The sequence below is a fragment of the Streptomyces sp. NPDC002623 genome (genome assembly GCF_053592635.1).
Genome location: NZ_JBSFWB010000028.1, coordinates 1 through 56,509, shown reverse-complemented (window position 1 = coordinate 56,509; position 56,509 = coordinate 1). Strand labels below are relative to the sequence as shown.

Sequence of the window (56,509 nt, the reverse complement as noted above, 5' to 3'; positions counted from 1 at the left end):
GTGCGCACCGCGGAGGAACTGTCCGAGACGGAATTGATCCGACTGATCACCGGTCGGGGCGACGCCTCGGCACGGGCGGCGCGACGGGAGAGCGCGCGCCCGGCCCGATCGGTCAGGTTGGCTGCCGAGGATCTCTGCGGCCCGGGTTTCGGACCGGTCTCGCTCACCCTTCACGAAGGAGAGGTCCTCGGCCTGTGCGGACTGGCCGACGCGGGCCAGTTCGCGGTCGGCCGGGCCCTCGTCGGGGACATGCCCCTCGGCGGAGGCGCCCTCATGCTCGACGGGCGCCCCTACCGACCGGGCGGCGTGCGCGCCGCACTGGCGGCCGGCATCGGATTCGTCCCCGCCGACCGCGCGGCGGACGGCCTCGCCGCGTCCCTCACCGCGGCGGAGAACATGCTGATGAGCCCACCCGGACGGTGGTGGCAGCCGTTGCGAAGCAGAGCTGACGAGTCGACCTGCAGACGGCTGCTCGAAACGTTCCAGGTGTCGCCGCCCCTCGCCGACCGTGAGGTCTCCACCTTCAGCGGCGGCAACCAACAGAAGATCCTGTTGGCCAAATGGCTGGGCTTCGACCGCCGCCTGATCATCCTGAACGAACCGTCAGCGGGTGTCGACGTCGGTGCCAAGGCCGACATACACGACGAGATCCGAGCGGAGTGCGAGACCGAGGGCACCGCAGCCCTGGTCATCACCACCGACTTCCAGGAGATCGTCGATCTCTGCGACCGCGCCCTGATCATGCGGCGAGGACAGGTCGTCGGTGAACTCGATGCCTCCCGACTCCATGCGGACCTGCTGACCGAGATGGCCTACGGAGGAACGGTATGACCGCCCCGATCCGAGCGAGTGCGCCGAGCGCCGCCGCGCGACGTCATCAGCCGAGCGCCCGGGGCACAGGCGCCCTGTCGCATCGCCTCGGCAGGTACGGCCTGCCCATGCTGCTCGTGCTGACGCTGGTTGTCTTCAGCCTGGCCCGGCCGGAGGAGTTCGCGACCTGGGACAACGTGAGATCCACCCTCGACCAGCAGACGCCCGTGATCATCGGCGGTCTCGCGGTGATGATCCCCCTGCTGACCGACTCCATCGACCTCTCGGTCGCCGCGAACATCTCGATGGCGAACATCCTGATGGCCGGCCTCACCACCAACGACGGGCTGGCGACTCCGCTCGCGGTCGTGGCCGCGATCCTGGCCAGCACCGTTGTCGGCCTGCTCAACGGCCTGATCGTCGAGCGACTGCAGGTGACCTCGTTCGTCGCCACGCTCGGCATGGCGACCCTGCTGAGCGGAGTGGGCCTGGCCTACAGCGACAGCGCGGACATCCTGACCGTCCCGGACGCCGTCACGTCGATGGTCCGGACGGAGACGCTCGGGCTGCCGCTCTCGGTCTACTACGGCGTCGTGTGCATGATCGTCACGGCGCTGGTGCTCCGGTACCTGCCCGTCGGCCGGAAGCTGCGGGCAGTCGGCGCCAACCCACGGGCCGCGGCGCTCACCGGCATTCGGCCGGGCCTGTACCGGGTGGCCGCCTTCACCTTCGGCGGCGCGCTGGCCGGAGTCGCAGGCGTCGTCCTCACCGGCCAGCTCGGCTCCGCGACGGCCTCCGGGGCGGCGAACAGCCTGCTCCTGCCGATCTTCGCCGCGGTCTTCCTGGGCTCCACGGCCTTCACTCCCGGCAGGCAGAACGTGCCCGGTCTGTTCGTGGCCGTGCTGTTCCTGGCCTTCGTCTCTTCGGGCCTGGTGCTGCTGGGCGCACCGCTGTGGGCGTCCCCGCTGGTCAACGGTGCCGCCCTGATTCTCGCGGTGGCACTGTCCGCATGGGCGCTGCGCATCCGCGCCCGCCGGTTCCGTATCCACCAGCTCAAGCAGTTGGACCGCGAGGAGAGCGAGACGTCCTGAGGAACGGTGCGCGGCAGAAGAGAAGGAACGCCCTGGCCGGATCCGGCCAGGGCGTTCCTTCGTTCACCGGCGCTTGTCTCGACGCGTCCTTCGCCGTCACGCTGACGGATGCGTGGGGACGAACGGGGTGCAGCACTGAAGTAGAGGGATGGAATCCTCGCCTGTTATGGACCCTCATGCGTGGCCCGGACAACGTAGCCGGCCCCGCGTACGGTGTGGATCACCGGAGTCCGACCTCTGTCGATCTTCGACCGCAGGCTGCTGATGTAGACCTCGACCAGATTTCCCTCGCCGTCGAACGAGCTGTTCCAGACGCTGTCGAGGAGCTGAGCTTTGCTGAACACCTGCCGGGGATGGCTCATCAGGAACCACAGGAGGTCGAACTCCTTGGCCGTGAGCTTGACCGATGCTCCGCCGCGCCGAGCCTCACGGCTCGTCTCCGACAGGACCAGATCGCCCAGCGTTCGAACGGACTGGTCCGTGGAGGATCTCTCGGTGCCGACGCCGGAGCGACGCAGCAGCCCGCGTAGCCGCAACATCACCTCCTCCAGCGAGAAGGGCTTGGTCACGTAGTCGTCCGCCCCTGCCGACAGGCCGTCCAGGCGGTAGTCGAGTGACTCCCGGGCGGTGAGCAATCTTCCACGTGTTCCAGGTCTGCGACCGTGCCGTCATCTTGCGCCGCGGTGAAGTCGTGGCGGACCTGACCGTTGCCGACACCACGATCGAGGAGGTCGAACGGCTGATCACGGGGACGACTGCCCCGGTCTAGAACAAGCCCTGCCCGAACCGGTCTCCTCCATGACGAAGGGCGTCCCCGGCTCGTGCGCAGCCACGGGCCCGGACGCCCTTCTGGAGGTTCTGCCCCCATCCGCCCCGTCCTGCTTGATGGAGTTGAGGTGGATCAGGCCTTTAGAAGAAGCCAAGCTTGTTCGGTGAGTAGGTCACCAGCAGATTCTTCGTCTGCTGGTGGTACACGCGTCACACCTCCCTGACCAGCTGAAATAGTCGTGGGCGAGGCGGGCTGCGGGGCGCTGGCCCGTGTATGGTCCGGATCTTGACGGAGGGCGGGATCTGACAGATACCTGCTTGTGGGACGGGAACAGCCTGGACGGGGCTATGCCACGCTGTGGTTGGGCGCGCAGGCCGCTGGAGATACCTGGCAACCACTGCATCGGGCGTGGGGACGAGTCGGTTGAGAGAGCTTGGCGACACGGACAGGGCGGACTCTTCTGTATCGACGCCCAGCGCACGTCTCGGCGTCGTACAGGGCTCGGTGCCGGTGTAGTCGAAACGGCTGAAGGCGGCGGCCCCTGCGGTAATTGGAGGGGTGAGCAGTTGCCGCACCGCCGGTTCGACCTGGCACAGGTCGAGTACGACTTTCAAGCCAGTGTGATGCCGAGTCGCTCCGCGAGCTCGAGGGCGTCGGCGCCGTACGTCTCCCGGATTTGTACCCCGTCGGAGCCGATGTCGAAAACGCCGAAGTCCGTGTAGACGCGGCTGACGCAGCCGACGCCGGTGAGTGGGTAGGTGCACTGTGGTACGAGCTTCGGCTCACCGGATCGCGTGAAGAGCGTCATCATCACGTAGACGTCCTTGGCGCCGATGGCGAGGTCCATGGCGCCGCCGACGGCGGGGATGTCGTCGGGCTTGCCTGTGGTCCAGTTGGCGAGGTCGCCGTCGAAGGCGACCTGGTACGCGCCGAGCACGCAGACGTCGAGGTGGCCGCCGCGCATCATCGCGAAGGAGTCGGCGTGGTGGAAGTACGCCGCCCCCGGCAGCTCGGTCACCGGGACCTTGCCGGCGTTGGTCAGGTCGGGGTCGACCCAGGCGCCCTCGGCCTTTGGGCCCATGTTGAGCATGCCGTTCTCGGTGTGCAGCACCACCCCGGAGCCAGCCGGCAGATGGTCGGCGATCTTGGTGGGCTGCCCGATGCCGAGGTTGACGAAGGAACCGGCCGGGATGTCACGTGCGATGACGGCGGCCAGCTCGTCCATCGACAGTGGGTGGTCGGCGTTCTTCGGCGTCCCGGCGTACGCCTGGCCGTTCGGCGTGATGGTCATCGTGCCCCCTGCACGGTGTAGTGACGGGCCGTCACCTGGACGACCCGGTCGACATAGATGGACGGGGTGACGATGGCCTCGGGGTCGAGCATCCCGGCCTCCACGACATCGTCGACCTGGACAATGGCCGTTGCCGCGGCCGTGGCCATGACCGGTCCGAAGTTGCGGGCGGTCTTGCGATAGACGAGGTTGCCCAGCGTGTCCGCGGTGTGCGCGCCGATCAGCGCGTAGTCGCCTTTGATGGGGTACTCCAACAGGTACCTACGCCCGTCGATCTCCCGCTCCTCCTTGCCCTCGGCCAGCGGTGTGCCGACCGCGGTCGAGCAGTAGAACGCGCCGATCCCGGCACCGGCCGCGCGCATCCGCTCGGCGAGGTTGCCCTGCGGCACCACTTCCAGCTCGATCTTCCCCTCGCGGTAGAGGCCGTCGAAGACCCAGGAGTCGACCTGGCGCGGAAAGGAGCAGAGCACCTTGCGCACCCGCCCTGCGGCCAGCAGCGCGGCTAGTCCGACGTCACCGTTGCCGGCGTTGTTGGACACGATCGTGAGGTCCTTGGCGCCCTGCCGGATGAGCGCGTCGATCAGGTCGAACGGCATGCCGGCCAGGCCGAAGCCGCCGACGAGGATCGTGGAGCCGTCCTCGATCCCTGCGACGGCTTCGTCGGTGCTTTCGAGGATCTCCGCCCGGCTCACCGGTCCGCCCCCGTCGTGTCGAAGTTCTCGAGTACGACGGCCAGGCCCTGGCCGACCCCGATGCAGATCGCGGCGACGCCGTAGCGCTGCCTCGTCTCGCGCAGCACCTTGGCCAGCGTGGCGAGGACGCGGCCGCCCGAGGCGCCCAGCGGGTGCCCGATCGCGATGGCGCCGCCCTTCTGGTTGGCGATGGCGGGGTCGATCTTCCACGCGTCTACGCAGGCGAGCGACTGCACGGCGAAGGCCTCGTTGAGCTCGACCGCGCCCACCTGGTCCCAGCCGATCCCGGCCCGGGCCAGCGCACGGTTCGCGGCCTCGACCGGGGCGTAGCCGAAGGCCTGCGGCTCCAGCGCCATCACCCCGCGGCCGGCGATACGGGCGATCGGGTCGGCCCCGATGACGGCCGCCGCCTTCGCGCTGCCCAACAGCACCCCGGAGGCACCGTCGTTGAGCGGGCTGGCGTTGCCCGCCGTGATGGTGCCGCCCTGCTCCGGGGTCCGGAAGACCGGCTTGAGACCGGCCAGCGCCTCCGGCGTGGATCCCGCCCGGATGCCCTCGTCACGCGTCAGGTCGACGCCCTCGACCGGCACCACCAGGTCGTCGTAGAAGCCCGACTCCCAAGCCTGGTGTGCGAGTTGGTGGGAGCGAGCGGCGAACTCGTCCTGTCGCTCCCGGGAGATCCCGAAGCGCTCCTGCAGCTGCTCGTTGGCCTCGCCCAGGCTGACCGTCCACTCCTTCGGCATGCGCGGGTTGACCAGCCGCCAGCCGAGCGTGGTCGACACCGCGGTGACATCACCGGCCGGGAACGGCTTCGCCGACTTCGGCAGCACCCACGGCGCCCGCGTCATCGACTCCACACCGCCGGTCAGCACCACCTCGGCATCGCCGGACTCGATCGTCCGACTGGCCGTCATCGCCGCGTCGAGACTCGACCCGCACAACCGGTTGACCGTGGTGCCGGGCACACTCACCGGGAGCCCGGCGAGCAGCGCCGCCATGCGACCCACGTTGCGGTTCTCCTCGCCGGCGCCGTTGGCGTTGCCCCACACCACGTCGTCGATCGCGGCGGGGTCGAGACCCGGCACCCGGGCGAGTGTCGAGGTGATCGCGGCGGCGGCGAGGTCGTCGGGGCGCACCCCGGCCAGCGCGCCGTTGAAACGGCCGAACGGCGTGCGCGTCGCGGCGTAGATGAAAGCGCTCATGCACCGACGCTAGCCCCGGTACGCGATATTCTGAAGTACACATATGCGTGCCGATTGATATGAGTGAGATATGGATCTGCGTCATCTCCGGTACTTCGTGGCGGTGGCCGAGGAGCGCCATTTCGGTCGCGCCGCCGAGCGGCTCCACATGGCCCAGCCCCCGCTCTCCCAGCAGATCCGCCAGCTGGAGACCGAGCTGGGCGTCGAACTGCTCCACCGCACCACGCGCCGGGTCGACCTCACCGAGGCCGGACGGGCCTACCTGGAGCGGGCGCGCGCGATCCTCGCCGACGTCGACGAGGCAGCCCACCACGCACGCCGCGTCGCCACGGGCTCGGTGGGCCACCTCGCGATCGGCTGCGTGGGCTCGGCGACGTACAGCCTCCTGCCCGCGCTCTCACGTCGGCTCTCGGAAGAGCTGCCCGGCGTCGACTTCTCCTTCCGCGGTGAGATGCTCGCGCCCGACCAGGTCGAGGCGCTGCGCACCGGGGTGATCGACATCGCGCTGCTGCGCCCTCCGGTGGCCGACCTCTCCCTCACCCTGCGCACCCTGCGCAGGGACCGGCTCGTCGTCGCCGTACCGGCCGACCACCCCCTCGGCCGCCGGAAACGGTTGCGGGTCGCGGACCTCGCCGGCACCGACCTGATCGTGCACTCCGCCGACCGCCGGTCGGTGATGTACGACGTGGTGCTGGGCCTCCTGCGCGACGCCGGCGTCGAACCGCACATTCGCCACGAGGTCGGCGAGACCTCGACGTTGGTCACGCTCGTGGCCGGCGGTCTCGGCGTCGCCGTCGTGCCCGAGCCCGTGACCGCGTTGGCGCTGGACGGCGTCGCCTACCTACCGCTGGCCGGGGCCGACGCGCGGGTGGAACTGGCCGTCGCCCACCGTGCGGACCGCTCCGAACCGCACCTTGTGCGCACCGTAGGGATCATTGAGGCGATGTTCTGACGCACACCGAAGCCGGATCACCCGGCCCTCGCCTTGCGCAACAGCCCTGCCTCGCGGGTGGCGGGTGTGCGGGCGGCCCGGTGCGGGCGTCGGGCCGGACCGTCGGAGCCATCGGCGTGCGGAGCGCCTCCTCGGCGGCCGTTCCCTGGTCTCGTCGGGCAGTTCGAGGAAGCGACACCTTCAGACGGGCCGGCGGTTGTTGAGCGAGGCGCACACGCGCTTCGGGCATGGCCAGGGCGCCCGACGACTGCCGCAAGATCCGGTATCGCCGCTTACCGACCGGAGGAACGCCTACGCAACGATCTTCGCGACGGAGTCCCGAGCCTGATGCGCGATGCGGTCGTCAGTGACGTCGTCCGCCCCGCCCACGCCGATGGCGCCGATGACCTCGCCGTCGGCCGTCACGATCGGCACGCCGCCGGCGACCGGCAGAAGGTTGGCGTCAACCAGGTGAGGAGGTGCCACCTGCATCTGGGGGGACGCGGCGAAGGCCGCGAACTTGGCCGTCGGGACACCGCTGACGGCCGAGGTGTAAGCCTTGCGTCGCGCGGTCTCCACACCGAGAAGACCGACGCCGTCGTCGCTGAGGAGCACCTTCGTGACACCGCTTCGGTTGACCACGACGGCGCACACCTTGTGCCCCTCGGCCCTTCCTGCTTCCAGAGCGGCGAGAGCGGCGCCGTGCGCGATCTCGTAGCTGAGCGGCTCTCGCATGGGGCGGTTCCTTCCCTTGGCGGCCGAGTGGTCGACCGGACGTCTTCCGTGGGATCCCCGGGGCCGTGGACAGCCCAGGTCATCGCTGATTCCGGACATGCTGGAAACCCGCGACAACATGTCGCGGCCCGAGGTGAATGTGAAGCGTACCTCGCATTCGCATCAGGATGACCGGGGGCTCACTCCGTCGACGTGCCCAGTAGATACAGGCAGGCGATGTTCGCCAGCTCGTCGGTGAGTTGACGCCACGTCAGCGGTCGCCCGGACTCGAATCGTTCGCCGTGCAGCACGCGGTTCATGCACGCCGCGTACACCAGGCGAAAGGTGACGTCCAGCCGCAAGTCCGGCTCCGGCGCGCTGATCATCGGCACGATCGGTTCCAGGAACCGCCGGAACACCTGGCCGGCGTCGATGCTGGCGTCGGACCCGACTTCGGACACTGCGGGATCGGTGGTGCCCGCGGTGATGAAGACGCGCATCAGACGTGCGTGTGCTTCGAACGTCTCGGTGATCCCGGCGACCGCCGAGGCGATCAGTGTGGTCGGGTCTGTGCGCAGCGGGGCGAAGCGGCGGATGATGTCGGCGCGAAAGTGATCGATCATGTCGTGCTGCAGTGCGGCGATCAGGCGGTCCTTGTCGCCGAACCGTCGATAGACACTCCCCACCGAGACGCCCGCTCGCGCGGCGACGGCCGCGATGGTGAGCGCCTCGGTGCCGCCCTCCGTCAGGAGGGCCGTACCCGCTTCCAGGATCCGCTGCTGGGTCAGTCGGCTGCGCGCCTGCTGTGCCGGCGGCAGATCGAGTGAAGGTTCGGTACTCACCGCCTCAGCGTATACGCCGTCGGTAGCGGCTCCGGGGCCCCGCATCCGGCACTCCTGAGTACTGGGCCCGGACCCTTGACGCGTCGCGAAGGTAATGCGAATGTGAATTAACAATCCTATTCGCGGGCCGCACGTGAAGGTGCCTTCGCAGGAGATCCCCCACAGCCCTGCATGCCCCCGGCTGCGCGCCCGAGCCGCACGGGAGACAAGACGATGACCACCACTTCAGAGGTCGACACCGGTACCGGCTACGGTCGCCCGAAGCCCTCCTACAACGCCCGTCTGCGCGAGGTCGGACCCGGCACGCCCATGGGCGAGGCCCTGCGTCGCTACTGGCACCCGATCGCCAGCTCGGAGACGCTCGTCGCCGGTGCCCTGCCGCAGAAGACCCGCGTACTGGGCGAGGACCTGGTCGTGTTCCGGGACGGACAGGGCGCACCCGGTGTCGTGATCGAGCGCTGCACCCACCGCGGTGCCAGCCTCTACTACGGCCGCGTCGAGGACGACGGCATCCGCTGCTGCTACCACGGCTGGAAGTTCGACGTCGAGGGTCGCTGCATCGAGCAGGCGTGTGAGCCGGCCCTGGGACGCAGGCGCGACGCCGCCCGTCAGCCGTGGTACCCCGTCCAGGAGCGCTACGGCCTGGTCTTCGTCTACATGGGCCCGCCCGAGCTCAAGCCCGAACTCCCGCGCTACGACGCGCTGGAGAACCCCGCCGAGGACGAGAAGTACTTCGCCAGCTGGCCGGTCCCGCACGCCGCGGTCCTCGGCATGCCGGCGGACTTCAACTGGCTCAACATGTACGAGAACGGCGCCGACCCGACGCACGTCACCTGGCTCCACTCCACGCACAGCGGCTACCAGATGCTGGGCACCGGGACGTTCGGCTACCCCGAGAGCTTCTTCGACCCGGCCACCATCGCCGACCGCGTGACGTACGAGCGTACCGACCACGGCGTGAAGTACATCCAGCGATTCGAGGTCGAGGGCGAGGACGGCGAGGTCACCGAGTACGGCTTCGCGGTCGAGCAGCACCTTCCCAACATCTTCGGCCTGCCGGACTACGTGAAGATGACCCCCGACAATCCGGACCAGTTGCTGTGGCTGGTGCCCTCCGACGACACCACCAACCGGCTCTTCTTCTCGATCCGCACCAACGATCCCGAGCGCATGGTCCGCTTCGTGATCGGCATCACGCAGAACGGCAAGCAGAACCACGAACTGACCGACGAGGAGCGCCACCGGTTCCCCGGTGACGCGGAGGCCCAGGGCTCTCAGGGAGCGATCACCCTGGACTCCGAGGAGACCCTGGCCACCTCGGACCGCGGCGTCGTCATGCTGCGCCGCATGCTGCTCACGATGGTCGACGACGTCGAGGCCGGGCGCGATCCGATCAACATCGTCCGCGACCCCTCGGAGGTTCACCGCACCCAGTCCGGGCTCTTCACCCTCGGCAAGCGCCCGGCGGGCGACGACGCCGACGCGCCGGCCACCGCTGGAATCTGAGCGACGATCATGAACAACGAGTGGCTCGACACCGTCGTGGACGCCCGGCGCGACGCGACCAGTCGGATCGTGGTGATCGACCTGGTCAGTCCCGAGGACGCCGAGCTTCCGGAGTTCGCCGCCGGCGCCCATGTCGACGTACTGGTCGACAGCGCCGCCGGGCTGGTCCGCCAGTACTCCCTGTGCGGGCCGCCGCACGACCGCACCCGCTATCGGCTGGCGGTGCTGGCCGAGACGGCGTCGCGCGGCGGCTCGCTGGGGATGCATCGGCTCCGCAAGGGCGACAGGCTGCGGATCTCCCGTCCCCGGAACCGGTTCGGAGTCTCGGACGAGGCGCGACGCCATCTGCTGGTGGCCGGCGGTATCGGCGTCACTCCTCTGCTGGCCATGGCGCACGCGCTGGAAGCGAGCGGCGCGGAGTACGAGTTGCACTACTGCGCGCGGAGCCGGGGTGACTCGGCGTTCCTCGACGAACTGGAGCACAACCCCCGTGTCCGGCTCCACTTCGACGACGGCCCGGACGACCAGAGGTTCGGCATCGCCACCGACATCGGCCGGCCCGATCCCCACACGGCGATCTACGTCTGCGGACCGGGAGGCTTCATGGACTTCGTGATCTCCTCCGCGCTCGCAGCGGGATGGCCTGCCGAAGCGATCCACAAGGAGCGCTTCGCACCCGTCGAGGACGCCGAGGCGCACAAGGCCGGCGGGGCCTTTCGCGTGCGGCTGGCCAGGACCGGCGGCGAGTACGGGATCGAGGAGGGCCAGAGCGTCCTCGACGTCCTGCTCGCCAACGGCGTGGACGCCCCCTACTCGTGCCAGCAGGGAATCTGCGGTGAGTGCATCGTGCGCGTCCTCGCCGGAGAGCCCGACCACCGCGACGACATCCTCACCGATCGGGAACGCGCCGACGGCATGTTCACCACCTGCTCATCGCGAGCACTCTCTCCGATTCTGGAGCTGGACCTATGACAACGACCACGTCCACCGCGGCCACCGCGACCCTCCAGGCGATCGAACAGGCGGAGGCCGCCTGGCTCGTGGCTCTCGTCGAGGGCGAGAAGGCGCTGATCGCCCTCATGCTCGAAGACAGTCACGTCGTCCACGGCCCGGTCGGGAAGATCGATGGCCGGGAGGCCTTCGCCCACTTCGCCTCGACCCGCCGCCGCACTGTCTTCGCCAAGGCCGAGGAGCTGAGCATCACGGTCCACGGCGACACCGCGATCACCACGTGTCTCCAGGAGATGCACATCTTCTTCGACGAGAACCTCCCGCCCTTCCCCGTCCAGGAAGTGATGACCCGGGTCTGGGAGAAGACCGCGGAGGGATGGCGCCTGGCGCACATGCACCAGTCCAAGCGCATGCCGCCGGCCTGACGCCCGGGTAGGCCGGCCGCATCTCCCTCACGCCGCTGTTCGATGAACGGACAAGAGGCTTCAGGGCGGGCGGCCGGCGACAGAGAGTTCGACATGAAGGTTTCCGCGGCGATCGACGACGATCGCCGCTGTTGTGGAGGCGAGGCGACAACAATGTCAGCTACTGAGATCAAGGCACCCACGTCCGGCGCGGTCCGGACCAGCGACCTCCTCATCGCGGGCGAGCACGTCCCGGCCAAGGACGGCCGCTACTTCGAGACGGCCGAGGCCCTGACCGGTGAACCGATCGCGAGGGTCGCGGCAGCCTCCGTCGAGGATGTCAACCTCGCGGTGGACGCGGCAGCGGCGGCACTTCCGGAGTGGTCGGGCCTTCCGCCGGCCGCGCGGCGGTCGGTCCTGGAGCGGGCGGCCGCCCTGCTCGGTGAGCGCACCGACGAGATCGTCGCCACGATGAGCCGCGAGATGGGCGCCACTCTTCCTTGGTGCGGCTTCAACGTGCACGTCGCGAAGGGCATGCTCGTGGAGGCGGCGGCCCAGGCCTACGCGGCCGTGGGCGAGGTCATCCCGTCGGACGTGCCCGGCCTGACCGCCCTCGGTGTGCGGCAGCCGGTCGGCGTCGTCGTCGGCATCGCGCCGTGGAACGCGCCGCTGATCCTCGGTGTGCGTGCCGTCGTGTGGCCGCTGGTGTGGGGCAACACCGTGGTGCTGAAGTCCTCCGAGCAGACGCCGCTCACCCAGGCCGCGATCGTCCAGGTGCTGCACGACGCCGGCGTGCCCGCCGGAGCGGTCAACCTCATCAGCAACGCGCCCCAGGACGGTCCGAGCGTCGTCGAGGCCCTGATCGCCCACCCGGCCGTGACCCGTGTGAACTTCACGGGATCCAGCAAGGTCGGCCGCATCATCGGCGAAATCGGTGGCCGTCACCTCACCCGTGTGGTCCTCGAACTCGGCGGCAAGGCGCCCTTCTTGGTGCTCCCTGACGCGGACCTGGAGGAGGCCGCCGCCGCGGCCAGCTTCGGTGCCTTCATGAACCAGGGCGAGATCTGCATGTCGACCGAGCGCGTCATCGTCGACCGGACCGTCGCCGACGAGCTCTCCTCCCGCCTGGCCGAGCGTGCCGCCAAACTGGTCGTCGGCCCCCCGAGCGACCCCGCCTCACAGATCGGCCCGCTGGTCCACACCGTCGCCCGGGACCACGTGGTCGCGTTGATCGAGGACGCCCGTGACAAGGGCGCCCAAGTCCTGACCGGTGGCACGGCCGACGGCCTGTTCGTGCAGCCCACGGTGCTGCGCGGGGTCACACCGGAGATGCGTATCTACAGCGAGGAGTCCTTCGGACCGGTCGTCTCGATCATCGAGGTCGACTCGACCGACGAGGCCGTCACGGTCGCCAACGACACCGAGTACGGGCTCTCCGCCGCCGTCTTCGGCAAGGACGCGGCAGCTGCCCTCGACGTGGCCCGCCGTATCAAGTCCGGCATCTGCCACATCAACGGCGCCACCGTGCACGACGAGCCCCAGATGCCCTTCGGCGGGGTCGGCGCCAGCGGCTGGGGCCGTTTCGGCTCCCGCGCCGCGCTGGAGGAGTTCACCGAGCTGCGCTGGATCACCATCCAGTCCGGATCCCGCCACTACCCCATCTGACGATGCGACGAGGTCGTAGGGCGCACGTGAAACGGCGTGCGCCGGGCCCCCGGGGCTTGCCCGGCTGGATGTGGTGCCTTGCCGCGGCTTTCAGCCCGGCGGTAGGAGCGGCATGGCTGGCGGAGGTCCGAGAGACAGAGGCCCTCGAGCAGCTCCACCGAGAGGTGGAGGAGTTCCTCCGGTCCTTCTGACGAGGCCCCTGTACCAGGGATCTCCGCCCTTCCAAGGAGTCAACAATGTCGCAGGTCGACAACGACCACCACGAGATCCGGCAGCTCATCGAGAACTGGGCGCTGTGGCGCGATGCCGGGGACTGGGGCCGCTTCGCCACGGTCTGGCATCCGCGCGACGGCTGGATGAGCGCCACCTGGTTCCAGGGAAGTGCCACCGACTTCATCAAGGCCAGTCGTGAGGGCTTCGAGAACGGAGTCAGCATTCTCCACTTCCTGGGCGGTCACACCGCGGACATCGTCGGCGAACGGGCCATCGCCCAGACGAAGATGACGATCAACCAGCGCGAGACCATCGACGGCGTCGAGGTCGATGTCGTCTGCACCGGCCGCTTCTACGACTTCCTCTCCCGGCACGAGGGGCGCTGGACCCTCGTCCGCCGGCAGCCGATCTACGAGAAGGACCGGCTCGACGTCGTCGACCCCGCTGTCTCACTGACGTTGGATCCCGAGCTCCTGGACCGGTTTCCGACCGGCTACCGGCACTTGGCCTACCTGCAGACCAAGGCGGGTTTCATGGTGAAGGACGGACTCCCCGGCCTCACCGGCCCAGCGGTCGAGCACCTCTACTCCGAAGGCACGCAATGGCTGGCCGGGGCCTGAGGCCGCAGAGCCACCGAAGGAGCAAACGATGAGATTCACGCACGAGACCCTGCCCCAGCGGGTGGTGTTCGCGGCCGGGGAGTCGCCCGCCGCTGTGGCGGCGGAGGTCCAGGCACTCGGCGGTTCCAAGGTCATGCTGATCGCGTCGGACCGCGAGAGGGAACTGGCCGATCCGATCGCCAAGGAGATCCCGCTCGTACTGCGTCACGATGAGGTCGTGATGCACGTACCGGTCGAGGTCGCCGGGCGAGCCCTTCGGGCGGCCTCCGATGCGGGCGCGGACATCCTGGTCAGCGTCGGCGGCGGCTCGACCACGGGTCTGGCCAAGGCGGTGGCCATGACCACCGGGCTGCCGATCGTCGCGGTACCCACCACCTACGCCGGCTCCGAGGCGACCAACGTCTGGGGGCTGACCGAGGGGGAGACCAAGACCACCGGTGTGGACGACAAGGTGCTGCCCGCGTCGGTCGTGTACGACGCGGGCCTCCTGACCACACTGCCCGGCGAGATGACGGTCGCCAGCGGCCTGAACGCCATGGCGCACTGCGTGGACTCGATGTGGGGCCCGCGTGCCGACCCGATCGACCGGGCGCTGGCGCAGGAGGGCATCCGCGCACTGGCGACCGGCCTGCCGGCGGTGGCCGAGGACTCGACCGGCGTCGAGGGCATCGAGCAGACGCTGTACGGCGCCTACCTCGCCGCGGTCGCCTTCGCCTCGGCCGGCTCCGGCATGCACCACAAGATCTGCCATGTCCTCGGTGGCATGTTCAACCTCCCGCACGCCCAGACCCACGCCGTCGTGCTGCCCCACGTCCTGGCCTTCAACGCCCCGCACGCGCCCGAGGCGGAGTCGCGTATCGCCCAGGCCTTCGGCACGGTCTTCCACACCAAGGACGCGAGCGCCGGCCTGGCCACCCTGCGCCAGACGCTGGACGCGCCGCGGGCCCTGCGCGACTACGGCATGCCCGAGGACGGCATCGCCAGAGCGCTGGGGCCGATGATGAAGGCGATCCCGGCCAACAACCCCACCCCCGTCACCTACGCGAACCTGACCATGCTGCTGCAGGCTGCGTGGGCCGGCGATCCGGTCAACTGAAAGAGGCCGTCATGGCTACCTACGTCAATCCCGGCGCGGCCCAGGCCGGTGCCGACGTCACGATCTACCGCGAGGTGCCGCCGGAGCAGCGGGCGGTCGAGCAGCGGCTCGTCGACAACGTCGTTGCCTCCTTCGACCTCTGCGAGGACCCGAGGCTGCAGGAACTCATGGTCTCCCTGGTCAAGCACCTGCACTCCTTCATCCGCGAGGTCCGGCTGACCGAGGAGGAATGGGGGGAGGCGATCGGCTACCTCACCCAGGCCGGTCACATCACCGACGACGTCCGGCAGGAGTTCATCCTGCTGTCCGACACCCTCGGCGCGAGCATGCAGACGATCAACGTCAACAACCAGGCCTACAAGGGCGCCACCGAGGCGACCGTCTTCGGGCCGTTCTTCGTCGAGGGCGCCCCGGTGATCGAGCTCGGCGGCGACCTGGCCTTCGGTGCCCCCGGTGAGCCCTGCTGGGTCGAGGGCACCGTCACCGACACCGACGGCAATCCGCTCGCCGGTGCGCGCATCGAGGTCTGGGAGGCCGACGAGGACGGGCTCTACGACGTGCAGTACGACGCCGGCAAGCGGGCCGGACGGGCGCACCTCTTCTCCGCGTCCGATGGCGGCTACCGCTTCTGGGGCCTCACCCCGACGCCGTACCCCATCCCGGACGACGGGCCCGTCGGCAAGATGCTCGACGCGGTCGGCCGTTCACCGCTGCGCGCCGCCCATCTGCACTTCATGGTGTCCCACGAGGGGGTTCGTACGCTGGTGACCCACATCTTCCCCGAGGGCGACCCCATCGGTCGCAAGGACACCGTCTTCGGCGTGAAGGACTCTCTGATCAAGCGGTTCGAGCGGCAGCCGGCCGGCACGCCGACACCCGACGGCCGCGTCATCGACGGCACATGGAGCCGGGTGCGCTTCGACATCGTCCTCGCCCCCGCGGGGGTATGACCGTACCTGCCACTCCGAACGAGCCTCGACACGACCGCCCCCGACGGCAGACGAGTCGGCCGTCGGCGCCGTCTCCCGCAAGTCGGGAGGGGAACCTCAGCCACTACCTCATGTCCTGGCCGAGACGGAGGAGTACCGCGCCGTGGGCGGGCAGGTCGGTGACCAGGCTGCGGCCGTCGTACGGAATGTCGGTGCGGGTCCACCACTCGCGGACGTCGTCATCGGGACGGGCGCTCAGGCAACCGAGCGGGACGGTGACGCGCCGAGGGGTGTCGGCGAGGGAGAACACGGCGGCGTAGCGGGTGCGTCCATCGGTGTCCTGGGCGGTCCACGGGATGAGGTCCTTCTCGCGGAGGACCTCACGGTTGTCGGTGCCGTGCCACAGGAGGGCGAGCGCTTCGTCGTTGGTGAGCAGCTCGATCGTCTCCGGCGGGCTGGTGGGCAGGTCGCCGCCCATCATCAGTGGGGAGCGGGAGATCAGCCACAAGGTGAGCAGGCTGATCTGCTCGGGGCGGGTGAGGGAGCAGAGGCGGTCGTCACCCCTCTCGGCCCGGATGCCGATGCGGCCGAGGGGCAGCATGTCGGCGTCCGCCCAGCCGACCGCGGCGGAGCCGCCCGCCGATGCGACGCCCTGCCAGAGCCCACCGGTCATGCGGGCGAACTCGTCTACGCCTCCGGAGGGCTGCGCTTCTCTGGTGACGCGAACGCCGCGGCCCGCGGAGCGGGACTCTGCCCCGATCGCGGCACCGGCGCCGGATCCCTTCGCGCTCGACCTCCGCTATGGTCCGCGGCTCGAAACGCTGTACCTGCAAGCCGAGCACCACGACGGATACCGCCGCGACCAGGACCCGTTCGCGCCCGGCATCATTGTCGAGGACAACATGTCCGTCCTGGTCGACTACCGCAGCGGTCAACGGCACACAGGGACGTGCAGAACTGTCCGCCGTCGAGCGGGGACACATCCGGCTCGATGATGGCGACGTTGACCTGGATCCGTCCGCCTCGTCGTGCAGAAGCACTGGAACCGGGCAGAGGATGTTGTCATCCCCGACGGGATCGGCGGGCCTGGCGGTGGCGACGCCGTCCTTCTCCAGGACATTTTCTGTCGCGACCTGCGCCTGCACACCGATCCGCTCGGCCGCGCCGCCGGCCGTCTCGACGGAGTGCGCGCAGTGGCCGTCGGTATCGCTGCCAACGAATCCCTGCGCACCGCACAGCCTGTGTCGATCACGGACCTTCAGCTCGGTGTATGACACCCCCAGCCAACAATGAGGAGTGGGCATCGTGAAGTTGCAGGACCGACGTCAACAACCAGGCCTACGAGGGCGCCACCGAGGCGACCGTGTTCGGGCCCTTCTTCGTCGAGGACGGGCTGTACGACGCCGGAAAGCGTGCCGACCGGGCGCATCTGCCCATCTGCACTTCATGGCGTCCCCCGAGGGGGCTCGCACGCTGGTGACCCACATTTTTTCCCGAGGGTGACCCGATCGGCCGCAAGGACACCGTCTTCGGCGTCAAGGACTCCCTGATCAAGGACTTCCAGCGACAGCCGCCCGGGGCTCACGTCGACGGCCGCGACAAGCGTGGCACCGGCCACCCGTGCCGCCATGACCGCGGTGAGGCCGGCACCCTCTGGGCCGAGGACGACGATGGAGTCGCCGGGGCGCAGCCGCAGGGCCTCGATGACCGATCCGGCGCCGGTGATCACCCCGCAGGCCAACGGCCCGCGCTCCGAACCGGAGCGACCGCAGAGGTGGCGAGCGATGCCTGCCCGAGGAACATACCGCCGGTCCGCTCTCCCTGTCGGCTCAGCGGCGACGAACCGTCGACGCGTCGGCCGCCGAACGCGACGAGCGTGGCCTCGCGGCAGTAAGCGGGGCGCCCGGTGCGGCAGTTGGGGCAGACCACCGTACGAGCCGTCGGACAGGGCGACATGGTCGTCGGCCCGGACCCGGCCACGCCGGTGCCCACCCGCTCCACGACGCCGGCGGCCGCGCGCCGGAGCACGATCGGCGTCTGCGCGGGGAGGCTGTGTCCGGCGTGCGCGTTGATGTCGGTGTGGCAGATCCCGGTCGCCATGACGCGCACCAGGGTCTCATCAGCGCGCGGCTCGTCGAGCCCGACCGCCTCGGTCCGCGGGACCAGGTCCCCTGGACGCGAGACGGCCGCTGACGATCACGGCGCAGACCGTGTCTCCGGGGGCCGCGCCTGCGCGAGACGCTACAGGTTGCCGGGTGCGGAGGACTCCAGCACCGCTCCCAACCCCCTCAGCACCTGCGGGTCCGCCACCGGATCGCCGTGTCCGGGGCACAGAAGCAGGACGTCGTGGGCGGCCATCGCCGCGGCGGAGCGGCGGGCCGAGGCTGCGTCGTCGTTGAAATGGCCCAGCGTGGGACCTCCCGACAGGGTGACGATGAGGTCGCCGGTGAACAGGACACGGGACTCCCTGACCAGGAGGCCGATGCTGCCCTCTGTGTGCCCTGCTCCGCTGATCACCGCCGCCCCGCCCCCGATCGCGACGACGTCTCCCGCCTCCACCTCGGAGTCGACGCGACACGGAGGGGCCGGTGGGATGCCGGCGGACAGCCGCTCGAACACTGCGCGCTCCTCGTCGGAGAGCGTCCGACGCGGGGGCCGACGCTCGCCGCGGATGATCGGAGCGTCCGCGCGATGCGCGACCACTTCGACATCGCCCCAGCTCGCCACGTCCGCGGCCGCGCCCGTGTGGTCCTCATGGTGATGCGTGAGCACGAGCCGCCGGAGGGCCGTGGTACGGAATCCCAGCTCAGAGAAGGCGGCGGCGAGCGCGGGCTCGTCCCCGGGAAACCCTGCGTCGATCATCGTGACCTCTGACCCGTCGCGCCAGAGGTAGATCTGCGGGAAGCCGGTCCGGATCATGAAGAGATCGGGAGCAAGCTCGCGGATCTCCGTCGCTCGATCGCCCATGGCCTGTCTCCTCCTAGTCCCAGTGCCTCTTACTCCCGCGGGGGTAAGGGCGATGTCGAAGCGTCCCCGGCTCCATGTGTCCGGCCGAGTGGTGAAGCCCGTGCTGCCCATGCCCTGAGAACGTTCACGGTCGATCCGCGTCGCTGACGCGGAGATGCCGGCGCCATCCGTTCCAACAGGGGCCGGATGGCGCCGGTGCTCAAGTCGGGTGCGGTCACTCGAGTCCGTGGATGACCTTGCCACCGGGCGGCGGACGGAAGGCATCCCAGTGCTCGACGAGCAGCCCGTCGTGTATGCGGAAGACGTCGACCAGCATCCCGTCCTCGCGGATCGCCTGACGGGCGATGAACTCGCCGTCGGCGATGACGTTCACCTCGATCTCCTTCGCCGGGTCGAGCCGCTCCTCCGGGGGCAGCGAGAGGATGTAGGTGAAGAACTTCCGGAGCCCCTCGCGGCCCTGCTCGATGTTCGGGTTGTGCTGGATGTAGTCTTCGGCCACGTACCGGTCGAGGTGCTCCAGTCCCGCCACGGTGCCGTGGGCGATCTCGAAGAACTCGGCGACGATCTGCTTGTTGCGCGCGAGATCGTGGATCTCGTCAGCCATGCTCAATCCCTTCGTTGGATCGGAATCCCGGAAGAAGCCCGTGCGCGGGGCGCCAGGAGTCCCTATTCGAGACCGTGGATGATCGCGCCGCCGGGCGGCGGGCGGAACGCGTCCCAGTGCTCCTTGACAAGGCCGTCCTCGATACGGAACACGTTGATGAGCAACCCGTCTTCGCGGATCTCGTGCCGGACGACGAAGTCGCCCTCCGCGATGAGGTGCACCTTCAGCTCCTTGGCGGGGTCAAGGCGCTCGGAGGGCGGGAGCGAGAGGATGTGGGTGAAGAACGTGCGCAGTCCCTCGAGTCCCTGCCCGATGTTCGGGTTGTGCTGGATGTAGTCCACCGCCGCGAACTCGCCGAGCCGGTCCAGCCCCGCGAGATCGCCGTGGGCGACCGCCAGGAAGTCCTCGACGAGCCGCTTGTTGCGTGCCAGTCGCTCGGGTTCCGATGCCGCCGCCTCACCGGGGCCGACCCCCGCCATCACGAGCCCGCCGGCGGGTCGTAGCCCGGTGCCGAACGCCACGCGTCCCAGTGCTCCTGGAGCATGCCGTCCCTGACCCGCCAGATGTCGATGTGGAGCCCGTTGACGCGGATCTCGTGACGCACCACGAGATCCCCCTGGCCGATCAGGTGGACCTCGATGGTCCCGGAGGGATCGAGATCCTTCTCGCGTTCGCGATGGAATCCGGCGAAGTACTCACGGACGCCCTCGCGCCCCTGTCCGGCGTGCGGATTGTGCTGGACGTAGTCGACCGCGACCAGGTCGTCCAGACGGTCGAGCCGCTTGGCGATCGCCACGTCGGCGACGAACGCCTCGACCACCCGCTTGTTGCGCGCGATGGTTTCGTCGCTGGTCATCTACTTCTTGCCCCACAACTTGAGGAACCCGTTCACGTAGTCGGCCTTGCCGTACCACGAGCCGTTCGACCACCCCTTCTGGGTGAGGTCGAGGCCGGTGACGTTGGCGGACGTGAACAGACGCTGGAATGGGAAGTCCAGCTCGCCCGCACGCGGCTGACCGACCATGAGCCGCAGCAGCGAGTCGGACAGGTACCAGGAGAGTGCCGGAAGGCTGAACGCGGCGACCGCGCCGGTCCACTGGGACTTGCCGAGCTGCTGCATCACGGCCAGGGAGCCGCCCACGGTGCCGATCTTGATGTCCGCGGCGTTACGGCTCGCGGCCTGCGCTCCCGAGACGACATCGGGGACGTAGTTGTTCGTACCGGCCACGATGTACTTGAGGTCGGAGTCCGCCACCAGCGACGTCGACACCTCGGTGGGAATCTTGTCCTGGTTGACCGTGTTCACGTCGATCACCTTCGACGAGCAGCCGCCGCACTCGTCCTTCAGTACCTTGACGACACCGTCGTCGGCCCAGGCCGGCGTGATGTCGTTCGATGTCGTGCGCATCGCGAGCACATGGGCCGAGCCCTTGGAGTCGACGATGAACTGATCGGTCAACCAGGAGTGGAGCTTCACAAAGTCGGGGGTCACGTAGCTGACGAGCTTCGGGTCGCCGGGGCCGGAGGCCGTGGTCACGCCGTTCACCAGCGGGATGCCCGCCTTCGCGACCGCGGCGATCGCGCTCGGGGCGGTGTTCTGGGTGATGCCGACGGTGACGATGCCGATGGCCTTCGCGTTGATCGCCTGCTGGAGGCAGTTGGCGACGCCGTCCGGCGAGCCGCCGGTCGTGCCGCACGCCTCCACGTCGACGCCGAAGCGCGAGAACACGCTCTTGATCTCGTCCGCGACGACCGAGAAGTCCTGCACCTCCAGCGCCGGCACGACGACGTAGACCTTGCCGCCGGTGATCTTCGAGGTGTCGACGGCCGGACCCGGTGCGACGAACGTGTCGATCGGCTGTCCCGCCGACTCGACCGCCTTCGTGACGGCGGCCGGAACGGTGCCCTTCGCGTCTCCCGACGAGACCGAGTCCGTCTTCGCGCTGCCGCAGCCGACGAGAGTGAGTGCCAACACCGTGCAGGCCGCGAGGAGTTCGCGCGACCGATTGCGCCCGTTCAGCATGAGATTGCCTCTCTTCATTGAGATGGAGTGTGTGATCACTTGGCCCTCTCAGGCACGTGCGCGGCGTCGCAGAAGAAGCGACACGGTGATGGCGATGATCAGCGCCGCACCGTAGAAGACGTTCGTCACCCATCCGGACAGCCCGAGCAGCTGCAGCCCGAACATGCCCGTCAGCAGGAAGTAGGCGGCGATGAACATGCCGATCGCGTTGAAACGCCCGGGGACCACCGCGATCGTTCCGAGGAACACGGCGGCGAGGGCCGGCATCATCTGTACCTGGGCCGTCGCGGTGCTGAACCCGCCGACACCGCACGCCAGGATGATGCCGATGATGCCGCTGAGCAGGGAGGCCATCAGGTAGGCCCCGAAACGGATGCGGCGGACGGGGATCCCCGCGAGCCTCGCGACGTTCGGGTTCGAGCCGACGAACAGCATCGACCGGCCGAGTGGGGTCGCGGTCATGACATACGCGGTGACGGCGACGAGTACGACGCCGTACCAGAACACCGCCGGGAGGCCGAGGAAGCTGCCGAGTGCGACCTGCGCGAGCCCCGGGTCGAGGCCGCTCACGTTCGCCTGGTCCGACAACAGCAGCGCGATCCCCAGGGCGACACTTCCCGTGCCGAGGGTGACGACGATCGAGCTGATCCCGACGACGACCACGAGTACCGCGTTGAGGAGGCCGACGAGCACCGCCGCGGCGAGGGCCACGAGGATCGCAGGCCAGACCGGCCAGCCGTGCAGGACGACGAGGGCCGGGAACGTGGTTCCCGCCAGGCCGTAGATGAAGGCGAACGACAGGTCGAACTCGCCGACGGCGATCGTGGCGATGACCGCGAGGCCGAGGAAGACCACCGGTGTCTGCTGGCCCAGGACCGCGCGGGAGGCGTTCGCGAGGTCGACGCTGTTCGGGAGCAGCGCCAGGAACAGCACCACCATGAGGATCCAGAGCAGCACGAGGCTGTAGCGCTGGAGCACGTAGGCGCCCGCCCGGGTGAACTGAACGCCCGTCTTCCGGCGTGCGACGCCCGCGGCGATCGTGGGTTGTGACCGTGTGGTTGCCATCAGACCTCGTCTGCGGGAGTCGTAGCTGAGGAGTGAGCGTGCGCCGCGTCGTCCACGGCGAAGACCGCGGAGAGAACGGCGTCCGCGTCGAACGGTCGCGTCATCTCGCGGACGATCCGGCCGTCCTGGAGGATGAGGACCCGGTCGCAGATCGCCGCGAGGTCCTCGACCTCGGCGGAGCAGACCATGACCGCGGAACCGTCGGCGGCGGCCTGTCGGCTCGCCGTGAGGATCGCGTGACGTGCGCCGACATCGACCGCCTGGGTCGGATCGTCGAGCACGAGCAGGTCGGGCGTCCCGAGGAGCCACTTGCCGAGCAGCACCTTCTGCTGGTTGCCGCCGGACATCGAGGCGACGGGCATCGTGGGGTTCGGCGGCCGGATGTCGAAGCGCTCGATGATGCCCTCGGTCTCGGCGCGCTGCCACTTGAACCCGGTCCACCAGGGCTTGCCCCGGCTGCGCAGGTGGGGGAGGGTCGCGTTCTCCTCGACCGTCAGCTCCAGGGCGACGCCCTTGTCGTGCCGATCGGCGGGGATGAAGGCGATCCCGGCATCCAGGAGGTCGACGACCCTGGCCCGGGCCAGATCGACGACGCGCCCGCCCAGCCTGACCTTGCCGGCGCCTCGCCGGTCGCCGCCGAGCAGCGGCCCGAGGTCCGACAGGCCGGAGTCGACCGTCCCCGTGAAGCCGACGACCTCGCCGCGGCGGATGGCCGCGCTCACGCTCTCGACCCGTCCGCCGGAGACGTCGACGAACTCGACCGTCTCGGGACGGGGCGCGGGCGGCAGGCTCTCCATGATGTCGCCGAGCGCTGCGGCGCGCCCGAGGACGAGGCCGGCCAGTTCGGCCTCGTCGAGCGCTGCCGTCGGAACGCCCGTCTCCACGACGCGGCCGTTGCGCAGGACGGTCGCCCGGTCGGCGATCTCGAGTACCTCCTTGAGGTTGTGGCTGATGAACAGCACGGCCGTGCCCTGGCTCTTGAGCAGGCGGATCATGTCGTAGAACGCCGGCAGTGCCTCATGCGGGATGGCGCGCGAGGACTCGTCGAAGACCACGACGCCCGTGCCGGGGGTCCGGTCCTGGAGTGCGCGGGCGACCGCGACCGCGACCCGCTCGCTGGGCAGCAGGGTCGAGACCTTGGCCGATGGGTCGATGTCGGTACGGAGGTAGGTCAGCGTCTCGCTGACGGCGACGGCGTCCTCGGAGGTCCTGATCCGGCGGGTGAGCGGGTTGACCGCGTGCCGGCCGACCCGCACGTTGTCGCGCACCGAGAGGTCGGGCACGAGACCGAGATCCTGGTGCACGAACGAGAGACCCTGTCCGTGCAGTGCCTTCGCCTTGATCGGCGGGCCGATGTGCTCGCCGTCGAGGAGGATCTCGCCGCCGGGATCCGCCGAGTAGACGCCGGAGATCAGTTTGATGAGCGTCGACTTGCCGGAGCCGTTCTGTCCGACGAGGCCGTGTACCTCTCCCGGGGCGATCATCAGGCTCGCGTTCGCGAGGACCGTGACGCCGGCGAAGGTCTTGGAGAGACTGCGGACCTCCAGCCGCGGAACCGGCGGGGTGGGTCTGTCGCCCTCTCCCTTTGTCTCACTGGGTGAATCGGTCTGAACCATGGATGACTCCTTGCGCACAAGGCGTGCTGTCGGAGCCGACGCCCGCCGTCGGCTCCTGATGTGGGTGCTCCTGTCGCGGCCATCACGGCAGCACCGCTGCCGGACCGCCCCATGGGCCTTCGCGGAGTTCCTCCGCGCGGCTCTTCAACCGAACCTGATTCAGAAAGCTCGGCACGGTGGCCTTCCGGCGAGCAGCGTCAAGTTAGGAAGTGACCGCCGTCACGCTCAATGGACATGTTCATTGGATGAACAAGTCACCCATATCGGCAACTTCGTTGTGCACCCTCCAGGAGGGGCACGCAAGCTGTCTCAACCACCCACGACCGTGCGGTGGATGGGTCCGGTGCTTTGCGAAAGGGGCAGACCGGTGTGGTGGTTGGCCCGGGCGATGATCTCCGCCGTGATGGAAACGGCCGTTTCCTGGGGGGTGCGGGCGCCGAGGGCCAGTCCGATCGGGGAGTTCAGCCGGCCGAGTCGTTCCTCGGGGACACCTGCCTCCCGCAGCAGGTCGATACGGCGTTCGTGCGTGCGCCGGGAGCCCATGGCGCCGATGTAGCCGACGGGGAGCGTCAGCGCCAGGCGCAGCAGCGGGATGTCGAACTTGGCGTCGTGGGTGAGGACGCAGACGGCGGTGCGGGCGTCGACCTCGGTGGCCGCGAGATAGCGGTGGGGCCAGTCGGTGACGACCTCGTCGGCGTGCGGGAAGCGGGCGGCGGTGGCGAAGACCGGGCGGGCATCGCAGACGGTGACCCGGTAGCCGAGGAAGGAGCCGGCCTGGGCGAGGGCGGCGGCGAAGTCGACGGCGCCGAAGATCAGCATGCGGGGCCGGGACGCGTGGACGTGGACGAGGACGCCGAGCCGCCGCGGGCAGGTGCCGTATCCAGGGCTCTCCGGAACTCCGTCGACGCCTCCGACCTCGATCAGGGCGGTGCGGCCCGTCCGCAGTCGCGCACGGGCATGCGCCACGACTGCCCGGTCCTCGCTCTCCTCGCCGAGAGTGCCGTCGTGCCCACCCTCGTCAGGGACGTGGAGGACGCGGCCGACGAGTTCACCGGGGCCGTCGACGACGTGGGCCACGGCCGAGGCGCGCCCCGCGGCCACGGCCCCGAGGGCGGAGACCAGGGCGGGCTCGGCGGCGGGATCCACCCGCTGCACCAGGACGTCGATCTCGCCGCCGCAGGTCAGACCGATGGCGAAGGCGTCGTCGTCGGAGTAGCCGAACCGGGCGCGGGCGGGTGGCCCGCCGTGGGCGAGGAGTTCCTGGCACAGGTCGTAGACCGCCGCTTCGACGCACCCCCCGGAGACACTGCCGACCGCGGTGCCGTCGGAGTCGACGGCAAGGGCGGTGCCGGGCGGCAGTGGTGCGCTGCCGGTGACCTCGACGACGGTGGCGAGGGCGAAGGGACGGCCCTCGCGGCACCAGCGGTGCAGTGTGTGCGCGATGTTGAGCATGGCGGGCCTTCCGTTCCGTGGGTGGGCGTGGCGGGACGGAGGCCCGGCGTCCGAGGGGTCAGAGCAGGGCCTCGGCGCTGATCGGCAGCTCGCGGATCCGGCGGCCGGTGGCGTTGAAGACCGCGTTGGCGATGGCGGGCGCCACCCCGACGATGACGATCTCGCCGAGTCCCTTGACCCCGATGGGGTCGGCCTCGTAGTCCTCGCCCTCGATGAAGATCGCCTCCATCTCGGGCATGTCGGCGTGGGTCGGCACCAGGTAGTCGGCGAGGTTGGCGTTGACGATCCGGCCGTCGCGGTGGTCGGTGACCGTGTGTTCGAGGAGGGCCTGGCCGATGCCGCCGGTCATGGCGCCGATGGCCTGGCTGTCGGCGAGTCGCGGGCTGATGATCCGGGCGGCGTCGTACACGCCGACCATGCGCCGCACCCGTACCAGGCCGAGCCGGGAGTCGACGGCGACCTCGGCGAACGTCGCGGCGTAGGCGTAGAGGGAGAACTTCTCCGGTGCCGAGGGCCCGGTGTACGAACCGAGTGCTTCCAGGTGGCTCCGGCCGTTGCGGGCCAGGAGCCGCTGGTACGTCTCCCCGCGGGCGGGCTCGTCCTTCACGTACAGCCGGCCGCCTTGTACGACGATGCCGGCGGCGCCGGCGCCGTACAGCGGTGATCCCTCGTCCTTGACCGCGAGCGCGATCGCCTGCCCGCGCAGCTTGTCGCAGCCGTCCTGGACGGCGGATCCGACACTGGCCATGGTCAGTGAGCCGGCGTGGATGGGGGCGTTGGGCATGAGGGAGTCGCCGAGCCGGAAGGTCACCCGGCGCATGGTCAGGCCGAGGGCGTCGGCGGCGACCTGGGTCATGGAGGTGGCCGTGCCAGGGCCCATGTCGCTGGTCGCGGACTGCACCAGGGCGGTGCCGTCGGCGTCGAGCCTGACCGAGGCCTGGGCCGCGCTGCGCAGGGTGTCGTAGACACCGGCGGCCATCCCCATGCCGATGAGCCAGTTGCCGTCGCGCGTCGAGCGGGGCTCGGGGTTGCGCCGGTGCCAGCCGAACGCGCGGGCGCCCGTCCGGTAGCAGTCCCGCAGGCGGCGGGTGGAGAACGGCAGCCCGCTGGACTCGTCGCCGGCCGGTTCGTTGCGCAGCCGCAGCTCGATCGGGTCCAGGCCCAGTTCGTGGGCGAGTTCGTCCATCGCGGACTCGACGGGATAGGCGCCGCTGGAGTAGCCGGGGCCGCGCATGTACCACGGCGTGCTCACGTCCAGCGGGACCTGACGGTATGTCTGGCGGACGTTGGGTGTGCTGTAGAGCATCCGGCCCGGGGTGAGGACTTCTTCCATGTACGTCTCGTAGCGGGAGGTCTCGGCCCGGACCTCGTGCGCCGACGCCGTCAGGCGGCCCCGCCGGTCGCTGCCCAGCCGCAGTCCGTACTCGTACGCGGGCCGGTATCCCACGCCGAAGTACAACTGCCTGCGGGTGAGGACGAGTTTCACCGGGCGTCCGACCTCGCGGGCGGCCACCGCCGCGATGACGGAGTGCACCCAGGTGCGGCCGAGGCTGCCGAAGGAGCCGCCGACGAACGGCGAGAGGACGCGGATGTGGTCCGCCGGGATGCCGAGTTCGCCGGCCAGGGTGGCGGCGGCCCCCTGCACCCACTGGGTCTTCTCCCACACGGTCAGCCGGTCACCGTCCCAGCGGGCGACGATGCCGGCCGGTTCGATCGGGTTGTGGTGGTTGCGGGCCGTCCGGTACGTCGTGTCCAGCCGGACGGCGGAGGAGCCCAGGGCCCCGTCGGCGTCACCGCGCGCATAGGTCTGGCCGTCGCCGGCGGGGTCGACGGCGCTCAGGTCGGTCGAGGGGGTCTCGGCGTCGTAGGACACCTCGACCAGGTTCGCGGCGTGCTGTGCCGTCTCCAGCGTGGTCGCCACCACGACCGCGACGGGCTGTCCGAAGAACTGGACCCGGTCGTCCTGGAAGGCGCGCAGCGGCTTGCCCGGCGGGTATCCCCCCGGGACGGGCGGCAGCTTGGGCGCGTTGAGGTGGCTGATCACCTTCAGTACGCCGGCCTGCGCCTCGGCGGCCCGGGTGTCGAGGCCGGTGATACGGCCCCTGCCGACGCCGCTGTCGACGACGACCGCGTGGACGACTCCGTCGGGGTTGTTGTCGGCGGCGTACTTCGCCCTCCCGGTCACCCTCAGCCGGGCGTCGACCCTGCGGACGTCCGCGCCGACCGCTGCCTGTGGCTGACTCATCGGGTGCCTCCCACGGCGCGCAGCTGACGTTCGACGGTGCGTTTGAGCAGTTCGGTCTTGAAGCCGTTGTGGCTGAGCGGCCGGGCGCCGTCGGCCGCGTGCTCGGCGGCCTCCGTCCACAGCCGGTCGGAGGGGCGTTCGCCGATGAGGGCCCGCTCGACTGCGGGCAGCCGCCACGGCACGGTGCCCACACCGCCGGCCGCGACCCGCGCCTCGCGGACGACGCCCCCGCGGATGTGCAGCGCGACCGCCGCCGAGGTGAGCGCGAACTCGTAGGACTGCCGGTCGCGCACCTTCAGATAGCCGGATCTGAGGGGGCGGGGGTGGGCCTGGATCTCCACAGAGGTGATCAACTCGCCGGGGCGGATGGCCTGTTCGCGGTCGGGTGTGCTGCCCGGCCGGAGCAGGAAGTCGGCGAAGGGCACGGTGCGTTCGCCGTCCGGGCCCAGCAGGTGGACGTCGGTCTCCAGGGCGGTGAGGGCGACCGTGAGATCGGAGGGGTGGGTGGCCACGCACTGGTCGGAGGTGCCCAGGATTGCGTGGCCGCGGTTGTAGCCGTGCAGCGCGGCGCAACCGGAGCCGGGCTCGCGCTTGTTGCAGTCGGCGGTGACGTCACGGAAGTACGCGCACCGGGTGCGCTGCATGATGTTGCCGCCGATGGTGGCCATGTTCCGCAGTTGTGCCGACGCGCTGAGCTCCAGCGCCTGTGAGACGACCGGGTAGGTGGTGCGCACCTCGGTGTGGGCGGCTGCCTCGGCCATCCGGACCAGGGCGCCGATGCGCAGGCTCCCGCTCCGGGTGACGGTGACCTCGCGCAGCGGCAGGCCGCTGATGTCGACCAGGGAGCCGGGGCGTTCGACGGTCTCCCGCATCAGGTCGACCAGCGTGGTGCCGCCGGCGATGTAACGCCCGCCGCGCCGGCCGGCGGCGAGGGCCGCGCGGGTGTCCGTGGCCCTGGTGTAGGTGAAGGGATGCATGGGACGTGGACCTCACTTCCGGCCGGCGGCCTGCTCGACGGCGCGCACGATCTTGACGTAGCAGCCACAGCGGCACAGGTTGCCGCTCATCCACTCCCGGATCTCGTCCGCGGAGCCGGTGTGGCCCTCCTGGATGCAGCCGACCCCGGACACGATCTGCCCCGGCGTGCAGAAGCCGCACTGGAAGGCGTCCTGGTCGATGAACGCCTGCTGCAGCGGGTGGAGTCGGTCGCCCTTCTCCAGGCCCTCGATCGTGGTGACCTCGGCGCCCTCCAGCCGCACCGCCAGCGTCAGACAGGAGTTGACCCGGCGTCCGTCGACCAGGACCGTGCAGGCTCCACAGGCACCCGCGTTGCAGCCCTTCTTCGAGCCGGTCAGGTCGAGATGCTCGCGCAGCAGATCCAGCAGCGAGGTGCGATTGTCGACCGTGACGGTGTGCCGGACGCCGTTGACCGACAGGGAGACCCGGCTGCCGGGCGGCGCCTCGGCGGCCACCGCTTCGTCGGCGGCGAGGGCGGTCGGCCCGGCGGCCAGGCCGCCGACCACCACGGCTCCGCCGACGGCGGTGGTGGCGATGAAGGTGCGCCGGGTGGGTCCGGATCCGGACTCGACGGATGAAGTCCCGGCTGGGACGGGACGTTCGGTGGACATGTCCACTCTCCCTCGATGGGTGCGGGGGTGTCAGGGCGTGGGGATGGTCGTGCCGTCGGCTTCGTGTTGGCTGCCCGGACCGCCCTCCTGCCCGGGTCGGGGCGAAGACGGCGGTCAGGGGCACGTGCGGCAGGCAGGAAGGCGGGGCGCCGGGTGGCCGATCAGCGGCCGGTGACCTCGACGTAGGTGGTGCCGCTGACCGGGCGGTGGTCGTAGCTGCCGGTGACGGCGGCGCTGCCCTCGTAGCGAGGCCCGGTGTTCGGCAGTTCCTGGTCCGCGGTGTGGGAGACGACGTTCAGCCGCGCGTCGACGCCGGGGATGCTGACCTTCCAGCGCGTGGGGTAGGTCTTTCCGGTGGTCGGGCTGGTCCAGAGGGTGGATTCGTCGGCCGTGAGGGTCGCCTCGGCGACGGTCTGGGTGCCGTCGGGCTTCAGGATGGTCGCGAAGTTGTTCTCCTTGTCCAGCTTCGTGTTCCAGACGCTGATCCGGTCGCCGTTGGACAGGCTGAGGTTCATCCAGGTCCAGGTGCGGCCGGCGGAGTTGGTGATGGGCAGGGGACCCCACTGGCGGTCCAGCCAGGCCTGCCCGCGGAGCTTCTCGGTGCGGCCCTTGAGCGTCAGCGTCCCGGAGGTGTCGATGGTGGGGAAGGCGTACTCGTAGTTCGGGTACTGCGCGTCGCCGAACATGGGGAAGAACCCCGTCCCCATGTTGTAGAGGACGTTTCCGCGCGGGCGGAGCGTGACGTCGATGGTCCCCTCGGGCACCTTCGCGCGCAGCTTCTGCTCCTTGGTGTCGCCGGTCCAGGTGATGTTGTCGGTGTGGATGTCCACGCCCTGCTTGTCGGACAGTCCCGACCCGGCGGGGAGGATGATCTCCGACTTGGCGGTCCAGCCGGTGTCCTTGTCGATGATCGACACGGTCGACGTGCCGAACCCGTTCTTGACGTCGCGGATGTTCACGTAGTGGGCCAGGAATCCGTATCGGTGGCCCCCGGCGGTCACCTGTGCGGTCACGTACCAGGACTGGTTCTCCCGGTCGGTGGTGGCGGCGAGGTCCGCGGCGGGGTCGACGAGCACCGGGAGGTCGGTCTGGGCAAGCCCCTGACCGGAGGTGGTGCCGTGTGCGGCGGCAGGGTCGGCGGTGGTGGTCGCGGTGGCCGATCCTCCCGAGGCGAGGGTGAACGAGGCGATCAGCACGGCGGCGACGGCTGTCGCGCCGGCGGTGGTCTTGCGCATGATGACTCCTTGTGCGGATGTCGGATGTCCTGCACGGATGCGAAGCGCATTCACGTACGAAACTGTTTCGTACGCACGATGGATGCGGTGCTGTGCGGAGTAGGGCGTCTCGCGGGGGCAGGCTCGTTCGAGGGTGCGGGTGACTGCTCGTCACCGCACCGTGCGAGCGGCACGAAGCAATATCTTACAGCTGTAAGATTACCTCTCGCCCGACCTGTGTCAACCGAGGGCCGGGGGTCGGTCGCCGCGACTGGTCAGGGTGAGGCGCCGACCTGGGAAAGCGCACGGACACGCCGATCCGGGCGGCTACGCTGACCCGGCCGGCGGGCATGCGTTCGGACGGCAGACAGAGGAGGACAGGTGGAAGGCAAGGTGAGCACCACTCGACGCCGGGGGCGCCCCAGCGGGGATTCCCCGGCGGTGCCCGCGGAGCGGGAGGTCCTGCTGCGGGGCCTGGAGGCGTTCGCGGAGCTGGGATACGACCGGGCGTCGGCACGGGAGCTGGCACGCCGGCTGGGGGTCAGCCACATCTTCATCAACGACCGTTACGGCTCCAAGGCGGCCTTCTGGCGTGCGGTGGTGGACGCCTCGCTCGGGGTCCAGCTCGCGCGCATGACACCGGCCGCGCCGGGGAGCGAAGACGAGGCCGTGGTACGGCAGTTCGTGATGGATTTCTACCGGATCCACATCGACGAACCGTGGCTGGCCCTGCTGATAGAGGATGCCTTCGCACGGGACACCGAGCGCCTGGACTACCTCTACGAGCGTCACATCGAGCCGACGCTGGCCCTCGTCATGCCCAGCATCGAGAGGCTGATGGCATCCGGGCGCATGAAACGGGTTCCGATGGACGTCCTGTTCTTCGCCATCACCGCTCCGGTGTCAGGACTGATGCATGAGCCTCTCGCCCGGCGCCTGGGCCGCCCCGAGCACCTGTCGCAGGCAGAACGTCTCGCCAGGGCCGAGGCCCTGGCCGGATTGGTGATCGACGGCCTGTTGGCCCCGGGCGACGCGGAGCGCCGGTAGAGGGGTGCGAAACGCCCTGCTCCGCGGCCGCCGGGCGGAGCAGGGTGATCGTTTGCCGCCGGGCCACCTCGGTGTGCATCAGCATCAGCACGGCCACGGCATTCGTGGCGGCGCGCCGGGTGCGCACCGTGCTTCGGCTTAGGTGCCTGTGGGCACGACGAAGGTCCTCGGGTGAGTCCCCACTGTCCGAGCACCGGCGGCGGCCCGGCGCGATGTACGACGGGCTCGACCGGGGCCGCGTCGACGCCGACCGACTGCGTGCGCTGCCGACCGGTCCACCGCTGCCCCCGGTTCCCGGACAGGTGCCCGGAGTCAGCGGTGGACGTCCCAGAGGAAGCCGACCCCGAGGATCATCCGGGTCAGGCCGAAAGCAACTCCGCAAAGTCGCGCACGGGCCGCGCGCCGTCCCAGCCGACCGATGCCCGCCAGGCCGATGTGAAGATCCCTCGCGTGATCTCGCTGTCCTGGACGAGCTCGATCATCCCGGGGGCGTCCTCACCGCCGTCCAGGAAGTAGACGTCACCGCCCGGGGTCACATCGTGAAAACGCACCGACGCTCCGCGCGCCTCACGGCGTTCGACCTCCTCCCTGACGTTCGGCACGGCCTTGGCGACGTGATGGAAGCCGTAGCCATGGCGTTCGTGGGCGTCCTTGTAGATGGAAGGCTCGTCGTCGAGGGTCTGGATCAGCTCGACCATCATGTGCCCCGAGAAGGCGAGGGCGAGGGTGAACTCCGCCTTCCCCGGCTCACCGCGGTAGGTGGAGCCCTCGCCGCCGAGCCTTCCGTTCACGAACCAGGGCCCGACGCCGAGTTCGTCGGTCCACCAGCGCATCCCGGCAGTGAGGTCGGGGACCACGTACGCGACCTGGATGATGGCGTCCGTCGGCTGACCGAAGGGAAACTGCATGGTGGTCGTCCTCACTCGGGTCGGGTCCTGCGGCTCTGCGGGTGATCGACAGCGGCCTTCGCCGCTACGCCGAGGGGCGGATGAAGCCGGTGAGGCCACCGTCCACGAGAAGGGCCGTCCCCGTGATGTAGCCGGCTTCGGACGAGGCCAGGAAGAGCACGGCGTCGGCGAGTTCCTCCGGCTCTCCCTCGCGGAGCATCGGAGTGCTGAGCCTGAGCCGCTCCCGGAAGGCGTCCGCCCCGCCGGGCGGCAGGCCCGTCGTACGCGCGGAGATGTCGGTGTTCATGCCGGCCGGAATGACGATGTTGACCCGGATTCCCTCAGCGATGACCTCGGCGGCGAGGATGCGGGTCAGGTGCTCGAGCGCCGCCTTGCTGGTGCCGTAGGCGGCGGTCCCCGCGCTGGCCCTGCGACCGGCCGCCGAGCCGCAGAAGACGACGGCCGCGCCGGGGGAGAGCAGGGGCTTGAGACTCTGCATCACGAAGAACGAGCCCTTGACGTTGGTGTCGAACACCGAGTCCCAGGTGGCCTCGTCCATGTCGCCGAGGCGCTTCATGCCCGCCTGCCCGGCATTGACGTAGGCGGCGTCGATACGTTCGACCCGTGCGGCGACCTCGGTGAACGCGGCCTTGATGCCGGCCACGGAGGAGAGGTCCGCGGATACGGCGATCGTGCCGTCACCGATCAGATCGCTCGCCGTCTTCAGCTGGTCGGGGTCCCGCGCGACGATGACCACGCGGGCGCCCTCGCGGGCGAAGGCCCGTGCGGCTGCCAGGCCAAGGCCCCGGCTGCCGCCGGTGACGAGGCAGGTCTTCCCGAGGAATCGCCGCCGCCGGTCCGCGGCGGGCGGCTCGCCGCTCATGAGTCGACCTCGATGCCACCGAACGGAGCCCCGCCGTTCAGGACGCGCTCCTCCGGAGGAATGGGCGCGAGGCTGACGCGTACGTCGATGCACGTCGGCCGGCGGGCCGCGAGGGCTGCCTCGATCGCGGGGCGGAGCTGGTCCAGCTCTGTGACGTCGACGCCGTCCGCACCGAGAGCTCGTGCCACGCCGCTGTAGGAGCCGTTCTCCAGACGGTTGTTGGTGACGCGGTCCTCCCCGAAGATGAACTGCTGGGTGTGCAGAGTGGCGCCCCACGCCTGGTTGTTGAGGACGATCACGACGACGGGGAGCCCGGCCCGGACGAGGGTGTCGAACTCGGCGAGGCTGTAGCCGACGGCGCCGTCTCCGGTGACGAGGATGGTCGCCTTGTCGGGGATCGCGTACTGCGCTCCGATGGCCACGCCGAAGGTGCTCCCCATCGAGCTGAGGTAGCCGTGCCCCAAGTAGTGGGCCAGCGGCGCCAGGGCGATCGTCTCGGACAGCCACAGCTCGGTCAGAGCGCCGTCGACGACCACGGTGGCCTGGTCGGGGACGCTCTCGGCGATCGTCCGGACCGCGAGATACGGGTGGATCGCGCCCTCGTGCTGCTCGGTCTCGGCGGCGAGCGCGGACCGCCGGGTGGCCGAGACGTCCTTCAGGGTCTTCAGCCAGTCGTCCCGCCCGGAGGGCACGGGACCGTTGCCCAGGCGCTCGTTCAGCAGGCCGACCGTGCCCACCGGGTCGGCCTGGACGCCGAGTTCGACATCCTGCAGACGGCCGAGCTCACGCCCGTCGGGGTCGATCTGGAACAACCGGGAGCTCTTCGGAAGCAGCTGGCCCGTACCGAACTGGGTGGTCATCCCGAACCGCAGCCCGAGCATCAGGACCAGGTCGGGCCGCTCGTCCTCGGGGACGGTGGCCAGAGTCTGCACGAGGCCGACGTGCTGCTCTGAGCCGACGATCGCCCCGAGGCCCTCCCAGTCGGAGAAGAGGGGCACCCCGGTACGGGCGGCGAACTCGTGCAACTGCGCCCGTGCCTCTGCGGTGACGAAGGACTTGCCGACCAGCGCGACCGGCCGCCGGGCGGCGCCGAGCGCCTCGACGATACGGTCGACGGCACCGGCGGGGGAGACACCGGTGCCGTCGACCTCCACGCGGTAGTCCTCGACATCGTCGACGTCGACCGACTGGCGGAGGACGTCCCAGGGAATGTCGAGGAGCACCGGGCCCTTGGGCTCCGACTGTGCGGTGCGGATCGCCTGGGCGACCAGGCGGGGGATCAGCTCGGTACGGGTGACGCGGTGCGCGAACTTGGTCACCGGGGTGGCCATGGCGACCTGGTCGAATCCGGCCTGCTGGTCGTTGACCTGGTCCGTCTCCAGAGGGCCGGAGCCCGCGATGTAGAGGACCGGGGTCCGGTCCAGATGCGCGTTGGCGATCGAGGTCAGGACATTGGTGAAGCCGCCGCCGGCCGTGACGACGGCGACCCCGAGATCCCCGGTGACCCGTGCGTAGCCCTCGGCCGCGTGACCGGCGTTCATTTCGTGGCGCACGTCGACGATCCGAAGCTTGGCATCGAGGGCGTCCTGGAGGATGCCGTCGATGTGCGCCCCGGGCAGCCCGAAGGCCACGTTGACGCCGGCTCGCTGCAGCGTGCGCACGACGAGTCCACTACCGGTTGCGGTTGCCATGTGATGGTCCGCCTCTCTGGGCGTATTCAGAGTTTCGACAAAAGCTGCGTGTGGGGCCGCATCTCAGGCCGCCCGCACCGCAGTCTCGTGTGGGGGCTGGGCGAGGACAACGGCTGTGTTCGTTGGACGGTCAACGCCTTGTTCGCCAGGGAAAGATCGACACCGTGTCGACGTGACTGTTCGCGGAAGCGACGTCAGGCTTCCGGCATTCTGACCACGGCCTTGATCACCCGCCCCGAACCGGTCTCAGTCCACGCCCTGGCGAAATCGTCGAAAGGGAACTCCTCGATCATCCGGTCGAAGGGGAACCGACCCGCCCGCCAGTACTCGACCAGCCGCGGGATCAGGGTGTGGGGGTTGGCCGAGCCGCCGATGATCCCTTGCAGCCTGCGGCCGCCGGAGAGGAGGAAGCCGGTGTCCGGGTTCCATTCGCCCGCGGGTGCCACCACGTAGCCAAGGGTGCCTTCGACGTCGAGGCATGTCGTCGCGGTCGCGTAGACGGACGGCACGTCCGCGGTGACGAACGCGAAGTCGAAGCCGGCAGGCTCGATCTGTCGCAGTGCCGCCTCCTCACCGCCGTCACCCCCCAGCACGGTGTCGGTCGCGCCCAGTTCCACCGCGAGTTCGAGCCGGGGGCGGCTGATGTCGACGGCGACGATGCGCCGGGCACCCGCGAGACGGGCGGCCATGACGGCCGCGAGCCCTACGCCTCCGGTGCCGAACACCGCGATCGACTGCCCGGGGCGCAACCTGAACGACTCCAGCACCGAGCCCGCCCCCGTGACGACGCCGCAGCCGAGCGGTCCCATCAGGTGCAGAGGGACGTCTTTCGGGAGGAGGACCGCGCTCCGTGCGGGGGCCACCGCGTATGTCGCAAAGGAGGACTGTCCGAAGAACACGGCCGCGACACGGTCTTCGGCCTGCGTGATCGGCGTGCTGCCGTCGAACCGGGCCCCGCCGAAGGCCGCGCGCATCGCCTCCCGGCAGTAGGTGGGCCGCGCGTCGAGACAGCGGGCACACACACCGCAGGAGTTGCCCGAGAGCACCACATGGTCACCGGGCCGCAGGCGCGTCACCCCCGCGCCGACCGCCTCCACGACACCCGCGCCCTCGTGCCCGAGCACGATCGGGTGAGGTACGGGAACCCCACGACCGCTGTGGCAATTGATGTCTGTGTGGCAGATGCCTGTCGCCACGATACGAACCAGGACTTCGTCCGGCCTCGGGTCCTCGAGGTCGACCTGCTCCACTTCGGGGACGGCCCGTCCCTCGCGTGACACCGCGGCCGTGATCTTCACGTCTGCCTCCGCGTCACGCCGACGCCGATACGGCGGTCTCGGGGTCGTACTCGTAGATCCAGCCGTTCGTCTTGAGCGGGTCGGCCTGCGAGTACTCCAGGTCGCGTGCCCGCTGTTCCGGGCCGTCCGGAAGGTGGTTGATGTGGGACCGTCCGTGCGACACCTCCTGCAGGCGGGCCGTACGGCGTCGGCGGAGTTCTTCGTAGCGTCCCAGCGCCGCGTTCGGGTTGTCCGGGTCCGCCGCGAGGCAGAAGGCCAGAACAGCGCCGTCCTCGATCGCCTGGGCGGCGCCCTGGGCGAAGAACGGGAACATCGGGTGGGCCGCGTCACCCAGCAGGGTCGCGTTCCCTCGGTTCCAGCGGTCGAGGGGCTCGCGGTCGAGCAAGGCCCAACGGCCCGGTGTGTCGGCTGCCGTGATCAGCTCCACCAGACGCGAGTCCCAGCCGGCGAACTCGTCGAGCAGTTCCCTGAGCGTCGCGGTGGCCGTCCAGGACTCGACACTGTTGGTCCCGGCGGGTGCGAAGGCGACAAGATTGATGTAGTCCTCGCCGGAGACCGGGTAGTGCACGAGGTGGTGGTCGGGGCCGATCCAGAGGGTCTGAGCGCGCCGCCTGGCGAAGTCGGGTGCCTGCCCCGCCGGTACGAGAGCCCGGTAGGCGCAGATGCCCGACTCCCTGGCCTGAGTCGGCCCGACGATGGCGTTGCGCACGCGTGAGTGGACCCCGTCGGCGCCGATGAGGATGTCCGGGCGGACCGTCTCACCGTCCTCGAACCGAAGAACCGCCTGGTCACCCTCGAACTCGACCGAGACGCAGCGCTTGCCGAGATGGATCGAGCGCTGGGGTACCGCTGACCTCAAGGCGTCCAGAAGGTCCGCACGGTGGGCGGTGTAGGTGTGCTCGCCGTACAGATGCATGCATCCCTCCTCCAGATTCTCGGCGGAGAGAACGGCGCCGTTCTCCCAGCGTCGGAACTCCCAGCCGATCTCCATGCGCACCGCGCGCTTGACGAACCGGTCCAGCACGCCGAGACGGCGGAGCAGACGGGCGGCGTTGGGCGCGATCACCAGGCCGGCACCCACCTCGGTGAGGGCGGCCGCCTGCTCGTAGACGTCACTGTCGAAGCCCTGGTCGCGCAGGAACGCCGCGGCGGCGAGGCCCCCGATGCCGCCGCCGAGGATCACGATCTTGGGACCGTCTGCTGTGCTCATGCTCTTTCACTCCCGTTGACCTCGAGCGAGGTGGTTACTGACTCCATGCAAGGGTCCGGTGGAATGCGCGTTGATAGAACAGAGCTATCCATCCAACGAACATTGAAGGTAGGGTGAGCGGGGTCACGCTCGACAAAGGAGAGGCTCATGCCTCGCGCGAACGAACCCGGACGCTCAGTCAGCTCCCGGCTGTGGGACCTGCTGTTCGCCTTCGACCCCAACAACACCGAGCTGAGCCTCGCCGACCTGGTCAGACGTACCGGCATGCCGCACGCCACCGCCAGGCGCCTCACGCTCGAACTCGTCGAGGCCGGCGCGCTGGAGCGCACCAGCGACAACCGGTTCGCGATCGGTCTGCCGCTGTGGCGTCTCGGAACCCTCGCACCACGCGCCGAGACGCTCCGCAGCGCCGCGCAGCCGTTCGTGGAGGACCTGTACACGGCTCTTCGCCAGCATGTGCAGCTGGCCGTCCTCCAGGACCACCAGGCCGTGATCATCGAGCGACTGTCGGCGGTGCACGCCGTCGGCCTGACGTCACAGGTCGGCGGCCTTCTCCCCTTGCATTGTTCCGGTGTCGGCAAGGTGCTGCTGAGCCACAGCAGTCCGGCCTTCATCGATGAAGTACTGGCGGGAAGGCTGCAGCGCTTCACCCCCAAGACGATCGTGGAGCCCACCGAACTCCGTCGCGAACTGGCCTCCTGTCGCTCGACCGGAACGGTGGTCGTCAAGGAGGAGCTGACCGAAGGGGCCGAGTCGGTCGCGACGCGCATCGTCGACGGCAGCGGCAAGGTCGTCGCGGCCCTGTCCGTCGTGGTGGCCGCAGGTTCGATCAAACTGCAGGCGGTGGTTCCCTCGCTGGTCGCGAGCGGGCTGGGGCTGTCCAGGAGCCTCGGCTGGCGGCCGGGCATTCCCATTCGCGCCTCGTAGCCCGCGAGGCGGGGGAACCGGCACGTCATGCCGATGGCTGGCGCCGGGAGAGCTGCATATGACCGAGGCGCCATCCCTCGTCGGTCGAGAACCACACCCGTGTCGCCACGGCCTGCACCAGGAAGGGCGGCAGGTCGGGCACGCGCCGGATGCGCATCTTCTGGAAGCACGTCACGATGACCCGGCCTTCTCGCTCTTGGCAGGTCACCTCGCTGGTCTCGGCCTCGAGGGTGGCTCCCATCGACGCGTTGTAGCGGAGGAAACGTTCGCGGTCATGGACATTGCCGACGGGGCCGTGCACGATCACGCAGTCGGGGAGCATGAGCGCACGCTGCTCCTCGTCGCCCTTCGTGATCGCGACGAGCCACGCCGCCTCCGCCCGAGCGACCGCTTCCGGCACGCGGACGTCGTCCGTACTGCTCGGTGCCGATGGTGTGGGGATCATAGGTCCGGCTCCTGTCCGAGTAAGTTTCTTGAGCGTTTTGCTGTGTACGCCGCGGCCCGCCGCGGAGGCTCCTCAGGAGGAGAAGTCGCGGCGGGCGTTCCGGTTGTCCTGGCAGGCCCGCTGCCCCCGTCCCGGCGCCGGCGCGTTCGTCAGTCGGTCAGTCCGCGAGGGTGTGCGGGTCGTCGTCGAGATGGGACTCGCTCACACCACCGCGCGCGCCGACGAGGGTGAGTGCCGCCGCCACGAGAGCAGCCACGCCACCGAGCACGTAGGCGATGGAGTAACTGTTGCTGAGGGCGTCGAAAGCGATGTCCTTGAGTGGGTTGAAGGGCACGACCTGGCCATCAGGCGTGGTGATGCTTGCCGGCACCGAGTTGGCGCCCAGCGGGCCCGAGGCCACGGCGTGCACCGCCGCCTCGAGCTGCGGTCTCTGATCCGCGGGAGCATGGGCCGCAGACGCCTGGAAGGCCTCGTAGGCCTTGCTCAGGGCGGGATCGCCGGCCAGCTTGCGGGCGATCTCGTCGGCGGCCCGGCCCAGCGCGACAGCGCCGGCGATCGCGGGGCCGAGGGCGAACCCGAGGTCCCGGAACGTGCTGGTGACACCGCTAGCCATCCCGGCGAGCTGGTTGGGCAACGTGTTGACCGCGACCGCGGTGACGGAGGCGAAGGCGAGTGCCGAACCGACACCGGCGAGGATCAGCGGCCCGACGATGGCGCCGATGGACCGACTGCTCGTCGGGACGCCGGCGAACCACAGCCCGCTGGCACCGATGAGGGTCAGGGCCGTGCACAGAACCCACCGGGGGTTGTAGCGCTCGAGCAGCTTGGAGGTGAGGGGCAGCAGGACGAAGCCGATGCCGCCGAAGAAGAGGTAGGCGACGGAGCTCTTCAGCGGGCTGAACCCCTGGATGATGGTGAGGCGGATACTGGTGGAGTACATGATCACGAGGAACGCGAACATACCGATCAGGGTGACCACCGAGTTCACGGCGAACGCCCGGTTGCGGAACACGCTCAGGAGAAGCAGCGGCGCGGCCGCACGGCTCTCGGCGAAGACGAACAGCACGAGGAAAACGGCCGCGGCGATGAACGCGACGGCGATCTGGGGGCTCCCCCAGCCGGTCTCCGAGCCCTGGATCACCGCGTACATGAGAGCGAACAGGCCGAGCGCGGCAGTGATCTGCCCCGGCCAGTCGACCGAGCGGCCCTGGGGTGAGGCGGAGTTCTGGGCGAGGGCCAGCGACAGGACCACACTCACCACGGCGATGACCAGGACGCCGACGAAGGCCCACCGCCAGTTCGCGTTCCCGCTCCAGCCGAGGTCGATCTTGGCGGCGAGGCCTGCCAGCAACGGGCCGATGAAGCCACCGACCGAGAGCGCGGTGGCCCAGATCGCCACACCACGCGCGCGGGTGGCGGTGGAGTGCGTACCGGCCGCCACCATGGCCAGGCTCGTCGGGAAGATGGCCGCGGCCCCGACACCACCGAGGACCTGCGCCAGGATCAGCAACGTCACCCGGGTGTCGGACGAGTATCCCGTACCCGGCACCAGGACCGCGAGAGCCGATCCCACGGCGATGAGCGCGCCACCCCCGACCAGCAGGCGCTTACGGCCGAAGAGGTCGCCGAACACGCCGAAGCCCAGTCCCAGGGCCGCGACGGGAAGCATGAAGGCCTCGGTGATCCACGTCAGTTGGGCCGAGGACGGCGCGAGATCCTGCTGGATCAGCCCGTTGATGAGCGAGGGGACGGACAGGGCTATCTGCGCGAGGCACACAGCGAGCACCACCGCGGCGAGAGTGCCTGAGCTCAGGGTGTATCTGCCACCCTCTCCCTCTTTCGCACCGGGTGTTTCGATCTGAACCATGGACGACTCCTTGCGCAAAGCGCTGCTGTCGGAACCGACGTCCGCTGCCGGCCCCGGATGTGGGTGCTTGTGGTCGCGGTCATTCCGGCAGCACTGCTGCCGAACCGCCCCATGGGCCTTCGCGGAGCTCCTCCGCGTGGCTTTTCGACCAAATCTGATTCAGGACGCTCGGCACGGTGACCGACCAGCGAGCAGCGACAAGGTAGGAAGTGACCCCCGTCACGCTCAATGGGCATGTTCATTGGACGGACAAGCCACCTCCCGTCGACGGCGCTGATGCGCACCATCCAGGAGTGAGACCGTTCGAGCGCTGGCCGAGGAGAGATGCGTCATGGCTGGAAGACTGACCGGCAAGATCGCCGTCGTGACCGGAGGCAGTAGGGGGATCGGGCAGGAGGTCGCCCGCAGGCTTGCCTCGGAGGGCGCGGCCATCGCGGTCGCGGACGTCGATCCGGCCGACGAGACGCGGACACTCGTCGAGGAGACCGGACGACGATTCTTCGGCGACAAGGTCGACATCTCCGACGAAGACGCGATCCACGGGTTCGCCGCGCGGGTCCGCGACGAACTCGGTCCCGTCGACATCCTGGTGAACAACGCGGCCGTGGTTCTGCTGGCCGACTTCGACCACGTGACCTACGACGAGTGGCGTCGCACCTTCGCCGTCAATGTGGACGGCCCCTTTCTGGCCTCCAAGGCGTTCCTGCCGCACCTGAAGGAGTCCGGGTCGGGCCGGATCATCAACATCACCTCGTCCAGCTACTGGACCGCGCCGCCGCCCTTCGTCTCCTACATCTCCGCCAAGGGCGCCCTGAACGGATTCACCTCCGTCCTGGCCGCCGGCCTCGGCGCCCACAGCATCACCGTGAACGGCGTAGCCGCGGGTCTCGTCCGGACGGCCGCCGCCGTGGAGAACACGGACGAGTCCTTCTTCGAGCAGGCCGTCCAAGGGCAGAACATCAAGCGTGTGCAGATGCCGTCCGACGTCTCGGGCGCCGTGGCGTTCCTCGCCTCCGACGACGCCGCGTTCATCACGGGCCAGCTCATCGTCACGGACGGGGGGAGCACGCGCCGCTAGGACTCCGGTGACGGGCCGTCGGGACACCCGTTCGTCGAGGAGGAGGTCCTCGGTCCGCGTTGACCGGATTCCCTGGAGACGGGTCGGTTCGCGAGAGCGGACCGTCTGTCCGGTCGCGGGCCCGTCGACGCGTCGAACATGATCAGCCGCCTGTACGGTCCTCCGGAACGTCCGTCCACGACCGGAACACGGCGGCCTGACCGTGGTGTGAACCGTCGGCGTCCACCAGGTTCCACATCGTGACGTCCTCTATCCAGAATCTCCGGCCGGACTTGGCGATCCTCAGGCCTCGGTAACCGGACGCGTACCCGCGTTCCGCCACCGACCGCACGAACCCCGCCCTGTCGTCCTGTCCCTCCGGGGCCGCGGACAGCCGGGACGGGAGCCGCACGAACTCCTGCCAGGTGTATTCGAAGCAGCTCTGGGCGGTCATGTTCGCGTAGCTGAACACCGGATCCGCGCTCTTGTCGTGCGCGAGCAGTCCGAACGGTGCGTCCTCGTAGAGCCGGCGGGCCGTCTCACCGTCGTGCGAGAGCACGGACGGCCACAACGGGGCGCCGGTCAACCGCTGGTAGCTGGACAGGAGAAGCCGCGCGAAGGCGACGTCGTGGTGGGAGACCGCAGTCATCGATTAGGGCCTGTCGTCCGTCCCTGGGAATACACGGAACCAAGGCATTCGCACGCATGTGCTGAATGCCTTGGCCGGACACTACTCCGTCGATGCGATCATCGCCGCGACCAGGGGTTGTGCATCCCGGGGGCGGCGTCAGTCCTGGCGGCCGTCCAGGGGGAGGAATCGCCGAAAGGCGGGGACGGCGACAGCCGCGACGACGATGTGCATGATCATCAGAGCGATGACGGCCCCCCAGCTGGTCCCGACCTTGCTGTCGTCGGCGCCGACGAGAACGTCCGGGACAAGGCTGACGAGGACGACGACGGGTACGAGGGTGCGCAGCAGAGCGGCGGGGCGTGCGGAGCGGGCGCGGACGATCGCCCAGGCCGCGGCGCCGATCAAGACCCCGAAGACGGTGAGGGGCGCGTAGGCGCTGGGGTGGAGCGGCTGGAAGTCGTCCGAGGCTCCGGCGGCGCGTGCGGATACGGCGACGACGGCGTTGAGCACGGTGGCGACGACTGCGGTCCCGACCAGACCCCCGGCGATGGCCAGGCCGTTGGGGCGGGCGGAACGGGTGGCGAGCTGTCCGCTCATGGTGTTCTCCGAATCAGAACAGGGCGATTGGGTGAAGGGGGGAGGAGGTTCAGCCGGCGATGACGACGGAGTGGCGGCTGGTGGAGACGTCCGTGACGGCGGCCAGCATCCAGGCGGCCACATCGGCGCGGCTGACGGTGTCACCCAGGCGCAGGGTGGCCGTGGCCGGGAGGGGCATGGCGCCACCGGTGGTGGGCCCGTTGGTGAGGCGGACGGCGTGGACGATCGTCCAGTCGAGGTCGCTGGCGCGGAGCGCGTCCTCGGCAGCGGTCTTGTCCTTGACCATCGCGCTCATCGCCAGGCCGGCCATGGCCTTGGCCGGTCCGCTGAGCCGGTCGTGCAGGACGGCGAAGGACGAGAGGGTCACGAAGCGGGTGACGCCGGTGGTGGCTGCTCCGGCGATGGCCGCGCGAGTCGCGTCGGTGATGACCGTTCCCCCGTTTGCTCCGAGTGCGCTGATCACCGCGTCCACGCCGGCCATGGCCTGCGCGACATCGCCAGGTTCTGTGGCCTGGCCGGAAACGATGTCGAGTCCGGGCCGGGCGGCGCCCAGCTTCTGGGGGGAGCGGACCAGGGCGCGCACGGTGTGACCGGTGGCCAGGGCCTGGTCGACGACTATGCGGCCCGTGGCGCCGGTGGCGCCGAGAACGAGCAGCTTCACGACGGACTCCTACGATGTTCGCTGCGCGGTACCGATCCGGCAGTGACTTCAATGTTGAAGTGAAATCTACCTCGCTATCACTTCAATCTTCAAGTGATCTCGGACGTCCTTTCACTTCAAGTGTGAAGTGACGGTAGATTGGGGGCGTGACAGAGACCCCGGCCGAAGAAGGCCCCCGATGGCTGGATGAGCAGGAACGACGCGCGTGGCTCGGCCTGGTTGGCGTCATGCTGCGCTTGGAGGGCGCCCTTGACGCGCAACTACGGCCGGCAGGTCTGAACTACTTCGACTACGGCGTGCTGGCGGCCCTGTCGGAGTCCCCGCAGCGGACGCTTCGTATGAGTGTGCTCGCGTCCTACGCCGAGGGCTCGCTCTCTCGCCTGTCACAGGTCGTCGCTCGTCTCGAACGGAAGGGATATGTACACCGCAGCCCCGACCCCACGGACGGTCGCTACACCCTGGCGACGTTGACCGAGCAAGGACACGCCACCGTTCTTGCCGTCGCCCCGGGCCACGTCCAGGAGGTCCGTCGGCTGGTCTTCGACCCGCTGACCAGGACCCAGGTCCGGCATCTCACCGACATCGGACAGCGCATCCTGCAAGCCATCGATCCCGACTATTTCAGTGGTGACCGCGGCTTCATCCCTGGACGCTGAACGCCTCCGGGGCCTTGGCGGTGACGGTGCTTCGACCGGGCGCGTGTTCTCCAGCCCGTCCAGCATCTGGCCTTGGGAGCGTCACCCGACGGTAGGCGCGGACTGCTCCTGGCCCTGTTGCGCATGCGCGACGGGGGCGATGAGTTGCTCAGCCCAGATGGTCTTCCCCGCAGGGGTGTAGCGAGTGCCCCACCGCTCGGTGAGTTGAGCGACGAGCAGCAGCCCACGCCCACCTTCGTCGTGCAGGCGGGCCCGGCGCAGATGCGGGCTGATGGTGCTCCCGTCGGACACCTCACACGTGAGCGTCTGGTCCTTGATCAGGCGTAGGTGGATCGGACCCGTGGCGTGGCGGATGGCGTTGGTGACCAACTCGCTGACGACGAGTTCGGTGATGAAGGCCGCGTCCTCCAACCCCCACATGGTGAGGCGGTCACGGGCATGTCGGCGTGCGTCCGCCACTACGGCGGGATCGCTGGGAAACTCCCAGGACGCCAGGCTGTCCTGGCTGAGGCCCCGGGCGCGGACCAGGAGCAGGGCGGCGTCGTCGGGGTCGGGGGACGGGCGCAGCGTGTCCAGAACCGAGTCGCACAGCGCCGAGAGTGAGGATGCGGGGCGGACGAGCGCCTGACGCAGGGCGAGGATTCCTTCGTCGACGTCGTGGTCGCGACTCTCGTACAGGCCATCGGTGAACAGGGCCAGCAGGCTGCCCTCCGGAATCCTCAACTCGGTGGCCTCGAAAGGCAGGCTGCCCAGTCCCAAAGGGGGGCCGGCCGGCAGGTCAATGAGATGGCTCGTGCCGTCCGGTCGGACCAGGATCGGGGCCGGGTGGCCGGCCCGGGCCATGCAGCAGGTTCCGAAGACCGGGTTGTAAACGGCGTAGAGGCAGGTGGCACCGACGTCCCCCGGGATGTCGCTGCCCTCACTCTCCGGTGGAGTCGAGTGGGTCACGATGTCGTCGAGGTGGGTGAGGAGTTCGTCGGGTGGCAGGTCGATGTCGGCGAGAGTCCGCACCGCCATACGGAGGCGGCCCATGGTGGCCGAGGCGGCGATACCGTGGCCCACGACGTCGCCGACGACGAGGCCGACCCGCGCCCCCGGCAGGAGTATCACATCGAACCAGTCGCCGCCGCCTGCGGGAACATAGCGGGAAGCCGTCTCTACCGTCGGATGGACCGTTGCTCTGCGGGGGAGCAGTGAGCGCTGGAGTGCCAGCGCGATGCTGCGCTCGTGGGTGAAGCGGCGGGCATTGTCCAGGCATACGGCGGCCCTGGCCACCAGGTCCTCGGTGATGACGAGGTCCTCGGGACCGAAGGGGTCGGGCGAGGTCGCGTAGCGGAAGAGGAGGGCCGTTCCCAGTACCGCGCCATGGGCCCGGATCGGCAGCGCGATCAGGGAATGTGCCCCGAAGGCGTCGGCGAGCGTTGCGTGGCGGGGGTCCTCCTTCAACCAGCGGACGATGTCGGGATCCGTGAGGTCACGCAACTCCGCCGGGCCCCCGGCCAGGCAGCGGGCGAGCGGAGACGAACAGGGAGGCGTATGCACGTCGTCGGACTCGTGCAGGGCGGCAGGTGGGAGCGGGCGGGAGGAACGTTGTGCCGCCCGACGCAGTCTCGCGGGACCGGCAGTCGGCTCTGGAGGCGGCAGCGAACCCTGGAGAACCACGTCGTGAAGGTCGATTCCGATGAAGTCCGCGAATTGGGGAACCACGACGTCGGCGAGTTCCTGGGCGGTGCCCGCCGGTTCCAAGGTCATGCCGATACGGGTCCTGGCCTCGCTCACCAGGGCGAGCCGCCGGCGGGTGTTGTACTGGGCGGAGTAATCCTCGGCGGCCAGGCCCACCGCGTGCACCCGGCCGTCTGCATCCTTGAGCGGAAAGAGGTCCACGCCCCATGCATGTGCTCGGTCCTCTTGCGGGAGCGCTGCCACATGCTCGGTGGATTCGGGTATGCCGGTCCTGCTCACGCGTAGGATCCGTCGCTCGATCTCCTCGAAGCCGGGCCCATGGAGGAAGTCGGTCATCCGTTGTCCCCGGACCTTGTCATCCGGGAAACCCGCCACCTGTGCGGCGGCGTCGTTCGCCTTGAGTGCCCGTCCGTCGTGGTCCCAGATCGCGAGGACACGCGGCTGCTGTTCGAACATCCACCGAATCAGTGAGTCGTCCGTCGGGGATTGCTTGTCCGGCGTCGGGAGGGCGGTCACCACGGTGGCAGGTTGTTGCTGGGCGTCCAGGAGTGGGGCCAAGTGGAGACGGACGCTCAGGAGGTGTCCGTCACGGTGGCGGAACTTCGCACCGTCGGGGGAGAGGAGTTCGGACAGAGGTCTGCCGATGATCTCCTCCGGTGTGTACCCGAGCAGTTCCTGTGCGTCGGGGCTCCAGAACGCGACATGACCACCGGCGTCCGTCACGGTGACAGTGACGGAGGTGTTGAGGTGCTCCTCGTCCCGCGGACCTGTGCGCCGGTCGGGTGGCTTGCCGCGACGATCCATGGTGGCGTTCCCGATCTTCCTGCCCGATGAACAGGCACTCTTCACCATCGTCCGGCAGGTGACGAATGGCAAGCCAGGCCGTGACGGCGCCTGCTGACGGCCATCACGCCGGGGATCGAGCCCCTGCCGAACCTCATGTCTGCCACCCCTTCACGAATCCTTCTCGATGCGAAACGTTTCGTATCTCACATCGGGGTGAAGTATCCGTCGAGTAGTCTGTCATCTGGGAAGAGTTCGACGATTGCAGTAACTTTGACTCTGTGGCAGTACGAAGCGAATCGAGTCGTAGAGCGATCCTTGACGCGACCATGGAACTCTTGGTCCGGGACGGCAGACGGGCGATCACGGTGCAGAAGCTGACCGTCGAGGCGATCGCCGAGCGGGCCGGCGTCAGCAAGGCGACGATCTACCGCTGGTGGCCCAGCAAGGTGGCGGTGGTGATCGACGCCTTCATGGAGAACCACCTGACGCACGTCCGTATCCCTGAAGGGCTGCCGGTGCGCGATGCGCTCCTGGAGCATCTGAAGTCGTTGATCGCCCGCTACGCCGGCCCGCAGGGCCGCCTGATCTCCCAGATCATCGCCGAGTGCCAGTACGATCCCGCGGCCCTCAACGACTTCCGTTCCCGGTTCTGGAACGACCGGTACGCGGCCGTCGAGAAACTCATGCGGCGTGGCATGGAGGAGGGTGTCTTCCGTTCGGACATCGATCCGGGGCGCGCGGCGCAACTGTTCTACGCCCCGGTGTATCTGCACCTGCTGTTCGCACTGGGCCCCCTTGACGACTCGCTGGCAGAACGGCTCGTCGAGCTGGGGATCCAAGGGGTAGCGGCCCGTTCGATGGCTGATGTGACGATTCCTTAGGACGCCTTCAGCCGGCTGTCCTGTGACGTGTGCGGACAGAGCGGAGGCAGGCGGACGGCGGACTCAGCGCCGCGCTGTCCCCCCTGTGGCAGTCCGGCCTCGGGACCGGTCCGCGCCGCGGCCCGAGCCCACGTGGGAAGAACTTCCAGCAGGGATTCAAGGGTTGCGCCGTCGTGTGCCGTTCCCAGCACATATCGGTCCGGGCGGACAATGATCGCCGATGCCTGCACCGACGCGAGTAGCTCATCGGTTTCCTCGCGAGAGGTCAGGACCACGATCTCGGCGTCGCTTTTGATCCGGTGCCGGATCGAGGGGGACAGGTTCTCGAGCAGCTCGGGATCGGCCGCGAGCAGGAAGCGTCTGCCGACCAGGTCGTCCAGGCGCCGACCGTCGGGTAGCACCGATTGCATGGACAGCTGACCTGCGGGGCCCGTGCCTGCATGTGCTCCTGGCCCGAGCGATGGGGCATCGGGGTGGGCGGCGGCGGGGTTGGCTCGGATGTAGGCGTCCCGCTGAGCCGCCGTGTCAGGGTCGGTCGTCTGAACCAGATGTGCCATCGTGGCGGCTTTCTCGACCCAGTACCGAGCGTGCGGTCGGCGTTCGGACTCGTAGGTGTCCAGCAGACCGGCTGGGGCCTTGCCGAGCGAGACCAGCCGCAGTTTCCAGACGAGATTGGTCACGTCACGCAGGCCGGCACACAGGCCCTGGCCGAACAGCGGCGGGGCCTGGTGAGCCGCGTCCCCGGCGAGGAACACGTTCCCGACACGCCAGGTGGTGGCCACACGCGCACGGAACGTGTAGATGGCTTTGCGCTCGGGCCTGAACGCCTCCGGAGTGAGCACCCCATGGCTGATCCGGGCGATGGCCTCGTCGGTGACGATCTCTTCTCGATCGTCACCGGGCATCAGTTTGAATTCCATGCGTACGACGTCGCCGGGCAGGTCGACCCACAGGCCAGGCCGCGTGTGGCGCCCGAGGAAGACCATGTCCCCCTCGATCGCGGCGGCGCCGCTCAGATGTCCGTCGACCACCAGCCACGGGTCGTCCGTGCCGAGGTTCTCGCAGGCCACGTCCAGAGCGTGGCGGACGGTCGACTGGGCGCCGTCGCAGGCGACGACCCATCGGGAGGTGAGGACCTCGTCGGCCCCGTCCTGCGTTCGCACATGACAGTGGACGCCGTCGCCGTCCTCTTCGATGCCCACCAAGGTGACACCACAGCGCAGTTCGACACCGGGCAGCCGGGTGACTTCCGCGCGCAGAAGCGCGTCGATCTCCGGCTGGTGGAAAAGGACCTCGTCGTGCCACGCCTGGGAGCCCCACTGCCCTGTGGGCTGGGTGAAGAGCGTCTCGCCGGCCTCGTTCTCCATCCGGAAGTCGCGCATCGGCTTGGAGCGGGCGGCGACCTCGTCGGCGAGGCCGATGGCCTGCAGTGAGCGCATGGTCTCCCCGTCGAAGTGCACCGCCCGCGCCTGCGACCACATCTCGGGCTCGCGCTCCACTCCGATGGCCCGGATACCGGCGTGGCCGAGAAGTGCCAGTGCGAGCACGCCGACTGGTCCTCCGCCGACAACGACGACTTCACAGTCGATAGGCATGTGAACTCCCTGAGCGGTGATGCACGCGGGGTGCGGCGATGTGCGTTGTTCATTACGTTCTGATAATCGCTGGCCGGGTGGCTGTGAGCCTGGTCCGCGTCGGGGATGCCGTAGCGGTCCCTGTGGTGCGACCCCGCGAGCCCGGAGTTGTCGACCACGGACTTGAAGCGTTCCCGGACGCGCCGCCCCAGTGGGGCCCGCTCACGGTAGGGCGTTCGAAACGAAACGTCTAGTACCTATGCGCGTAACGGGAGCACCTCCAGTCCTGCCGCATAACTCGCTGGTTGATCGCTGCATGAAGGGTTCCGGCGTGCCCCTTATGGGGCTATGGTCGACGCGAAACGGACCGTTTTGAAAGCAGTCCTTGCGTCCGCCTGCGTCAGCGCTCCTCCTCGCACACGCTCGGCGGCATAAGGCGCATGGCGTCCGAGGATCCCAGTGACGCCGGCGCTTCCCCTCAACCCGTCGAGAAAGGCCCACTCAGATGCCTGAGGCCGTTGTCGTCGCCGCGGCGCGCACTCCGATCGGACGCGCGTTCAAAGGCTCCTTGAAGGACATGCGCCCCGACGACCTGGCTGCCACCGCCGTCCGCGCCGCCCTGGAGCAGGTGCCTGAACTCGACCCGGCGGCGATCGACGATCTCCACCTGGGATGTGCGGAACCTCAGGGCGAGCACGGTGGCAACATCGCCCGTCGAGTCGCGGTCCAGCTCGGTCTGGACACCGTTCCCGGCACGACCGTCACCCGGTTCTGCTCCTCCTCCCTGCAGACCACCCGGATGGCGTTCCATGCCATCAAGTCCGGCGAGGGCCATGTCTTCGTCAGCGCGGGCGTCGAGTGCGTCTCCCGGTACCGCCAGTTCACATCTGTCGGAGCCGACCCCGAAGACTCGATCAACCCGCTCTTCGCCCAGGCCCAGGTTCGCACCGGCGAGTACGCACGCACCAACCGTCCCTGGAGCGATCCGCGTACGGAGGGGCTGCTGCCGGACATCTACGCGAGCATGGGACAGACCGCGGAGAACGTCGCCACCCTGCGTGGGATCAGCCGCCTTGAACAGGACGAATTCGCGCTGCGCAGCCAGCAGCTCACCGCGAAGGCCATCAGCGCCGGCTTCTACACCCGCGAGATCACGCCGGTCACGTTGCCGGACGGCACGGTCGCAGCGACCGACGACAGCCCGCGCCCCGGCACGACGTACGAAGCGCTCTCCGCACTGAAGCCGGCGTTCCGGCCCGAGGGCACGGTCACCGCGGGGAACGCCTGCCCGCTCAACGACGGCGCCGCCGCCGTCGTCATCATGAGCGACATCAAGGCCCGCGAACTCGGCGTCACACCGCTCGCCCGGATCGTGTCCACCGGCGTGTCCGGTCTGTCCCCGGAGATCATGGGCCTCGGGCCCGTCGACGCCACCCGCCAGGCCCTCGCGCGCGCCGGCCTCGGCGTCGGCGACATCGACCTGTTCGAGATGAACGAGGCGTTCGCCGTGCAGGTCATCGCCTCGGCCCGGGAGCTCGGCGTTCCCTTCGAACGGCTCAACGTGCACGGTGGAGCGATCGCTCTCGGCCACCCCTTCGGCATGACCGGAGCCCGCATCATGGCGACCCTGCTCAACGGCCTGCGCACGCTCGACGCGCAGCTCGGGGTGGAGACCATGTGCGTCGGCGGCGGCCAGGGCATGGCCCTCGTCCTGGAGCGCCTCGACTAGGCACGGATTTCCTCACCGCATACCGCGAGAGAGCTCGCGGCGGCATCAGCCCAACTCCATCCCCTCCGTCGTCGGTTGCTTCAGCCTGCCGCTCGGGCGACGCGCACCGATCCATGTCAGAGCAATGAGAATGGACTACGCACATGGCTGTTTCCCGTAGACCCCGTCAGCGCCGCTTGTTTGTCTCCGCCGCCCTGGCCACGGCGATGACCTCACTCGTGGCCTGTGGCGGCGCCACCACCGCCGACACGGGTGCGCCGAGCGCCGATGCGCAGAAGAGTGCCGCCCCCGGTGAGTGCGGATCGGTTCCGAAGGTCGCCCCGAAGGACGCCTCGGGTGTCCTCGCCTCGCTCGGAGGCTCGGTCGCGGACAACTACAACGGCTTCACCAATCCGGTCGAGGCCTCCGCCTGGGAGGACTGGAAGCCGTCGCACGAGGGCCCGTACAAGGTGGCGCTCTCCTGGCCGCCGCGGAACAACGCCTTCCTGACCGAGATGTACAACGCGGTCAAGAAGACCCTCACCGAGAGCGGGAAGGTCACGATCACCAAGGAGCTCACGCCGACGTCCCCCTCCGACGTGCCGGGCCAGCTGCAGCAGATCAACCAGCTCATCGGCGACAAGCCGGACATGATCATCACGCAGCCGATCGCACCGGGTCCCTCCGCCAAGGTCATGGACGCGGCTGCCAAGGCGGGCATCCCGGTCGTCTCGGCGTGGAACTCCTCGCCGACGCCGTCGGCGGTGAGCGTCGGGCTGAACAACTTCCTGCAGGCGGCGACGACAGCGGCCAAGGTCGTCCAGGCCATGGGAGGCAAGGGCGACCTCCTGCTCGTGCGTGGCATCCCTGGCATCCAGCAGGACGCGGACGCGATGGCCGGCTTCAAGGCCGTGCTCGCACTGTGTCCGGACATCAAGGTCGCCGGCGAGGTGACCGGCGGATACGTCAGCGCGACGACTAAGGCAGCCGTGCTGCAGTTCCTCTCGACCCACCCCGCGGGCGTCGACGGCGTCCTGCAGGCGGGCGCGATGGGCGTGGGTGTGATCAACGCCTTCAAGCAGCTCGGCAAGCAGGTGCCGCCGCTCGCCGACATCGGCTCGTCCCGTGGAAGCATCGCCTACGCGCACCAGAACGCCTCGCGCTACCAGGAGTTCGGGACCTCGACACCGGACGCAGCGATCGGCGTCTCCATCGCCAACGTGGCGCTGAAGATCCTCGCCGGTGACGGGCCGAAGGTGAACCAGGTCATCACGCAGCCGGTCTACATCACCAACGACAACCTCGACGAGATCTACCAGGACGGCTGGGACGTCACGAACACCGCCAACGCGGCGGGCAAGGACGACGACTTCATGTCGGAGTCGTACATCGCCCAGTTCTTCACGAAGAGCTCCTGATGACGACCGCAGGGAAAGCCCATGCGGCGCGGACCCCGGGGGCGGAGGCCACCCCGCCTCCGGCGGTGAACGAGCCGATGCGCATCGAGGCGGTCGCTGTCACGAAGTCGTTCGGCGCCACCCAGGCGCTCTCCTCCGGCGCGCTGCACCTGCGGCCGGGCGAGGTGCACACGGTGATCGGTGAGAACGGCAGCGGCAAGAGCACGCTCGTCAAGATCCTGTCCGGGGTGCACGCCATGGACGGCGGCACCCTCGCCGTCGACGGCACGCCGGTCGACCGGATCGCCTCACCCGGGCGGGCGCGGCAACTCGGCATCGCCACGGTGTTCCAGGAAGTGCTCACCGTGGCGGGCCGTTCGGTACTCGACAACATCTGGCTCGGCGCCGACGGAGTGTTCCGCCGTAGGGTGCCCGGAGCCGAGCGGCGCCGCCGTGCGCAGGAGATCCTCGACCGCCTCGCGGTCACTCCGATCGACCTCGACGCGCCCGCGGGAAGCTTGTCGCTGTCGCAGCGACAGTTGTGCTGCATCGCCCGCGCGCTGGTGATGGATCCGCGCGTTCTGATCCTCGACGAGTCGACATCGGCCCTCGACCTCGACTCGCGCGACCGCTTGTTCGAGGTGGTCCGTGAGCTCACCGCCACCGGCACGAGCGTGCTGTTCATCTCGCACCGGATGGACGAGATCTTCACGATCAGCGACGTCATCACGGTCTTCCGCGCCGGTGAGGCGGTCGCCGAACGGATCCCGGCGGCGGAGTCCTCGGTCCCGGATCTCATCCACCGTATGACCGGTGGTGAGGCGCGCGAGCACGCTGCCGAGGCCGAAGCAGCTCGGGAACCCGGCCCCGTGGTACTCGAAGCCGAGGGCGTCCGCCTCGCACCGGCAGCCACGCCCTTCGACTTCTCGGTACGAGCGGGTGAGATCGTCGGGCTCGTCGGGCTCGAAGGCCAGGGACAGGATCGTCTCCTGCACGCACTGCGCGGAGTGCCGCCGTACTCCGGAAGGGTCAGCCGCGTCACGGGTGAATCGAGGCACCGGGTCACGAGGCCGGTGGACGCCTACAGGAACGGGATCGTCTACGTGCCGCGCGAGCGGCGTGGCGAGGCATTGCTGCCCCACCTCTCCATCCGGGAGAACTTCGGCCTGCCCACCCTGCAACGGGACACCGTCTCCGGTGTACTGCGGCCCGGGCGCACGCTCGCCCGGCTGCGCGGCCACGCCGAGCGGCTGCGGTTGGCGGTGCGTGCGCACGGCGACTCGATCACGACCCTGAGCGGCGGCAACCAGCAGAAGGTGGTCATCGCGCGGTGGCTGGCCTCCGATCCGGCGGTTCTGCTGCTCAACGATCCGACCCGCGGCGTGGACCTCAAGGCCAAGCGTGACCTCTACGCCGTGTTGCGGGGCCTGTGTGCGGAGGGGGTCGCCGTCGTGATGCTCTCCAGCGACGTCGATGAGCTGCTCGAACTCATGGACCGCGTCGTCGTCTTCCGCGAGTCGGCCGTGGTCGCCGAGATCCCGCGCTCCTCGCTCAGCAGATCGGCGCTCGTCGGCGCCTACTTCGGCCACAAGGACCACATCGATGTCTAGATATCTCTCCGTGCTCCGCGCACGCCCGTACGCGTTCGTCCTGGTGCTCGTCGTGGCGCTCGTCGTCGCGAACGCCGTGATCCGCCCCTCTTTCCTGACCCCCGGCCAGTGGCCCGCGTTGCTCGGCACGCTCGCGCCGTTCGCCATCCTCGGGATCGCCTCGACCCCGCCGGTGCTCGGCGGGGGCGGGGTGGACCTCTCGGTTGGGCCGCTCGCGACGGTCGTGAACTGCGTCTTCGTCTCCGTGCTCATACCGCACGGGCTGGGCGGAGCCGTCGTGGCGATCCCGCTGCTCCTGCTGCTCGGTCTCGGGGTCGGTCTGATCAACGGTGTCCTGGTCGCGGTCGTCCGGTTGGACCCGGTCATCGCGACGCTCGGCTCCCTGTTCGTCCTGATCGGGGTCGCGCTGAAGATCGCCGAGACGCCGGGGGATCCCGGGCAGAACTGGACGACCGGCCTCGCCGGGACGATCGGCGGCTGGTTCCCGGGGGCGCTGCTGACGATGGCCGCCCCGGCGGCGGTGTGGCTCGCCCTGCGGCGCACGGCCTTCGTGCGCAATCTGTACGCCGTCGGCGGTGACGACACCGCGTCGTTCTCGGCCGGCGTCAACGTCACCGCGGTGCGCATCGGGGCGTACGCCCTCGCGGGCCTGTTCGCCGCGATGGGCGGTATCGCGCTGACGGCGCTCATCCAGTCCTCCGACTCGTCGCTCGGCACGACCTACGCGCTCGTCGCGCTCGCCGCGGTCTCACTGGGCGGCACCTCGCTCGCCGGCGGCGCGGGGGGAGTGCTGGGGTCGTTCCTCGGCGCCTGCGGGATCTTCCTGCTGCAGGAACTGCTCTCCGCGACCGGCGCCTCGTCGAACTACGTGCAACTGGCGTACGGAGTGCTCCTCGTTCTCGGGGTCGTCCTCGGAGCGACGCTCGGACGCAGCAACAAGGAGGTGGCCGTATGACCAGCACGAGCAGTGTGCCGGACACCGTCGCGCACGAGATGTCCGAGGTGTCGCACACACCTGGCGGGGCCAGGGCGCTGTGGCGCTCGTTCGCCGGCGTCCAGCAGCGGGTTCCGGTGTTCCAGATGGCGGCCGTCCTCGCGGTGTTCGCCTGGGGCGCGGTCGCCGTACCCGGATTCACCGAGCATTCGGCGATCATGTCGATGCTCGTCCTGGCGAGCCTGCTGGGCCTCGCCTCGGTCGGACAGACGCTGGTCGTGCTCGTCGGCGGTCTGGACCTCGCGGTGGCCGGCTACATCTCGGTCGGTGCGGTCGCGGCCGCCCAACTCGCCGGCAAGCACCAGTGGTCGCTGGCCGCGACCACGGTGGTGGTCGTCGGAGTGACCGGTCTGGCCGGCGCGGTCAGTGGCTGGGTGTGCCAGCGCTTCGGCGTTCAGTCGCTCGTCGTGACCCTGGGGATGTACTCGATCCTGATCAGCGCGATCCTCATCGTCACCGACGGCAACATCGTCGACGCCCCACCCGTCGTGCTGTCGGACTGGACCTCCGTCGCCGGCTCGACCTTCGGACTGCGGGTGCCTCCGGTCGTGGTGCTGTGGGCCGTGGTCTCGGTGGTGCTGGGGGTCGTGCTGGCGCGTACCCGGGCCGGCCGGCGGCTCTACGCCACGGGAGGCAACCCGCGCGCGGCGACGCTCATGATGATCGACGTCCGGCGCGTCTGGGTGCTGGTCTTCGCCGTCGGCGGCGCGGTGGCCGGCATCGTCGGCATGCTCGTCGCCGGTTTCGCCAGCGGTGCCACGCCGAACTCGGGCGACCCGTATCTCTTCTCCGGCATCGCCGCGGTCGTCGTCGGCGGCACGATGATCGGCACGGCCCGCGGCAGCTACACGCGCACCGTGCTCGGCGCGCTGCTGCTGACCGAGCTGACGACGATCCTCGCCGGTGAGGGTTTCGACGAGGGGGACAACCGCATTCTGTACGGCCTCGCGCTGCTCGTCGTCGTCACGGCCTACGGCCGGCAGCGCCGACTCAACGATCGTGTCTGACTCCACCCTGAGGAAGTGCCTCCACCGCAGGGCGTTGTCCGGCGGGCTCGCGGGCGATGTGACGGCCCGGTGATCCCCCTTCCCGCGGGAAGGGGGATCACCGGGCCGTTTACGGGAGGGAGCCGACCCGGCCCGCGTCGGAGGTGCTCGCTGTCGACCATGTCCGAGGAGAGGCGTCGGCAGAATTCCGTGATCTCGGCCAGGCCGGTAACCGGAGTGAGCTTGCCGCACTGCACCGTGGCCTCCACGGCGTTGCCTCGTTCTTTTGAGACGCCAGCTCATCAGGGCCTTGGTGGGCTTGGATCCGACGGGAGTGTGGATCGCGCGGACCAAGCCGGGGCGGGGCGAGGTGTCCTGATGGGACAACGGAGTCTGGGCCTCGGACACACATGTTTGCGAGGCCCCGACACCCTTGTGCCGGTGGGCGGGAGGCGGGGGGGCCGATAGGGAGAGCGGGGGGGTGGGGAAGAGT

At 69.3% G+C, this 56,509-nt stretch carries 52 protein-coding genes and 1 pseudogene (1 of these 53 cut by a window edge); 21 read left to right on the top strand and 32 right to left on the bottom strand.

Annotation, left to right across the window (positions count from 1 at the left end):
* On the top strand, positions 1-831 hold the 3' portion of the coding sequence (locus ACWD4O_RS36690) for a sugar ABC transporter ATP-binding protein (RefSeq protein WP_451286750.1). 711 nt of this gene lie to the left of the window's left edge; 831 of the gene's 1,542 nt are visible here — the last part of the coding sequence; its start codon lies beyond the left edge, outside the window; its stop codon occupies positions 829-831.
* Positions 828-1,901 carry an ABC transporter permease gene (locus ACWD4O_RS36685; protein ID WP_451286748.1) on the top strand — a complete coding sequence of 358 codons (1,074 nt, stop codon included), beginning with the start codon at positions 828-830 and terminating at the stop codon, positions 1,899-1,901. Before ACWD4O_RS36690 ends, ACWD4O_RS36685 begins: the two co-directional genes overlap by 4 nt.
* Positions 1,902-2,065: 164 nt before the next feature.
* Here the strand turns inward: ACWD4O_RS36685 and ACWD4O_RS36680 are convergent.
* The 4 genes and pseudogenes from ACWD4O_RS36680 to ACWD4O_RS36665 all read right to left on the bottom strand — a co-directional run.
* A pseudogene (locus ACWD4O_RS36680) lies at positions 2,066-2,536 on the bottom strand (winged helix-turn-helix domain-containing protein); the annotation flags it as partial.
* A 744-nt stretch (positions 2,537-3,280) separates the two neighbouring features.
* On the bottom strand, positions 3,281-3,961 hold the full coding sequence (locus ACWD4O_RS36675; RefSeq protein ID WP_451286746.1) for a 3-oxoacid CoA-transferase subunit B: 681 nt from the start codon (positions 3,959-3,961) through the stop codon (positions 3,281-3,283).
* Positions 3,958-4,653 (bottom strand): 3-oxoacid CoA-transferase subunit A, encoded by a 696-nt coding sequence (locus ACWD4O_RS36670; RefSeq protein ID WP_451286744.1) that lies wholly within the window; start codon positions 4,651-4,653, stop codon positions 3,958-3,960. The genes ACWD4O_RS36675 and ACWD4O_RS36670 overlap by 4 nt, the downstream gene beginning before the upstream one ends.
* Complete coding sequence (locus tag ACWD4O_RS36665) at positions 4,650-5,855, bottom strand: thiolase family protein (RefSeq protein ID WP_451286742.1); 1,206 nt, start codon at positions 5,853-5,855, stop codon at positions 4,650-4,652. Before ACWD4O_RS36665 ends, ACWD4O_RS36670 begins: the two co-directional genes overlap by 4 nt.
* Before the next feature lie 70 nt (positions 5,856-5,925).
* Here ACWD4O_RS36665 and ACWD4O_RS36660 point away from each other — a divergent pair, with 70 nt between their 5' ends.
* Entirely contained in the window at positions 5,926-6,807 is an 882-nt protein-coding gene (locus ACWD4O_RS36660) for a LysR substrate-binding domain-containing protein (protein WP_451286740.1), read from the top strand.
* Positions 6,808-7,098: 291 nt separating this feature from the next.
* Here ACWD4O_RS36660 and ACWD4O_RS36655 read toward each other — a convergent pair whose 3' ends face one another.
* Both ACWD4O_RS36655 and ACWD4O_RS36650 read right to left on the bottom strand, forming a co-directional pair.
* Complete coding sequence (locus ACWD4O_RS36655) at positions 7,099-7,521, bottom strand: GlcG/HbpS family heme-binding protein (protein ID WP_189323844.1); 423 nt, start codon at positions 7,519-7,521, stop codon at positions 7,099-7,101.
* A gap of 179 nt (positions 7,522-7,700) precedes the next feature.
* On the bottom strand, positions 7,701-8,387 hold the full coding sequence (locus ACWD4O_RS36650; RefSeq protein WP_451286737.1) for a TetR/AcrR family transcriptional regulator: 687 nt from the start codon (positions 8,385-8,387) through the stop codon (positions 7,701-7,703).
* Positions 8,388-8,555: 168 nt separating this feature from the next.
* Here ACWD4O_RS36650 and ACWD4O_RS36645 point away from each other — a divergent pair, with 168 nt between their 5' ends.
* From ACWD4O_RS36645 to ACWD4O_RS36615, 7 genes are all read left to right on the top strand, one after another.
* Positions 8,556-9,848, top strand: a complete 1,293-nt coding sequence (locus ACWD4O_RS36645) for a Rieske 2Fe-2S domain-containing protein (protein WP_451286735.1) — start codon at positions 8,556-8,558, stop codon at positions 9,846-9,848.
* 9 nt (positions 9,849-9,857) lie between these two features.
* Entirely contained in the window at positions 9,858-10,820 is a 963-nt protein-coding gene (locus ACWD4O_RS36640) for a PDR/VanB family oxidoreductase (RefSeq protein WP_451286733.1), read from the top strand.
* Positions 10,817-11,224 carry a nuclear transport factor 2 family protein gene (locus ACWD4O_RS36635; protein WP_451286731.1) on the top strand — a complete coding sequence of 136 codons (408 nt, stop codon included), beginning with the start codon at positions 10,817-10,819 and terminating at the stop codon, positions 11,222-11,224. Before ACWD4O_RS36640 ends, ACWD4O_RS36635 begins: the two co-directional genes overlap by 4 nt.
* A 153-nt stretch (positions 11,225-11,377) precedes the next feature.
* Positions 11,378-12,868, top strand: coding sequence for an aldehyde dehydrogenase (locus tag ACWD4O_RS36630; RefSeq protein WP_451286729.1), 1,491 nt, complete (start codon positions 11,378-11,380; stop codon positions 12,866-12,868).
* Between the two features lie 236 nt (positions 12,869-13,104).
* Positions 13,105-13,701: a nuclear transport factor 2 family protein gene (locus tag ACWD4O_RS36625; RefSeq protein ID WP_451286727.1), complete on the top strand. Its 597-nt coding sequence runs from the start codon at positions 13,105-13,107 to the stop codon at positions 13,699-13,701.
* 28 nt (positions 13,702-13,729) lie between these two features.
* On the top strand, positions 13,730-14,797 hold the full coding sequence (locus ACWD4O_RS36620; protein ID WP_451286725.1) for a maleylacetate reductase: 1,068 nt from the start codon (positions 13,730-13,732) through the stop codon (positions 14,795-14,797).
* Between the two features lie 11 nt (positions 14,798-14,808).
* Positions 14,809-15,747, top strand: coding sequence for a dioxygenase family protein (locus tag ACWD4O_RS36615; protein WP_451286723.1), 939 nt, complete (start codon positions 14,809-14,811; stop codon positions 15,745-15,747).
* A gap of 103 nt (positions 15,748-15,850) precedes the next feature.
* Here ACWD4O_RS36615 and ACWD4O_RS36610 read toward each other — a convergent pair whose 3' ends face one another.
* The gene (locus ACWD4O_RS36610) at positions 15,851-16,399 is read right to left on the bottom strand and encodes an alpha-galactosidase (protein WP_451286721.1); all 549 of its coding nucleotides are present in this window, start codon (positions 16,397-16,399) and stop codon (positions 15,851-15,853) included.
* Between the two features lie 355 nt (positions 16,400-16,754).
* On the opposite strand from ACWD4O_RS36610, the gene ACWD4O_RS36605 reads away from it, so the two are divergent.
* On the top strand, positions 16,755-17,000 hold the full coding sequence (locus ACWD4O_RS36605; RefSeq protein ID WP_451286720.1) for a hypothetical protein: 246 nt from the start codon (positions 16,755-16,757) through the stop codon (positions 16,998-17,000).
* A 451-nt stretch (positions 17,001-17,451) separates the two neighbouring features.
* Here the strand turns inward: ACWD4O_RS36605 and ACWD4O_RS36600 are convergent, their stop codons facing one another.
* From ACWD4O_RS36600 to ACWD4O_RS36540, 13 genes are all read right to left on the bottom strand, one after another.
* Positions 17,452-17,826, bottom strand: coding sequence for an alcohol dehydrogenase catalytic domain-containing protein (locus tag ACWD4O_RS36600; protein WP_451286718.1), 375 nt, complete (start codon positions 17,824-17,826; stop codon positions 17,452-17,454).
* 141 nt (positions 17,827-17,967) lie between these two features.
* Complete coding sequence (locus tag ACWD4O_RS36595; protein WP_451286716.1) at positions 17,968-18,693, bottom strand: MBL fold metallo-hydrolase; 726 nt, start codon at positions 18,691-18,693, stop codon at positions 17,968-17,970.
* A 214-nt stretch (positions 18,694-18,907) separates the two neighbouring features.
* Complete coding sequence (locus ACWD4O_RS36590) at positions 18,908-19,297, bottom strand: nuclear transport factor 2 family protein (protein WP_275768851.1); 390 nt, start codon at positions 19,295-19,297, stop codon at positions 18,908-18,910.
* Positions 19,298-19,359: 62 nt separating this feature from the next.
* Positions 19,360-19,818 (bottom strand): nuclear transport factor 2 family protein, encoded by a 459-nt coding sequence (locus ACWD4O_RS36585; protein WP_451286713.1) that lies wholly within the window; start codon positions 19,816-19,818, stop codon positions 19,360-19,362.
* On the bottom strand, positions 19,776-20,153 hold the full coding sequence (locus ACWD4O_RS36580; protein ID WP_451286711.1) for a nuclear transport factor 2 family protein: 378 nt from the start codon (positions 20,151-20,153) through the stop codon (positions 19,776-19,778). Before ACWD4O_RS36580 ends, ACWD4O_RS36585 begins: the two co-directional genes overlap by 43 nt.
* Entirely contained in the window at positions 20,154-21,338 is a 1,185-nt protein-coding gene (locus tag ACWD4O_RS36575; protein WP_451286709.1) for a sugar ABC transporter substrate-binding protein, read from the bottom strand. It lies immediately after the preceding gene.
* 30 nt (positions 21,339-21,368) lie between these two features.
* Positions 21,369-22,385 carry an ABC transporter permease gene (locus ACWD4O_RS36570; protein WP_451286707.1) on the bottom strand — a complete coding sequence of 339 codons (1,017 nt, stop codon included), beginning with the start codon at positions 22,383-22,385 and terminating at the stop codon, positions 21,369-21,371.
* Positions 22,385-24,001, bottom strand: a complete 1,617-nt coding sequence (locus ACWD4O_RS36565) for a sugar ABC transporter ATP-binding protein (RefSeq protein WP_451286705.1) — start codon at positions 23,999-24,001, stop codon at positions 22,385-22,387. Before ACWD4O_RS36565 ends, ACWD4O_RS36570 begins: the two co-directional genes overlap by 1 nt.
* Positions 24,002-24,310: 309 nt before the next feature.
* Entirely contained in the window at positions 24,311-25,453 is a 1,143-nt protein-coding gene (locus ACWD4O_RS36560; protein WP_451286703.1) for an XdhC family protein, read from the bottom strand.
* A gap of 58 nt (positions 25,454-25,511) precedes the next feature.
* Entirely contained in the window at positions 25,512-27,698 is a 2,187-nt protein-coding gene (locus ACWD4O_RS36555; RefSeq protein ID WP_451286701.1) for a xanthine dehydrogenase family protein molybdopterin-binding subunit, read from the bottom strand.
* Positions 27,695-28,675 (bottom strand): FAD binding domain-containing protein, encoded by a 981-nt coding sequence (locus ACWD4O_RS36550; protein WP_451286700.1) that lies wholly within the window; start codon positions 28,673-28,675, stop codon positions 27,695-27,697. The genes ACWD4O_RS36555 and ACWD4O_RS36550 overlap by 4 nt, the downstream gene beginning before the upstream one ends.
* Before the next feature lie 12 nt (positions 28,676-28,687).
* A complete protein-coding gene (locus ACWD4O_RS36545) occupies positions 28,688-29,326 on the bottom strand; it encodes a (2Fe-2S)-binding protein (protein WP_451286698.1) in 639 nt (212 codons plus the stop codon).
* A 161-nt stretch (positions 29,327-29,487) separates the two neighbouring features.
* Positions 29,488-30,561, bottom strand: coding sequence for a lipocalin family protein (locus ACWD4O_RS36540; RefSeq protein WP_451286696.1), 1,074 nt, complete (start codon positions 30,559-30,561; stop codon positions 29,488-29,490).
* A gap of 372 nt (positions 30,562-30,933) precedes the next feature.
* On the opposite strand from ACWD4O_RS36540, the gene ACWD4O_RS36535 reads away from it, so the two are divergent.
* On the top strand, positions 30,934-31,587 hold the full coding sequence (locus tag ACWD4O_RS36535) for a TetR/AcrR family transcriptional regulator (RefSeq protein WP_451286694.1): 654 nt from the start codon (positions 30,934-30,936) through the stop codon (positions 31,585-31,587).
* A gap of 359 nt (positions 31,588-31,946) precedes the next feature.
* Here ACWD4O_RS36535 and ACWD4O_RS36530 read toward each other — a convergent pair whose 3' ends face one another.
* The 5 genes from ACWD4O_RS36530 to ACWD4O_RS36510 form a co-directional block, all read right to left on the bottom strand.
* Positions 31,947-32,495 (bottom strand): VOC family protein, encoded by a 549-nt coding sequence (locus tag ACWD4O_RS36530; RefSeq protein WP_451286692.1) that lies wholly within the window; start codon positions 32,493-32,495, stop codon positions 31,947-31,949.
* A 64-nt stretch (positions 32,496-32,559) separates the two neighbouring features.
* Positions 32,560-33,357: an SDR family NAD(P)-dependent oxidoreductase gene (locus ACWD4O_RS36525; protein ID WP_451286690.1), complete on the bottom strand. Its 798-nt coding sequence runs from the start codon at positions 33,355-33,357 to the stop codon at positions 32,560-32,562.
* Positions 33,354-35,048 (bottom strand): thiamine pyrophosphate-binding protein, encoded by a 1,695-nt coding sequence (locus ACWD4O_RS36520; protein WP_451286688.1) that lies wholly within the window; start codon positions 35,046-35,048, stop codon positions 33,354-33,356. Before ACWD4O_RS36520 ends, ACWD4O_RS36525 begins: the two co-directional genes overlap by 4 nt.
* A 194-nt stretch (positions 35,049-35,242) precedes the next feature.
* Entirely contained in the window at positions 35,243-36,346 is a 1,104-nt protein-coding gene (locus ACWD4O_RS36515; protein ID WP_451286686.1) for an NAD(P)-dependent alcohol dehydrogenase, read from the bottom strand.
* A gap of 13 nt (positions 36,347-36,359) precedes the next feature.
* Positions 36,360-37,556, bottom strand: a complete 1,197-nt coding sequence (locus tag ACWD4O_RS36510; RefSeq protein WP_451286684.1) for an FAD-dependent monooxygenase — start codon at positions 37,554-37,556, stop codon at positions 36,360-36,362.
* A gap of 147 nt (positions 37,557-37,703) precedes the next feature.
* Between ACWD4O_RS36510 and ACWD4O_RS36505 the strand changes: the two genes are divergently transcribed.
* Positions 37,704-38,483, top strand: a complete 780-nt coding sequence (locus ACWD4O_RS36505) for an IclR family transcriptional regulator (protein ID WP_451286682.1) — start codon at positions 37,704-37,706, stop codon at positions 38,481-38,483.
* Positions 38,484-38,508: 25 nt separating this feature from the next.
* Here ACWD4O_RS36505 and ACWD4O_RS36500 read toward each other — a convergent pair whose 3' ends face one another.
* Positions 38,509-38,928 carry a nuclear transport factor 2 family protein gene (locus ACWD4O_RS36500; RefSeq protein ID WP_451286680.1) on the bottom strand — a complete coding sequence of 140 codons (420 nt, stop codon included), beginning with the start codon at positions 38,926-38,928 and terminating at the stop codon, positions 38,509-38,511.
* 157 nt (positions 38,929-39,085) lie between these two features.
* Positions 39,086-40,795: an MFS transporter gene (locus ACWD4O_RS36495; RefSeq protein ID WP_451286678.1), complete on the bottom strand. Its 1,710-nt coding sequence runs from the start codon at positions 40,793-40,795 to the stop codon at positions 39,086-39,088.
* Between the two features lie 331 nt (positions 40,796-41,126).
* Between ACWD4O_RS36495 and ACWD4O_RS36490 the strand changes: the two genes are divergently transcribed.
* Positions 41,127-41,873, top strand: coding sequence for an SDR family NAD(P)-dependent oxidoreductase (locus ACWD4O_RS36490; protein ID WP_451286677.1), 747 nt, complete (start codon positions 41,127-41,129; stop codon positions 41,871-41,873).
* Positions 41,874-42,015: 142 nt separating this feature from the next.
* On the opposite strand, the gene ACWD4O_RS36485 is transcribed toward ACWD4O_RS36490, so the two are convergent.
* The 3 genes from ACWD4O_RS36485 to ACWD4O_RS36475 form a co-directional block, all read right to left on the bottom strand.
* Positions 42,016-42,501, bottom strand: coding sequence for an MEKHLA domain-containing protein (locus ACWD4O_RS36485; RefSeq protein ID WP_451286675.1), 486 nt, complete (start codon positions 42,499-42,501; stop codon positions 42,016-42,018).
* A 138-nt stretch (positions 42,502-42,639) separates the two neighbouring features.
* On the bottom strand, positions 42,640-43,080 hold the full coding sequence (locus ACWD4O_RS36480; RefSeq protein WP_451286674.1) for a DUF6069 family protein: 441 nt from the start codon (positions 43,078-43,080) through the stop codon (positions 42,640-42,642).
* Between the two features lie 49 nt (positions 43,081-43,129).
* Positions 43,130-43,741 (bottom strand): NAD(P)-dependent oxidoreductase, encoded by a 612-nt coding sequence (locus tag ACWD4O_RS36475; RefSeq protein WP_451286673.1) that lies wholly within the window; start codon positions 43,739-43,741, stop codon positions 43,130-43,132.
* 146 nt (positions 43,742-43,887) lie between these two features.
* On the opposite strand from ACWD4O_RS36475, the gene ACWD4O_RS36470 reads away from it, so the two are divergent.
* On the top strand, positions 43,888-44,397 hold the full coding sequence (locus tag ACWD4O_RS36470; RefSeq protein WP_451286671.1) for a MarR family winged helix-turn-helix transcriptional regulator: 510 nt from the start codon (positions 43,888-43,890) through the stop codon (positions 44,395-44,397).
* 81 nt (positions 44,398-44,478) lie between these two features.
* On the opposite strand, the gene ACWD4O_RS36465 is transcribed toward ACWD4O_RS36470, so the two are convergent.
* On the bottom strand, positions 44,479-46,884 hold the full coding sequence (locus ACWD4O_RS36465) for a SpoIIE family protein phosphatase (RefSeq protein ID WP_451286669.1): 2,406 nt from the start codon (positions 46,882-46,884) through the stop codon (positions 44,479-44,481).
* 260 nt (positions 46,885-47,144) lie between these two features.
* On the opposite strand from ACWD4O_RS36465, the gene ACWD4O_RS36460 reads away from it, so the two are divergent.
* Entirely contained in the window at positions 47,145-47,747 is a 603-nt protein-coding gene (locus tag ACWD4O_RS36460) for a TetR/AcrR family transcriptional regulator (RefSeq protein ID WP_451286666.1), read from the top strand.
* Here ACWD4O_RS36460 and ACWD4O_RS36455 read toward each other — a convergent pair.
* A complete protein-coding gene (locus tag ACWD4O_RS36455; RefSeq protein WP_451286665.1) occupies positions 47,744-49,342 on the bottom strand; it encodes a bifunctional 3-(3-hydroxy-phenyl)propionate/3-hydroxycinnamic acid hydroxylase in 1,599 nt (532 codons plus the stop codon). The two genes, ACWD4O_RS36460 and ACWD4O_RS36455, sit on opposite strands and share 4 nt — an antisense overlap.
* Positions 49,343-49,826: 484 nt before the next feature.
* On the opposite strand from ACWD4O_RS36455, the gene ACWD4O_RS36450 reads away from it, so the two are divergent.
* The 5 genes from ACWD4O_RS36450 (at position 49,827) to ACWD4O_RS36430 (ending at position 56,037) form a co-directional block, all read left to right on the top strand.
* Positions 49,827-51,050, top strand: coding sequence for an acetyl-CoA C-acetyltransferase (locus ACWD4O_RS36450; RefSeq protein WP_451286664.1), 1,224 nt, complete (start codon positions 49,827-49,829; stop codon positions 51,048-51,050).
* A 143-nt stretch (positions 51,051-51,193) separates the two neighbouring features.
* Positions 51,194-52,447 carry a substrate-binding domain-containing protein gene (locus tag ACWD4O_RS36445; protein ID WP_451286662.1) on the top strand — a complete coding sequence of 418 codons (1,254 nt, stop codon included), beginning with the start codon at positions 51,194-51,196 and terminating at the stop codon, positions 52,445-52,447.
* A complete protein-coding gene (locus tag ACWD4O_RS36440; protein ID WP_451286660.1) occupies positions 52,447-54,036 on the top strand; it encodes a sugar ABC transporter ATP-binding protein in 1,590 nt (529 codons plus the stop codon). The genes ACWD4O_RS36445 and ACWD4O_RS36440 overlap by 1 nt, the downstream gene beginning before the upstream one ends.
* Positions 54,029-54,991 (top strand): ABC transporter permease, encoded by a 963-nt coding sequence (locus ACWD4O_RS36435; RefSeq protein WP_451286658.1) that lies wholly within the window; start codon positions 54,029-54,031, stop codon positions 54,989-54,991. Before ACWD4O_RS36440 ends, ACWD4O_RS36435 begins: the two co-directional genes overlap by 8 nt.
* Positions 54,988-56,037, top strand: coding sequence for an ABC transporter permease (locus ACWD4O_RS36430; protein ID WP_451286656.1), 1,050 nt, complete (start codon positions 54,988-54,990; stop codon positions 56,035-56,037). The genes ACWD4O_RS36435 and ACWD4O_RS36430 overlap by 4 nt, the downstream gene beginning before the upstream one ends.
* Positions 56,038-56,509: the final 472 nt, after the last annotated feature.

Coding starts and splice junctions, on each gene's coding strand:
- ACWD4O_RS36685 (WP_451286748.1), top strand. CDS start 828: ATGACCGCCCCGATCCGAGCGAGTGCGCCGAGCGCCGCCGCGCGACGT.
- ACWD4O_RS36675 (WP_451286746.1), bottom strand. CDS start 3,961: ATGACCATCACGCCGAACGGCCAGGCGTACGCCGGGACGCCGAAGAAC.
- ACWD4O_RS36665 (WP_451286742.1), bottom strand. CDS start 5,855: ATGAGCGCTTTCATCTACGCCGCGACGCGCACGCCGTTCGGCCGTTTC.
- ACWD4O_RS36660 (WP_451286740.1), top strand. CDS start 5,926: ATGGATCTGCGTCATCTCCGGTACTTCGTGGCGGTGGCCGAGGAGCGC.
- ACWD4O_RS36655 (WP_189323844.1), bottom strand. CDS start 7,521: ATGCGAGAGCCGCTCAGCTACGAGATCGCGCACGGCGCCGCTCTCGCC.
- ACWD4O_RS36650 (WP_451286737.1), bottom strand. CDS start 8,387: ATGCGGGGCCCCGGAGCCGCTACCGACGGCGTATACGCTGAGGCGGTG.
- ACWD4O_RS36645 (WP_451286735.1), top strand. CDS start 8,556: ATGACCACCACTTCAGAGGTCGACACCGGTACCGGCTACGGTCGCCCG.
- ACWD4O_RS36640 (WP_451286733.1), top strand. CDS start 9,858: ATGAACAACGAGTGGCTCGACACCGTCGTGGACGCCCGGCGCGACGCG.
- ACWD4O_RS36635 (WP_451286731.1), top strand. CDS start 10,817: ATGACAACGACCACGTCCACCGCGGCCACCGCGACCCTCCAGGCGATC.
- ACWD4O_RS36630 (WP_451286729.1), top strand. CDS start 11,378: ATGTCAGCTACTGAGATCAAGGCACCCACGTCCGGCGCGGTCCGGACC.
- ACWD4O_RS36625 (WP_451286727.1), top strand. CDS start 13,105: ATGTCGCAGGTCGACAACGACCACCACGAGATCCGGCAGCTCATCGAG.
- ACWD4O_RS36620 (WP_451286725.1), top strand. CDS start 13,730: ATGAGATTCACGCACGAGACCCTGCCCCAGCGGGTGGTGTTCGCGGCC.
- ACWD4O_RS36615 (WP_451286723.1), top strand. CDS start 14,809: ATGGCTACCTACGTCAATCCCGGCGCGGCCCAGGCCGGTGCCGACGTC.
- ACWD4O_RS36610 (WP_451286721.1), bottom strand. CDS start 16,399: ATGACCGGTGGGCTCTGGCAGGGCGTCGCATCGGCGGGCGGCTCCGCC.
- ACWD4O_RS36600 (WP_451286718.1), bottom strand. CDS start 17,826: ATGGCGACCGGGATCTGCCACACCGACATCAACGCGCACGCCGGACAC.
- ACWD4O_RS36595 (WP_451286716.1), bottom strand. CDS start 18,693: ATGGGCGATCGAGCGACGGAGATCCGCGAGCTTGCTCCCGATCTCTTC.
- ACWD4O_RS36590 (WP_275768851.1), bottom strand. CDS start 19,297: ATGGCTGACGAGATCCACGATCTCGCGCGCAACAAGCAGATCGTCGCC.
- ACWD4O_RS36580 (WP_451286711.1), bottom strand. CDS start 20,153: ATGACCAGCGACGAAACCATCGCGCGCAACAAGCGGGTGGTCGAGGCG.
- ACWD4O_RS36575 (WP_451286709.1), bottom strand. CDS start 21,338: ATGAAGAGAGGCAATCTCATGCTGAACGGGCGCAATCGGTCGCGCGAA.
- ACWD4O_RS36570 (WP_451286707.1), bottom strand. CDS start 22,385: ATGGCAACCACACGGTCACAACCCACGATCGCCGCGGGCGTCGCACGC.
- ACWD4O_RS36565 (WP_451286705.1), bottom strand. CDS start 24,001: ATGGTTCAGACCGATTCACCCAGTGAGACAAAGGGAGAGGGCGACAGA.
- ACWD4O_RS36560 (WP_451286703.1), bottom strand. CDS start 25,453: ATGCTCAACATCGCGCACACACTGCACCGCTGGTGCCGCGAGGGCCGT.
- ACWD4O_RS36555 (WP_451286701.1), bottom strand. CDS start 27,698: ATGAGTCAGCCACAGGCAGCGGTCGGCGCGGACGTCCGCAGGGTCGAC.
- ACWD4O_RS36550 (WP_451286700.1), bottom strand. CDS start 28,675: ATGCATCCCTTCACCTACACCAGGGCCACGGACACCCGCGCGGCCCTC.
- ACWD4O_RS36545 (WP_451286698.1), bottom strand. CDS start 29,326: ATGTCCACCGAACGTCCCGTCCCAGCCGGGACTTCATCCGTCGAGTCC.
- ACWD4O_RS36540 (WP_451286696.1), bottom strand. CDS start 30,561: ATGCGCAAGACCACCGCCGGCGCGACAGCCGTCGCCGCCGTGCTGATC.
- ACWD4O_RS36530 (WP_451286692.1), bottom strand. CDS start 32,495: ATGCAGTTTCCCTTCGGTCAGCCGACGGACGCCATCATCCAGGTCGCG.
- ACWD4O_RS36525 (WP_451286690.1), bottom strand. CDS start 33,357: ATGAGCGGCGAGCCGCCCGCCGCGGACCGGCGGCGGCGATTCCTCGGG.
- ACWD4O_RS36520 (WP_451286688.1), bottom strand. CDS start 35,048: ATGGCAACCGCAACCGGTAGTGGACTCGTCGTGCGCACGCTGCAGCGA.
- ACWD4O_RS36510 (WP_451286684.1), bottom strand. CDS start 37,556: ATGAGCACAGCAGACGGTCCCAAGATCGTGATCCTCGGCGGCGGCATC.
- ACWD4O_RS36505 (WP_451286682.1), top strand. CDS start 37,704: ATGCCTCGCGCGAACGAACCCGGACGCTCAGTCAGCTCCCGGCTGTGG.
- ACWD4O_RS36500 (WP_451286680.1), bottom strand. CDS start 38,928: ATGATCCCCACACCATCGGCACCGAGCAGTACGGACGACGTCCGCGTG.
- ACWD4O_RS36495 (WP_451286678.1), bottom strand. CDS start 40,795: ATGGTTCAGATCGAAACACCCGGTGCGAAAGAGGGAGAGGGTGGCAGA.
- ACWD4O_RS36490 (WP_451286677.1), top strand. CDS start 41,127: ATGGCTGGAAGACTGACCGGCAAGATCGCCGTCGTGACCGGAGGCAGT.
- ACWD4O_RS36485 (WP_451286675.1), bottom strand. CDS start 42,501: ATGACTGCGGTCTCCCACCACGACGTCGCCTTCGCGCGGCTTCTCCTG.
- ACWD4O_RS36480 (WP_451286674.1), bottom strand. CDS start 43,080: ATGAGCGGACAGCTCGCCACCCGTTCCGCCCGCCCCAACGGCCTGGCC.
- ACWD4O_RS36465 (WP_451286669.1), bottom strand. CDS start 46,884: ATGGATCGTCGCGGCAAGCCACCCGACCGGCGCACAGGTCCGCGGGAC.
- ACWD4O_RS36455 (WP_451286665.1), bottom strand. CDS start 49,342: ATGCCTATCGACTGTGAAGTCGTCGTTGTCGGCGGAGGACCAGTCGGC.
- ACWD4O_RS36450 (WP_451286664.1), top strand. CDS start 49,827: ATGCCTGAGGCCGTTGTCGTCGCCGCGGCGCGCACTCCGATCGGACGC.
- ACWD4O_RS36445 (WP_451286662.1), top strand. CDS start 51,194: ATGGCTGTTTCCCGTAGACCCCGTCAGCGCCGCTTGTTTGTCTCCGCC.
- ACWD4O_RS36440 (WP_451286660.1), top strand. CDS start 52,447: ATGACGACCGCAGGGAAAGCCCATGCGGCGCGGACCCCGGGGGCGGAG.
- ACWD4O_RS36435 (WP_451286658.1), top strand. CDS start 54,029: ATGTCTAGATATCTCTCCGTGCTCCGCGCACGCCCGTACGCGTTCGTC.
- ACWD4O_RS36430 (WP_451286656.1), top strand. CDS start 54,988: ATGACCAGCACGAGCAGTGTGCCGGACACCGTCGCGCACGAGATGTCC.